Source organism: Clostridium sp. SY8519 (genome assembly GCF_000270305.1).
Classification (GTDB): Bacteria; Bacillota; Clostridia; order Lachnospirales; family Lachnospiraceae; genus SY8519.
Window position 1 is genome coordinate 528,529 of record NC_015737.1, and the last position, 57,671, is coordinate 586,199.

51 protein-coding genes (2 of these 51 only partly in view) are annotated in these 57,671 nt (G+C 53.5%); 10 read left to right on the forward strand and 41 right to left on the reverse strand.

All coding sequences use genetic code 11. The annotated features are described in order from the left end of the window. Positions 1–1,126, forward strand: partial view of an Ldh family oxidoreductase gene (locus CXIVA_RS02535; RefSeq protein WP_013976454.1) — the 3' portion only. The gene continues 5 nt to the left of window position 1, outside the view; 1,126 of the gene's 1,131 nt are visible here — the last part of the coding sequence; its start codon lies beyond the left edge, outside the window; it ends in the stop codon at positions 1,124–1,126. 125 nt (positions 1,127–1,251) lie between these two features. Here CXIVA_RS02535 and CXIVA_RS02540 read toward each other — a convergent pair whose 3' ends face one another. The 20 genes from CXIVA_RS02540 to CXIVA_RS02640 form a co-directional block, all read right to left on the reverse strand. After that, positions 1,252–2,583, reverse strand: a complete 1,332-nt coding sequence (locus CXIVA_RS02540) for a HAMP domain-containing sensor histidine kinase (RefSeq protein ID WP_013976455.1) — start codon at positions 2,581–2,583, stop codon at positions 1,252–1,254. Between the two features lie 133 nt (positions 2,584–2,716). After that, the gene (locus tag CXIVA_RS02545; protein WP_013976456.1) at positions 2,717–3,388 is read right to left on the reverse strand and encodes a response regulator transcription factor; all 672 of its coding nucleotides are present in this window, start codon (positions 3,386–3,388) and stop codon (positions 2,717–2,719) included. A 42-nt stretch (positions 3,389–3,430) separates the two neighbouring features. Then, the gene (locus CXIVA_RS02550; protein WP_013976457.1) at positions 3,431–4,042 is read right to left on the reverse strand and encodes a GTP pyrophosphokinase; all 612 of its coding nucleotides are present in this window, start codon (positions 4,040–4,042) and stop codon (positions 3,431–3,433) included. A gap of 291 nt (positions 4,043–4,333) precedes the next feature. Beyond that, entirely contained in the window at positions 4,334–5,668 is a 1,335-nt protein-coding gene (locus CXIVA_RS02560; RefSeq protein ID WP_013976458.1) for a citrate synthase, read from the reverse strand. Further along, positions 5,661–6,149 carry a transcriptional regulator gene (locus CXIVA_RS02565; protein WP_013976459.1) on the reverse strand — a complete coding sequence of 163 codons (489 nt, stop codon included), beginning with the start codon at positions 6,147–6,149 and terminating at the stop codon, positions 5,661–5,663. Before CXIVA_RS02565 ends, CXIVA_RS02560 begins: the two co-directional genes overlap by 8 nt. A 62-nt stretch (positions 6,150–6,211) precedes the next feature. Next, positions 6,212–6,883, reverse strand: a complete 672-nt coding sequence (locus CXIVA_RS02570) for an HAD family hydrolase (protein ID WP_013976460.1) — start codon at positions 6,881–6,883, stop codon at positions 6,212–6,214. Continuing rightward, entirely contained in the window at positions 6,873–8,147 is a 1,275-nt protein-coding gene (gene purD / locus CXIVA_RS02575; RefSeq protein WP_013976461.1) for a phosphoribosylamine--glycine ligase, read from the reverse strand. The genes CXIVA_RS02570 and purD overlap by 11 nt, the downstream gene beginning before the upstream one ends. An 80-nt stretch (positions 8,148–8,227) precedes the next feature. Next, on the reverse strand, positions 8,228–8,857 hold the full coding sequence (gene purN / locus CXIVA_RS02580) for a phosphoribosylglycinamide formyltransferase (protein WP_013976462.1): 630 nt from the start codon (positions 8,855–8,857) through the stop codon (positions 8,228–8,230). Then, complete coding sequence (gene purM / locus CXIVA_RS02585; RefSeq protein WP_013976463.1) at positions 8,851–9,876, reverse strand: phosphoribosylformylglycinamidine cyclo-ligase; 1,026 nt, start codon at positions 9,874–9,876, stop codon at positions 8,851–8,853. The genes purN and purM overlap by 7 nt, the downstream gene beginning before the upstream one ends. A 41-nt stretch (positions 9,877–9,917) precedes the next feature. Continuing rightward, entirely contained in the window at positions 9,918–10,421 is a 504-nt protein-coding gene (gene purE / locus CXIVA_RS02590; RefSeq protein WP_013976464.1) for a 5-(carboxyamino)imidazole ribonucleotide mutase, read from the reverse strand. Positions 10,422–10,525: 104 nt separating this feature from the next. Beyond that, entirely contained in the window at positions 10,526–12,598 is a 2,073-nt protein-coding gene (locus CXIVA_RS02595; protein WP_013976465.1) for an aminopeptidase, read from the reverse strand. A 57-nt stretch (positions 12,599–12,655) separates the two neighbouring features. Next, positions 12,656–12,997, reverse strand: a complete 342-nt coding sequence (locus CXIVA_RS02600) for a hypothetical protein (protein ID WP_013976466.1) — start codon at positions 12,995–12,997, stop codon at positions 12,656–12,658. A 26-nt stretch (positions 12,998–13,023) separates the two neighbouring features. Then, positions 13,024–13,515 (reverse strand): VanZ family protein, encoded by a 492-nt coding sequence (locus CXIVA_RS02605; RefSeq protein WP_013976467.1) that lies wholly within the window; start codon positions 13,513–13,515, stop codon positions 13,024–13,026. A gap of 6 nt (positions 13,516–13,521) precedes the next feature. Then, positions 13,522–14,196, reverse strand: coding sequence for an orotate phosphoribosyltransferase (gene pyrE / locus CXIVA_RS02610; RefSeq protein ID WP_013976468.1), 675 nt, complete (start codon positions 14,194–14,196; stop codon positions 13,522–13,524). 28 nt (positions 14,197–14,224) lie between these two features. Then, a complete protein-coding gene (locus CXIVA_RS02615) occupies positions 14,225–15,130 on the reverse strand; it encodes a dihydroorotate dehydrogenase (RefSeq protein ID WP_013976469.1) in 906 nt (301 codons plus the stop codon). A gap of 2 nt (positions 15,131–15,132) precedes the next feature. Beyond that, positions 15,133–15,918 carry a dihydroorotate dehydrogenase electron transfer subunit gene (locus CXIVA_RS02620; protein WP_013976470.1) on the reverse strand — a complete coding sequence of 262 codons (786 nt, stop codon included), beginning with the start codon at positions 15,916–15,918 and terminating at the stop codon, positions 15,133–15,135. Positions 15,919–15,944: 26 nt separating this feature from the next. Next, entirely contained in the window at positions 15,945–16,868 is a 924-nt protein-coding gene (gene pyrF, locus CXIVA_RS02625) for an orotidine-5'-phosphate decarboxylase (RefSeq protein ID WP_013976471.1), read from the reverse strand. Positions 16,869–16,891: 23 nt separating this feature from the next. Next, positions 16,892–18,175, reverse strand: coding sequence for a dihydroorotase (locus CXIVA_RS02630; protein WP_013976472.1), 1,284 nt, complete (start codon positions 18,173–18,175; stop codon positions 16,892–16,894). Positions 18,176–18,236: 61 nt separating this feature from the next. After that, positions 18,237–21,377, reverse strand: a complete 3,141-nt coding sequence (locus CXIVA_RS13270) for a ribonucleoside triphosphate reductase (protein ID WP_013976473.1) — start codon at positions 21,375–21,377, stop codon at positions 18,237–18,239. Between the two features lie 62 nt (positions 21,378–21,439). Further along, entirely contained in the window at positions 21,440–22,423 is a 984-nt protein-coding gene (locus CXIVA_RS02640) for a tetratricopeptide repeat protein (protein WP_013976474.1), read from the reverse strand. A 213-nt stretch (positions 22,424–22,636) separates the two neighbouring features. On the opposite strand from CXIVA_RS02640, the gene CXIVA_RS02645 reads away from it, so the two are divergent. Next, a complete protein-coding gene (locus CXIVA_RS02645; protein WP_013976475.1) occupies positions 22,637–23,887 on the forward strand; it encodes an adenosylhomocysteinase in 1,251 nt (416 codons plus the stop codon). Positions 23,888–23,973: 86 nt separating this feature from the next. Here CXIVA_RS02645 and CXIVA_RS02650 read toward each other — a convergent pair whose 3' ends face one another. From CXIVA_RS02650 to CXIVA_RS02700, 12 genes are all read right to left on the reverse strand, one after another. Beyond that, entirely contained in the window at positions 23,974–24,630 is a 657-nt protein-coding gene (locus tag CXIVA_RS02650) for a GTP pyrophosphokinase family protein (RefSeq protein WP_041728251.1), read from the reverse strand. Positions 24,631–24,674: 44 nt separating this feature from the next. Next, positions 24,675–24,944, reverse strand: a complete 270-nt coding sequence (locus tag CXIVA_RS02655; RefSeq protein ID WP_013976477.1) for a hypothetical protein — start codon at positions 24,942–24,944, stop codon at positions 24,675–24,677. Then, positions 24,902–25,714 carry an RNA methyltransferase gene (locus CXIVA_RS02660; protein ID WP_013976478.1) on the reverse strand — a complete coding sequence of 271 codons (813 nt, stop codon included), beginning with the start codon at positions 25,712–25,714 and terminating at the stop codon, positions 24,902–24,904. Before CXIVA_RS02660 ends, CXIVA_RS02655 begins: the two co-directional genes overlap by 43 nt. 17 nt (positions 25,715–25,731) lie before the next feature. Beyond that, positions 25,732–26,706, reverse strand: a complete 975-nt coding sequence (gene pfkA / locus CXIVA_RS02665) for a 6-phosphofructokinase (RefSeq protein ID WP_013976479.1) — start codon at positions 26,704–26,706, stop codon at positions 25,732–25,734. A gap of 34 nt (positions 26,707–26,740) precedes the next feature. After that, on the reverse strand, positions 26,741–30,247 hold the full coding sequence (locus CXIVA_RS02670; RefSeq protein WP_013976480.1) for a DNA polymerase III subunit alpha: 3,507 nt from the start codon (positions 30,245–30,247) through the stop codon (positions 26,741–26,743). A gap of 114 nt (positions 30,248–30,361) precedes the next feature. Further along, positions 30,362–31,312, reverse strand: coding sequence for a CPBP family intramembrane glutamic endopeptidase (locus CXIVA_RS13275; protein ID WP_013976481.1), 951 nt, complete (start codon positions 31,310–31,312; stop codon positions 30,362–30,364). A gap of 109 nt (positions 31,313–31,421) precedes the next feature. Further along, a complete protein-coding gene (locus CXIVA_RS02680) occupies positions 31,422–33,896 on the reverse strand; it encodes a glycogen/starch/alpha-glucan phosphorylase (RefSeq protein WP_041727567.1) in 2,475 nt (824 codons plus the stop codon). A gap of 8 nt (positions 33,897–33,904) precedes the next feature. After that, a complete protein-coding gene (gene ileS, locus CXIVA_RS02685; protein WP_041728257.1) occupies positions 33,905–37,081 on the reverse strand; it encodes an isoleucine--tRNA ligase in 3,177 nt (1,058 codons plus the stop codon). 215 nt (positions 37,082–37,296) lie between these two features. Next, positions 37,297–37,419: a hypothetical protein gene (locus CXIVA_RS14450; protein WP_278244609.1), complete on the reverse strand. Its 123-nt coding sequence runs from the start codon at positions 37,417–37,419 to the stop codon at positions 37,297–37,299. Between the two features lie 47 nt (positions 37,420–37,466). Then, on the reverse strand, positions 37,467–38,192 hold the full coding sequence (locus CXIVA_RS02690; RefSeq protein ID WP_041728259.1) for an amino acid ABC transporter ATP-binding protein: 726 nt from the start codon (positions 38,190–38,192) through the stop codon (positions 37,467–37,469). A gap of 4 nt (positions 38,193–38,196) precedes the next feature. After that, a complete protein-coding gene (locus tag CXIVA_RS02695; protein WP_242822906.1) occupies positions 38,197–38,907 on the reverse strand; it encodes an amino acid ABC transporter permease in 711 nt (236 codons plus the stop codon). A gap of 63 nt (positions 38,908–38,970) precedes the next feature. Next, positions 38,971–39,813, reverse strand: coding sequence for an ABC transporter substrate-binding protein (locus tag CXIVA_RS02700; RefSeq protein ID WP_013976486.1), 843 nt, complete (start codon positions 39,811–39,813; stop codon positions 38,971–38,973). A 333-nt stretch (positions 39,814–40,146) separates the two neighbouring features. Here CXIVA_RS02700 and CXIVA_RS02705 point away from each other — a divergent pair, with 333 nt between their 5' ends. Beyond that, positions 40,147–41,604, forward strand: a complete 1,458-nt coding sequence (locus CXIVA_RS02705) for a nicotinate phosphoribosyltransferase (RefSeq protein WP_013976487.1) — start codon at positions 40,147–40,149, stop codon at positions 41,602–41,604. Positions 41,605–41,697: 93 nt separating this feature from the next. Here the strand turns inward: CXIVA_RS02705 and CXIVA_RS02710 are convergent, their stop codons facing one another. Both CXIVA_RS02710 and mutY read right to left on the reverse strand, forming a co-directional pair. Continuing rightward, positions 41,698–42,717, reverse strand: a complete 1,020-nt coding sequence (locus tag CXIVA_RS02710; protein ID WP_041727569.1) for a glycosyltransferase — start codon at positions 42,715–42,717, stop codon at positions 41,698–41,700. Between the two features lie 140 nt (positions 42,718–42,857). Further along, positions 42,858–44,075, reverse strand: coding sequence for an A/G-specific adenine glycosylase (gene mutY, locus CXIVA_RS02715; protein ID WP_347475635.1), 1,218 nt, complete (start codon positions 44,073–44,075; stop codon positions 42,858–42,860). Between the two features lie 116 nt (positions 44,076–44,191). On the opposite strand from mutY, the gene CXIVA_RS02720 reads away from it, so the two are divergent. After that, positions 44,192–44,971, forward strand: a complete 780-nt coding sequence (locus CXIVA_RS02720) for an enoyl-CoA hydratase-related protein (RefSeq protein WP_013976491.1) — start codon at positions 44,192–44,194, stop codon at positions 44,969–44,971. Between the two features lie 111 nt (positions 44,972–45,082). After that, complete coding sequence (gene proC / locus CXIVA_RS02725; RefSeq protein WP_148267839.1) at positions 45,083–45,892, forward strand: pyrroline-5-carboxylate reductase; 810 nt, start codon at positions 45,083–45,085, stop codon at positions 45,890–45,892. A gap of 10 nt (positions 45,893–45,902) precedes the next feature. On the opposite strand, the gene CXIVA_RS02730 is transcribed toward proC, so the two are convergent. Then, the gene (locus CXIVA_RS02730; protein ID WP_013976493.1) at positions 45,903–46,841 is read right to left on the reverse strand and encodes an AEC family transporter; all 939 of its coding nucleotides are present in this window, start codon (positions 46,839–46,841) and stop codon (positions 45,903–45,905) included. Between the two features lie 59 nt (positions 46,842–46,900). Then, on the reverse strand, positions 46,901–47,026 hold the full coding sequence (locus tag CXIVA_RS14455) for a hypothetical protein (protein WP_278244610.1): 126 nt from the start codon (positions 47,024–47,026) through the stop codon (positions 46,901–46,903). A 97-nt stretch (positions 47,027–47,123) separates the two neighbouring features. On the opposite strand from CXIVA_RS14455, the gene mscL reads away from it, so the two are divergent. Together mscL and asnA are read left to right on the forward strand one after the other, a co-directional pair. Further along, on the forward strand, positions 47,124–47,600 hold the full coding sequence (gene mscL / locus CXIVA_RS02735) for a large conductance mechanosensitive channel protein MscL (protein WP_013976494.1): 477 nt from the start codon (positions 47,124–47,126) through the stop codon (positions 47,598–47,600). Between the two features lie 152 nt (positions 47,601–47,752). After that, on the forward strand, positions 47,753–48,763 hold the full coding sequence (gene asnA / locus CXIVA_RS02740) for an aspartate--ammonia ligase (RefSeq protein WP_013976495.1): 1,011 nt from the start codon (positions 47,753–47,755) through the stop codon (positions 48,761–48,763). A 147-nt stretch (positions 48,764–48,910) separates the two neighbouring features. Here the strand turns inward: asnA and CXIVA_RS02745 are convergent, their stop codons facing one another. After that, the gene (locus CXIVA_RS02745; protein ID WP_013976496.1) at positions 48,911–50,188 is read right to left on the reverse strand and encodes an MFS transporter; all 1,278 of its coding nucleotides are present in this window, start codon (positions 50,186–50,188) and stop codon (positions 48,911–48,913) included. Between the two features lie 274 nt (positions 50,189–50,462). Then, positions 50,463–51,365, reverse strand: a complete 903-nt coding sequence (locus tag CXIVA_RS02750) for a LysR family transcriptional regulator (RefSeq protein WP_013976497.1) — start codon at positions 51,363–51,365, stop codon at positions 50,463–50,465. Positions 51,366–51,589: 224 nt separating this feature from the next. Here CXIVA_RS02750 and CXIVA_RS02755 point away from each other — a divergent pair, with 224 nt between their 5' ends. From CXIVA_RS02755 to CXIVA_RS02765, 3 genes are all read left to right on the forward strand, one after another. After that, positions 51,590–52,861: a threonine/serine exporter family protein gene (locus CXIVA_RS02755; protein ID WP_013976498.1), complete on the forward strand. Its 1,272-nt coding sequence runs from the start codon at positions 51,590–51,592 to the stop codon at positions 52,859–52,861. A gap of 74 nt (positions 52,862–52,935) precedes the next feature. Next, complete coding sequence (locus CXIVA_RS02760) at positions 52,936–53,712, forward strand: electron transfer flavoprotein subunit beta/FixA family protein (RefSeq protein ID WP_013976499.1); 777 nt, start codon at positions 52,936–52,938, stop codon at positions 53,710–53,712. Positions 53,713–53,727: 15 nt separating this feature from the next. Then, positions 53,728–54,714, forward strand: a complete 987-nt coding sequence (locus CXIVA_RS02765) for an electron transfer flavoprotein subunit alpha/FixB family protein (RefSeq protein ID WP_013976500.1) — start codon at positions 53,728–53,730, stop codon at positions 54,712–54,714. Positions 54,715–54,816: 102 nt separating this feature from the next. Here the strand turns inward: CXIVA_RS02765 and CXIVA_RS02770 are convergent, their stop codons facing one another. The 3 genes from CXIVA_RS02770 to dapA form a co-directional block, all read right to left on the reverse strand. Next, positions 54,817–56,781, reverse strand: coding sequence for a fructose-bisphosphatase class III (locus CXIVA_RS02770; RefSeq protein WP_013976501.1), 1,965 nt, complete (start codon positions 56,779–56,781; stop codon positions 54,817–54,819). A gap of 35 nt (positions 56,782–56,816) precedes the next feature. Continuing rightward, complete coding sequence (dapB, locus tag CXIVA_RS02775; RefSeq protein WP_013976502.1) at positions 56,817–57,581, reverse strand: 4-hydroxy-tetrahydrodipicolinate reductase; 765 nt, start codon at positions 57,579–57,581, stop codon at positions 56,817–56,819. An 85-nt stretch (positions 57,582–57,666) separates the two neighbouring features. Continuing rightward, a protein-coding gene (gene dapA, locus CXIVA_RS02780; RefSeq protein ID WP_013976503.1) for a 4-hydroxy-tetrahydrodipicolinate synthase crosses the window boundary here: on the reverse strand, positions 57,667–57,671 show its 3' end. Its footprint extends 880 nt past the window's final position; 5 of the gene's 885 nt are visible here — the last part of the coding sequence; its start codon lies beyond the right edge, outside the window — the gene reads right to left on this strand; its stop codon occupies positions 57,667–57,669.

The window sequence follows — 57,671 nt, forward strand, 5'->3', positions numbered from 1 at the left end:
ACATGTCAAAATCAAAGCAGAGACCATGGATGCATTCTGTATGGATGTATTCACCCGTTTCGGATTTTCCAAAGAGGACAGCCGCACCATTACAGATGTTTTGCTGCTCTCAGATATCTACGGTATTGAATCCCACGGCGCCCAGCGTCTGGTCCGCTATCACAAGGGCATTCAGAGCGGTATGATCAAGGTAGACGCCAAACCGGAAATCGTATTCGAAACCCCGGTATCTGCCGTAGTGGACGGCCACGAAGGCATGGGACAGCTCAACGGCCGCTTCTGCATGGAACTTGCCATTCAAAAAGCAAAAACCACCGGTACCGGAATCGTTACCTGCCGGGAATCCAACCATTACGGCATTGCGGGATATTATGCGAAAATGGCCTGCGACCAGGGACTGATCGGCATCAGTTCCACCAACAGTGAAGCCATCGTCGTTCCTACCTTTGGCAGAAAAGCCATGTTAGGCACCAATCCCATCGCCATCTCCATGCCCGCGGATCCCTATCCCTTCTTTTTTGACGCGGCTACCAGTGTAGTGACCCGCGGAAAATTTGAAATGTACAACAAAGCGGAAAAACCGGTGCCGGACTGCTGGGGTGCGGATGAGAACGGCCATCCCTGCACGGATGCCGGCCATGTGCTTGCCAATATCAAAGCAAAAGCCGGCGGCGGGATCCTTCCTCTGGGCGGCGCGGAAGAACTGACCGGAAGCCATAAAGGCTATGGATATGCCATGATTGCCGAAATCTTCACCTCGATTCTGTCCATGGGCATGACGTCGCCTCACAATCTGGTAGATAATCACGGCGGCACCTGCCACTGCTTTATCGCCATCGATCCGAAGATCTTCGGTGACGCGGAAGCCATCAAAAAGCATCTGTCCGAGTTTCTGACCGAGCTCAGGGAATCTCCGAAAGCCCTCGGAAAGGAACGGATCTACACCCATGGCGAAAAGGAAATCCTTGCCACTGCTGACCGGAAAGCAAACGGCATTGATGTGGATGTCAAGACACTGGAAGAAATGAAGGACTGCGCTGCCTACGTCGGCGCGGACTTTGACCGGTACTTCGGAGATCTGGGTATCAACGTTCAGTTCCACCCGGAAGAACACACCCAGTATTAAATCTTTTTCCCGGTTTCCAGGTCTCCAGAAGACGAGGGAGCATGCACCCATGCAGCGGTGTATGCTCCCTCGTCTTTCGTTTTTTTGTATCTTTCCTTCGGTTTCTGTTCTTTCGTATCTTTAGCTCAAAACCTGCATACAAAAGAAATCATTCCTTCTTTCCATTCTGCCTCAATGGTTCCCTTATACTGGTGCACAATGCTCTCCGCCACCGAAAGCCCGATGCCGTATCCGCCTTTTTCCGTATTATGAGACTGGTCTTCCCGGTAAAAACGGTCAAAAAACCGGCTGAAATCCACATTTTCTCCCTCTGCGTAGGAATTTGAAATAATCAGGCGGATATTTTTATCCTTTTTCCAGCCGATTCGCATATTGTTTCGGTTCAGCAAAGTCACCTGCACTTTTCCGCCGTCATCACAGTATTTAATAGCATTGTCAATCAGCAGAGAGGTCAGCTGCCGGACCTGGCTGGCATCTGCCCGGAACATCACCGCGTCATCCAGCTGAAGAACCAGTTCTTTCTGATCCTGTTTCGCCAGGGCGGAAAAAGGTTCCACGGTTTCCCGCACCAGCTCGGTCATATTCACATCCGTCACTTCCCCCACTTCCTGTTCTTCCGCCCGGGAAATCATCACCAAATTCTGGATCAGGCCATCCATTCGATCGATCTGACGCCTGGTGGAACGGGTCCACTCATTTTCGCCGTTCATCATTTCCTCGACTTCCGTATTGGCGCGGATCACAGCCAGAGGCGTCTTCAGCTCATGGCTGGCATTGGTCAGGAACTGTTTCTGGCGTTTCATGTTTTCCAGTTCCGGACGAATAATCAGATCGGACAGCCGCAGCAGCAGAAGATAAGTCAGAAGAAGGCCGGCTCCGCAGATCAGGATGGTCAGAAAGATCAGGCGCGCTTCTGACTGCAGCTGGGAAGTGCAGTCCAGAAATACCACGATCGTATTGCCCTCTTCATTGACCTGGCGCAGATAAAAGTAGACTCTGTGCCTGCCATAGGAAAATTTTCTTCTCAAAACCTTTTTTGCGTATTTTTCGGCAGTTTCACCGGTTACGCTGGCAATATGGCTGGTCTTTACCTTCTGCACCGTACCGTTTTTATCAAAGATCACGGCAAAATATCTGGCGGAATAGTGAAACTCGGAAGAAAAACTGTTGAGCCGGTTTTCTACCCGTGTTTCATTCTTTTCTTCATCCGACTCCTGGGAAGAAGAATTCCCGGTACTGCCGGAATCACTGTTTTCTGCCTGATACGCGTCCGCGTCTTTTTTCAGTGTTCCGTTATTGTCCGCAATATAGCTCAGGGTCGAATAGATCAGCTGGCGGGAAGTGACCACATTCGTCGTGTTGATCAGCGTTCCGATAAAAGCCATGACCAGAATTGCTGCCACGATGAACATTTTTATGAATTTTTTTCTTAATTTGCGAATGGTTCTCTCGTTCATCGGTCCTCCTCATTCTGATCCTGCTGACCGCCCGCAGAAGCCGGCCGCGTCCGCCTGCGGCTCCGGCCGCGTTGTTTCTACACTCCGACCGCGTCCTTTCTGATGAATTCCGCCCTTGCCCTGCGGCTCCCGGTCAGGAAACTCTGATCAGCTGGAAACTGCCGCCTTTGCTGCCCGCAATCGTCAGTTCCGCATCGACGGAATCCAGCTTGCCCTTCAGGTAGGAAATATAAAGCCAGACCGTATCCTCCGTGGCATCCGGTTCATTGGCCCACACATGTTCCAGCAGGTATCCGGTATCCAGCTCCCTGTCCGGATTCATGATCAGTGTCTGCATCAGTTCAAATTCCTTAATGGACAGACGCACGGAATTGCGCGCTGTCATTTCAAAATTGTCCGCCCGCAGCTCCAGATTTGCGATCTGCATATCCCGCAGTGTGTATTCTTCCCGGCGGCGGGTCATGGATTTGACCCGGGCGATCAGTTCCTTCATGGCAAATGGCTTTGTCAGATAATCATCCGCCCCGGCATCCAGTCCGACTACCCGGTCATCGATTTCCGCTTTGGCGGTCAGCATGAGCACCGGCGTCAGAATGTTTGCGTTCCGCATCTCTGTCAGTACTTCCAGTCCTGTTTTTCCGGGCATCATAATATCCAGAATCACTCCGTCATAGACATTGGTGCGGATCCGCTCCATCGCTTCTTCGCCGTCATAGACAGGGTCCACTTCGTAACCGGAATGCTCCAGGACGACACAGACGGCCCTGCTCAGTTCTTTGGTATCTTCTGCAAATAACAGTTTCATATCGGTTTCCTTTTGATCGTATCCTTTCCGAACCGGCACGCCTTACCGGCTGTCCGCATTCATAATCATATCCCGGATGGTCTGCATGGATACATCCGTGGATGCCAGTTCATCGGCACAGCGCTTCAGTTCCGCGCTGATCAGCTTCTCATTGTCCGGCACTTTTTTCTTGTACTTCATATGGTGCTCCAGCGCCGCCCAGGTATCCATGGAAATCGTCCGCAGCTGAATTTCCGCATAATACCCCCGCACCTGCAGAATCATGTGATAGCTGCGGTATCCGTTGGGTTTGGCGTGATGAATATAGTCTTTTTCCTCAATCAGTGTATACTCCGGTACGGTAAGCAGCCGGTCGCGCATGTCATAGACATCCTTTAAGAAGGCGCAAACGACGCGGATCCCGATGGCATCATGAATTTCCTGCAGGGCGGAAGCTTCCGTCTCCGGGAGCCCCTTTCTTCTGCATTTTTCCCGCATGCTGTCTTCACTTTTGATGCGCGAAAGACAGTGCTCTACCGGATCCGATCCCAGCTCTTTGCTCATTTCCGTGCGGAACTGCCCGATTTTTTCGAGTATTTCCTGCATCACCGCTTCCATCTGCGGAAGGTGTGTGCCATAGATGCTGTTCGTTTCCGTATTTTCCGCTGAATCCATAAATCTGCTCCTTTTCTCAGGCTTATGGCTGACAGCTCCTGCCGGCTTTCATCCGGTCATCCTGTCAGCACACAAAGAGTATACCACAAAATACCTGCGCAGACCCTTTCTTCACACATTCTTCATGAACTGTCGGTACTCCTGTTTTCTGCTTGTTCACCCGTTCTCCGTTTGCCCCGTCCACGCCCCGGCCGCACGTTCTGTCCTCCGGTACCTCCCGGAAAGAAAAAAAACCGGAACCGCCGCACATTCGCGTGCTTCGGTTCCGGGCAGGTTTTTCTGTCTGCTGTTTTACTCTTTTTCCGTCATTACACTCATATATGCCGGACGGATGATCTTGTCGGTACAGATCAGTTCTTCCAGACGGTGGGCGCTCCAGCCCACGATTCTCGCAATGGCAAAGATCGCGGTATACAGCTCCTGAGGAATTCCCAGCATGTCATAAACAAAGCCGCTGTAAAAATCCACATTGGGGCACACCTTTTTCGGCAGTTTGCGTTTTTTCGCCAGAAGCTCCGGCGCCAGTTCCTCGATGTTCTGGTACAGGGCGAAGTCTTCCTGACGGCCCTTTTCTTCTACCAGCTGTTCCACATAGGACTTAAATACCCGTTCCCGGGGATCTGACAGGGTATATACCGCATGGCCGATTCCATAAACCAGGCCCTTTCCGTCAAACGCGTCTCCGTCCAGGATCCGGTTTAAGTAGGCCGCCACTTCCTCCTTATCGTCGAAGCGGCTGACATGGCTGCGGATATCGCTCATCATTTCCATGACTTTGATATTGGCTCCGCCGTGTTTCGGCCCTTTCAGAGAGGCCATGGCCGCCGCGATGGTGGAATAGGTGTCGGATCCGGAAGAGGTCACCACACGGGTGGTGAATGTGGAATTGTTTCCGCCGCCGTGTTCCATATGCAGAATCAGCGCGGTATCCAGTACCTTTGCCTCCAGTGGTGTGTATTTCTGATCCGGACGCAGTAAAAGGAGAAGATTCTCCGCAGTGGACAGTTCCGGATCCGGGAAATGAATGTACAGGCTGTCCCCGTTTCTGTAATAGTTGTAGGCGTGATACGCATACGCCGCCAGCAGCGGAAATTCCGCAACCAGCTGGATGCACTGGCGCATGGCGTTCGGTACGCTGGTATCCTTCGCCCGGTCGTCATAGGAAGCCAGGGACAGGATTCCTTTCATCATATTGTTCATCAGATCATCACTGGGCGCCTTCATCAGTACATCCCGCACAAAATGGGAAGGCAGCTGACGCTTTCCGCCCAGATACTCCCGGAATTCCTCCAGCTGTCTGCCGCTCATCATCTCGCCGGTCAGCAGAAGCGCCGCTATCTTTTCGTATCCCAGCTCCTGCGGTCCGAGATTTTTCAGAAGACTTTCAATCCGGTATCCCCGGTACCACAGCTGTCCGTCACAGGGAATGCTGCGGCCGTCCACTTCCTTGAAGGATACGATTTTTGAGATACTGGTCAGACCGGTGAGGATTCCCTTTCCCCGGTCATCCCTCAGTCCCAGATTGACGCCGTACTCTTCAAACAGCACCGGGGCAATCCGGTCATTGGCCCTGCTGATTTCACTCAGCTGGCTGATGTATTCACTGTCATTGTTCCAGTTATTCATTCTTTTCCTCCCATGCTTCCAGTTCTTCCTGGAATACTTCATCCAGCTGCTCCATCTGTATCAGGAGATTCAGCATATTTTCCTTTCCGAACTTCTGGATGACATTGGAGAAATATTCTTTCAGATTCTTCTCCTGTCTGCTCAGCACTTCCCGGCCCAGGCTGGTGGTCTGAATATAGGTCCCCTCGCTGCCGTCTCCGTCATGGGTCCAGGAAACCAGTCCTCGGGCTTTGATGTCTTTGACCAGATCGGAGGCCTGACGGATGGTGATTTCCAGCATTTCCGCAATGTTTTTCAGGTAGGTTTTTCCGTCTTCTGTTTCCTTTTCATTCTGTACCGCCGCATGCAGAATCACATATTCCTGCACAGACAGTTCATTCATGAAATTAAAGACATGTTTCCTTCCAAAAAGATATCTCTGAAAAACCAGCTCATAAGAAAGATTTCCGATATCATCGGAACGTTTCAGTTTGTGTGTCATACCGTACTCCTTTTCTCTTTTTTCTGCCTGGAGAACCATCCGTCTGCCGCCGAGCCGTTTCCTTATTTTTCCTCTGTCAGCAGCTCTGTCAGACTGCGGATCTCCGGTACCGGACGGTCCACAGAACCGAATCCGTAAGACGCGTAGACAAAGGGCACCCCAGCCTCCCGGCAGGCGTCCAGATCTCCCTGGGTATCGCCCACGTAACAGCAGGATCCGATCCGGTGTCCTTCTATCATCTGTCTTAAATTATCTGCTTTTCCTCTGCCGGTATCGCCCCAGCACAGCGTATCCGACACATAGCGGCGGAAGCTGTAATGATCCAGGAAGGCCTCAATATAGCCCTGCTGACAGTTGCTGATGATTCCGATGCTGCAATGCCTGTCCGCAAGGCCGGCAAAGGTCTCCTCCAGTCCCGGATACAGCACCGCGCCTCTGGTTCTGAGCCAGGAATTTTCCAGTTCCATACAGTGCCCCATGACCTCCATGGCTTCTTCAAAGGGCAGTTCCGGAAGCAGCGCCCGGGCAAAGCAGTCCATGGTTTTTCCCATGTAAGACAGAAGCTGTTCCCGGGTAATCCGGATCTGTCTGGTGAAAGGATTCTCCCGAAAGGCTGTATTCCAGGCCTCTGTAATCAGTTCAGTGGTGTCCCAGAGTGTGCCGTCCATATCAAAGATGATCCAGGAATTCTCTTCTCTGCCGGACAGCGCCTCCGGCCAGTATTCAGGCTTCATCGATGGCCTTGCCGATATCATGGCGCATGTATTTGTTGGAGAACTGTACCCATTCGGTGGCTGCGTATGCATTGGCCCGGGCTTCCTGCAATGTTTTCCCCTTGGCGGTCACGCCCAGCACCCGGCCGCCGTTGGTGACAAAATTGCCGGCTTCATTTCGTTTGGTTCCCGCATGGAAGCAGTAATAGCCTTCGTGTCTGTCAAATTCGTCCAGTCCGCTGATTTCAAATCCTTTTTCATAAGACACGGGATATCCGTCGCTGGCCAGGACCACACAGACTGCTGCATTGTCTTCAAACTGCAGATCAATCTGATCCAGGGTTCCGTCAATGCATGCCTCCATCACATCAATAATGTCATTCTTCATCCGGGGCAGTACCACCTGTGCTTCCGGATCGCCAAAACGGGCATTGTACTCCAGCACTTTCGGTCCGTCTTCCGTCAGCATCAGGCCAAAGAAGATAATTCCCTTGAATTCTCTGCCTTCTGCGGCCATGGCATCCACTGTAGGCTGGAAAACATATTTTCTGCAGAATTCATCCACTTCCGCGGTATAGAAGGGACTTGGTGAAAAGGTACCCATACCGCCGGTATTCAGTCCCTGATCCCCGTCTTTGGCCCGTTTGTGGTCCTGAGCGGAAGACATGATCTTGATGGTTTTGCCGTCACAGTAAGTCAGTACAGAAACCTCCCGGCCGGTCATAAATTCCTCCACGACCATATGGTTGCCGGCAGAGCCGAACTTCTTATCTTCCATGATTTCCTTCACACCTGCACGGGCTTCTTCCAGTGTCTTGCAGATCAGCACACCTTTGCCAAGGGCAAGTCCGTCCGCCTTCAGAACGATCGGCATAGGAGCCGTCTCCAGATAAGCCAGCGCTTCTTTCGGATCATCAAACGTCTCATACGCCGCGGTGGGAATCTTGTATTTTTTCATCAGGTCCTTGGAAAATGCCTTGGATCCTTCCAGAATAGCCGCGTTTTTCCGCGGTCCGAACACCCGCAGGCCTTCTTTTTCAAATACATCCACAATGCCGCCCACCAGGGGATCATCCATGCCGATGATGGTCAGATCGATCTGGTTCTCTTTTGCGAAATCCGCCAATTTGTCGAATTCCATGGCTCCGATGGGCACCAGTTCCGCGATCTGTCCGATGCCCGCATTGCCCGGCGCGCAGTAGATCTTATCCACACGGCTGCTTTTTGCCACGCTGGCAGCAATGGCGTGCTCTCTTCCGCCGCTTCCTACAATCAGTACTTTCATGATGATATCTTCCTTTCTGTTTCTGACAGCATATGAATTACAACAAGGAACCCGCATGCCGCAGGTTCCTTCTTTTTCTCTTATTCTTCTGTAATGGCGTGTCCGTCCACTACCTTCACTTTACCGTGGGCAATCCGGTCAATCACTGCCGGAAGAATCACCCATTCCGCCTGTTCCATGACACGGCGCTGCAGGATCTCCGGAGTATCCCCCGTCTGTACCGCCACGGCCTTCTGCGCGATAATCGGCCCGCCGTCTGTCTCGCCGGCCACCACAAAGTGGCAGGTGGCTCCGGTAATTTTCACATCCCGGGCAAGGGCAGCTTCATGAACTTTCAGGCCGTAATATCCGCTCCCGCAGAAAGAGGGAATCAGGGACGGATGGATATTAATGACCCGGTAGCGGAACCGGTTCAGGATCTCCGGCGGAATAATCACCAGAAAACCGGCCATAACGATCAGGTCCGGATCCAGGTCTTCCAGCTCCTTTAAAAATACCCGGTGAAATTCGTCCCTGGTGGGATAATCTTTCGGAGAAAGTACCTGTGTCTCTATTCCGGCTGCTTTGGCCCGCTCCAGCGCGTATGCCTTGTAATTGTTGCTGATGACACGCACAATCTCAGTATCGGTAATCCGCTTCTCCTGGATCGCGTCAATGATCGCCTGCAAATTTGTGCCGCCTCCGGACACCAGCACTGCTACTCTTAACATAAAGTAACTCCTTTGTCTCCGGCTTCAATCGTTCCGATCACATAGGGAGTCTCTCCCGCTGCCCGGATTGCCTCTGCCGTCTGATCCGCATCTGCCGGATCTACTGCCAGTACCATACCGATGCCCATATTGTAGGTATTGTACATCATCTTCTCTTCGATCTGTCCCTCCCGGGCAAGCATGCGGAAAATCGGCGGAACCGGATAGCTGTCTTTCCGGATCACTGCCCGTGTGCCGTCGATCAGCATCCGGGGAACATTTTCATAGAAACCGCCGCCGGTCACATGGCTGCAGGCCTTGATGGTCACACCTGCGTCTTTGATGGATTTCAGCGCTTTGACATAGATCTTGGTGGGAACGATCAGCGCCTCGCCCAACGTGGTCCCCAGTTCCTCATGGTAGGTGTTCAGCGTCTCTTTGTCCATCTGGAATACCTTTCTGACCAGGGAGAATCCGTTGGAATGCACGCCGGAAGATGCCATGCCGATCAGCACGTCGCCGGGTTTCAGATCCGCGCCGGTGATCAGATCTTTCTCATCCACCACACCTACGGCAAATCCTGCCAGGTCATACTCGTCCTCCGGATAAAATCCGGGCATCTCTGCCGTCTCGCCGCCGATCAGCGCCGCGCCGGACTGTCTGCATCCTTCTGCCACACCGCTTACAATTGCGGCGATTTTTTCCGGATAGTTCTTGCCGCAGGCAATGTAATCCAGGAAAAACAGCGGTTCTCCTCCTGCGCACGCGATATCATTGACGCACATGGCCACACAGTCAATGCCTACGGTGTCATGTTTGTCCAGCAGGAACGCAAGTTTTAATTTGGTGCCCACTCCGTCCGTTCCGGATACCAGGGTGGGTTTCTCCATGTTTTTAAAAGCTTCCGCGGAAAATGCCCCGGAGAATCCGCCCAGACCGGTCAGCACTTCCGGCCGCATCGTGGACTGTACATGTTTTTTCATCAGTTCGACTGACTTGTAACCTGCTTCTATATCAACGCCAGCGTTTTTGTAATCCATTCTTTCCTCCATCTCATACGGGATCTGTCCCTGTCTCTGTGTTATTTGTATGCTTTCCAGCCGGTTTCCTGCAGTTTCGCGTCTTTGGCCGCCACTTCCTCTTTCTGCGCTTCGCAGTATGCTTTCAGGCGGTCTAACAGCTCCGGATCAGAAGCCGCCAGAATCTTCGCTGCCAGAATGCCTGCATTGGCTCCGCCGTTGATCGCCACTGTGGCAACCGGAATGCCGGTAGGCATCTGTACAATGGAATACAGGGAATCCACGCCGCCCAGATCAGAGGTTTTCATAGGAATGCCGATGACAGGAAGCGGAAACAGTGCCGCGCACATTCCCGGCAGATGCGCTGCCTTGCCGGCGCCTGCAATGATTACTTTATATCCGCGGGATTCCGCGCTTTTCGCGTATTCGAAGAAAATATCCGGTTCCCGGTGCGCTGAGATAATATTCATCTCATACTCGATTCCGAGTTTTTCCAGTACTTCCGCTGCTTTTGCCATCACAGGCATATCCGAGTCGCTGCCCATGACGATTCCTACTTTTGCCATAGTATCTCTCCTTACAATGATTCATCTGATCCGCCAGCTGATACACCGGGGGTAATTTTACATGTAACAGTTTACCTTGCTCTCCCGTGAGATTCAAGATGTTTCTATGATTCCAGCGGGATGTTCAGTTCTTCCGTTCCGGGTACCGCAAACCGGCCGTTCCGGATAATATCCCGGGTACTGCCGTCCCGGCGGATTACCGTGATGCTGCCCAGCTCTTCAAAGGGAATCGTGACATCGGTATGGCAGTTAAAGTACGCATCTGCCGGATTTTCCTTCCGTTTTAAGCTGACCGCATTGTCCCGGGGCATAATTTCCTTTCCGTTGGGGTTGAATACTGCCGTGTCTTCCGCATGGGAATAACAGGTGTCCCCTACCGCAAAATGCGGTCCGGTCTTTTCCGCGATCAGAATCGGAAGCTTATCCGCGATGGCATAGGTTTTTGCCATACGGTATGCCCGGGTATTGGTTCCGATGGCAAATTCTCCCATCGGCAGTGTCTCATGGTGCATCAGCACGTTGTCACGGATATATCTGCGGTTCTCTTCTTCCTCGTCAAAATTGGCGCAGGTATAGTCCGTGACCATGCCGTCTGTAAAGGTCAGCTTCAGATCCCGGAACTGGAGGCCGTTCAGATAGACCAAGGATACGTGGAGCAGTCCGCTGGTGCCCTGCAGCACCGGTGAGGTAAAGACTTCCCCTACCGGAATATTCACATCTGCCACGCAGTTCTCAAAGGCCGTCTGTGTATCCGGATGCTCCAGGGGCCAGATGGAAACCGTCAGATCGGTTTCGTTTCCGCCGGTTCCCAGGATCCTCACCTGCGTTCCGGTATCCAGCACATCGATGATCTTCTGCTGCATCGTCTGATATTTTTTGTAATCCAGGGTATTGATTGCCACCGTTTCCGAAAATATTTCCGGATATTTCGCGCCAATGGCCGGAATCGGATACGCAATAATGGTAAAGCTTCTCTCTTCTCCCGGGATGTAACGGTTCGTAATCTGTCCCGCCTCTGACATATAATAAACGGAAAGCTGCTGCTGTTCCTCGGAGAAATGAATGGCCTCTGCCTTGTTCTCCGGACCGAAAGGTTCCTCGCCGAACACTTCCTGCACCGCCGGGCCGCCGAAAACCGCGGCCTCCTGCCGGTATGTTTCGAAGGTCTGTCTGAGCATGTCCAGACGGTGTTCCACAAAGGCTTTGTCCAGATAAAACGCCCGGTCTTCCCGGTGGTCAAAGTCAAACTGGCGGTTTACGCTGGTGGAATACACGCCCCGTTTGGCGCCGATTCCCCGGAAGGTGGAAAAGGGTTCCCGGCCGATGGTCACCTGCAGGCCCATGGCTTCAAAATTTTTCACGGCTGCCCGCATCATCCGCTCAAAACCGACGGCATAATGCAGAGACACGGTTTTTTTTCTGTGAATGTCTTTTCCCGTGATCTCGAACCCGATCCGGTATCCTTCGGTAAAGGTATCCGCCATAGCCTGTATCTCTTCTTCCGACAGGGTGTTCAGATACTGTGCCGTGCGGATCTCATTTTCTCCCACCGGCAGGCCGTACTGATAAATCGTGCGGGGATCGGTCAGGTCACTGTGCATCAGAAGTCCGGTGTAATAGTTGTCCGCCGGGAGCAGCATCTCATGAACCTGCCGTTCCGTAAACAGACGGCTGTAATCATGAAAATACCAGTAAATGGTCTGATTGGCCTCCTGCAGGTCCGGTGTCTCCCCGCCGCAGAAACAGCCGTACAGTTCTGTAAACAGCTCCTGGAGAATCACCAGTTCCTCCAGACAGCCTTCGTATGCCCATCCGATGCCTGCATGAAGCTCCGCCGCCAGCAGAGGCAGCATGCGTCCGGCAGTCTCCCCGAAGGTTTTGACTGCCCAGGCAGGATTGGCAAAGCTTTCGCCATAATTTTCCGGACGGATATCCCGGTACAGTTCTTCCTGCTCCTGCTGCCAGTCTGCCAGAGGCGGCAGTTCGGCCGCGCCGCTGTGCTGCCTGTCATAGATTTCTGTCAGACACGTAAGAAAACGGGCATAGCGGGTAAAATATGTTCGGTATGGTTCCGGCGTCAGTGTTTCCTGCGGAATCTCGGCAATTCGCGCCCGCACGAGTCTGCTGCGTTCCTCCAGGATATCCTGCGCCTCTTCTTTGCTGATGGTATCTGTCATAGATCTCTTCTGCTCCTGTTGTTCCGTCGTATTTTCTTCTTCGTCAGTCTGCCGCGCCTACACAATGCCGGCAATAAACAGCACAATGTCAGCGGCAGCCACCGCCGCGCTCAGAATGACTGCAACATTTACCGGCCGGCGGAGGGTTTTGTTCTCCTGACGGATCAGCCGTCCCATCAGGAAGGCTCCCGCCGCCAGGACCAGGCTGATCTCACCCATGGCTCCTACGCCGCCCCCGCTGTCTCCGGCTTTTGCCCAGGAAACCACCACTGCTGCCAGCAGCAGGATCAGGGCCAGCCACCCGGAGACCGGTATAATGATATCGTATACCGTGCGTCTGCCGGATCGGCGCTTTGCCCGGCGCCTGTTTCTGTTAATTTTTTCCGCGTCTGATATCATATCGGTTCCTTTCAATCCCCGGAGGACTATCTGTGCTTCTTCCTTCTGTATTTTTTCTGCTCTGCTCTGCGGTTGAGGAACAGAATGATTCCGCAGCACATCGCGCCAAGCATTCCGCCAATTGTATTCAGGATTACATCATCCACATCACAGCAGCCCAGGTGGGTAATCAGCTGTGTGATTTCCACACAGGCACTCAGTCCCATGCTGGCCAGCAGGATGCGGAAAAATCCCCGCAGCCGCCGAAACAGCATGGGGGCAAAGAATCCAAAGGGCACAAACAGCAGGATGTTTCCCGCCAGGTTCAGGAATACATTCCTGGCACCCAGCTGCCGGCGATAGGCGATATACCGGTGAATCTCATGAAAAAGCCGGAGATTCATGTGGGTCTCCGCGGATGCCGCCATTCCGGCACGCATCTCGAAGAAAAACAGAAGGTATACCAGAACAACCAGATATACGATAAACAGGAACGCAAATACTGCTTTGATGCGCTTTTTCTGCTCACTGGTGACCATGTCTGATTACTTTGCTCCGTATTCTCTGTAATATGCGTCCAGTGCCTCTTTGATCCTGTCATCAATTACGACACGCCCTCCGCATTCTCTGTTATAAAGGTATTCTGTCACTTCTGCCATATCCACAATCGCGTTGGTTTCGAAGCCGTAGGTATCTTTGATCTCCTTTAAGGCGCTGCCTTCTCCCTTGCCCCGTTCCATACGGTTTAAGGAGACTTCCAGTCCCACAATCTCCACATCTGCCTGGGCACGCAGAATCGGCACCGTCTCGTCAATGGATTTGCCGGAAGTGGTCACATCTTCAATGATCACCACACGGTCGCCGTCCTTTAACTTGCTGCCCAGAAGAATGCCCGTATCGCCGTGGTCTTTGACTTCCTTCCGGTTGGAGCAGTAACGAAGCTCCTTTCCGTACATTTCACTGAAAGCGATGGTCGCTGCCACTGCCAGGGGAATGCCCTTATATGCCGGCCCGAAAAGCACGTCAAAATCCTCCCCGTAGTGGGCATGGATCGCCTGGGCATAATACCGGCCCAGTCTGTGCAGCTGTGTCCCTGTCACATAGGCACCCGCATTCATAAAAAACGGGGATTTTCTTCCGCTTTTTAAAATAAATTCACCGAATTTGAGTACATCCGACTCTACCATGAATTCTATAAATTCCTGTTTGTACTGTTCCATAGATTCCTCCATCTGTATCCTTTGTATACTATTCGGAAACCGCGCCGATCAGCTCGCTGACCGATTCGATCCGATGCTTCTGCATATAGGCCTCGATCCCTTCCGCGATTTCCGCGGTTGCCCGGGGATTATAGAAATTGGCCGTACCAACGCTCACTGCGGTGGCTCCTGCCAGAATCAGTTCCAGCGCGTCTTCCGCCGTCTGTACGCCGCCCATGCCGATAATGGGAATATTAACTGCCTGGGCCGTTTCATAGACCATCCGCACCGCAATCGGATGCACGGCGGGACCGGACATTCCGCCGGTACGGTTGGCCAGTACAAACCGGCGCCGGTCAACGTCAATCTTCATGCCGGTCAGGGTATTAATCAGAGATACTCCGTCCGCGCCGCCGGCTTCCGCGGCTCTGGCCATTTCCGCGATGTCCGTCACATTCGGGCTCAGCTTCATGATAACCGGCTGCCGCGCCTTTGCCTTTACCGCCCCGGTAATGGCCTCCACCATCTTCGGGTCCTGGCCAAAGGCCATGCCGCCTTCCCGGACGTTCGGGCAGGAAATATTGATTTCCAGCAGATCCACCGGCTGGTCTGCCAGCCGTTCCACCACTTCCAGATATTCCTCCTCAGTATGGCCGCAGACATTCACGACAATCCGGGTATCATACTGTTTCAGGAAGGGGATATCCCGTTTCATAAATACATCTATGCCCGGATTCTGCAGGCCGATGGCATTCAGCATCCCGCCGTATACTTCCGCTACCCGCGGCGTGGGATTGCCCGGCCAGGGCACATTGGCCACACCCTTGGTCACCACCGCGCCCAGACGGTTCAGATCGACAAATTCGCTGTATTCTTCTCCGGATCCGAAGGTACCGGATGCTGTCATAATCGGATTTTTCAGTTCCACACCTGCTATGGATACTTTCGTGTTCATAGTTACAGCTCCACCTCCTCTGCACGGAATACCGGGCCGTCTTTACAGACTCTCTTATTCTTTACCCGGGAATGGCTGTCGATCTCTGCCGACTGGCACACGCAGCCCAGGCAGGCACCGATTCCGCAGGCCATGCGTTCCTCCAGGGACAGATAACACTCGATTCCCTTCTCCTGCGCGTACTGTTTCACTGCCCGCAGCATCGGTTTCGGCCCGCAGGCATAGATCACTTCCGCCTCCAGGTCATTGGCGCGGATCGCGTCAATAACGGTTCCCTTTGTTCCCGCGCTTCCGTCATCGGTTGCCACGTATACAAATCCCCGGCTGGCGAACTCATCTTTCAGAAACAGATGGCTGTCGGAATACCCAAGAACAATATTTTTTTCCACACCATTGAGCTGTTTTGCCAGCTCCAGCATCGGCGGAATGCCGATTCCCCCGCCGATGAGCATGGCTTTCTTTTCGGACGCGGTATCGTATCCGTTGCCCAGAGGGCCTAAAATCTTTATGTTTTCCCCGGGCCGGCGGGCGGAAAATTCTTCCGTTCCGGTATTTGCGCCGGTCACGCGGTAAACCAGGCGGATTCCGCCGTAATTTCTGTCTATTTCACAGATACTGATCGGACGGGGCAGAAGTTTTGCCGCATTTTCGCTGTAGACCGACACAAACTGTCCCGGCTTCGCTGCGGACCAGATCTCCTCCGAAGTCCTGAGCCACAGGTCAAAGACGCCGGGAGCCAGCTCTTTCTGGGCGATGACCACTGCCTGTTCCATTTTTTTCTCACTCATATTCCTGTTCTCCGTCTTCTGACGCGTCACGCGCCAATGGCTCCGTTGATATCGGCAATCATATCTTTTACTGCCTGTCTGGATGCATCCGCATAGTTCTCCGCGCCGAATTTCCCGTATTCCTCTTTCCGGTAAGCGGCAATGATGCCTCTGGAAGAATTGACAATCGCGCCCAGCCCGTCTTCATTAAAGTAGTGTACCAGATCTTTCCCGGTGCCGCCCTGGGCGCCGTAACCCGGCACAAGAATAAAGGCCTTCGGCATTACTTTCCGCAGGGCTTTGCCAATTTCCGGATAGGTGGCGCCCACAACCGCGCCCACATTGCTGTAGCTGCCTTCCATGGATGTTTCACCCCAGGCGGCCACTTTTTCCGCCACATGCTCATACAGCGGTCTTCCGTCAATCAGGCGGTCCTGGAATTCTCCGCTGGAGGGATTGGACGTCTTGACCAGCACAAAAATCCCCTTATCCTCTTCCCTGCAGACTTTGATAAAAGGCTCGATTCCGTCGCTTCCCAGATAGGGATTGACAGTGGCGAAATCCTCAGCAAACGGCGCGTAGGAATGGCTGCCTACGGTTATTTTTCCCAGATGGGCAATGGCATAGGATTCCGAAGTGGATCCGATATCTCCCCGCTTCACATCGCCGATTACGATCAGTCCCTTTTCCCTGCAGTAGGCGCAGGTTTTCTGAAAGGCTGCCAGCCCTGGCAGGCCGAACTGCTCATACATGGCGATCTGCGGCTTCACCGCCGGAATCAGGTCGCAGACAGCATCCACAATGCCTTTGTTAAACTGCCAGATGGCATCTGCCGCGCCTTCCAGAGTCTCACCGTATTCCGCAAAGGATTTTTTCTGTATCTGCTCCGGAATAAACGCCAGCTTCGGGTCCAGACCCACCACAACCGGCGCTCCTGTCTGTTTGATTTTTTCTATTAACTGTTTGATCATAGCCTTCTCTCTCCTGTTTCTCTCTATGCTTCGTATACCACTTCGCCGTCCACAATCGTGGCACGGATTTCTCCATATACTTCGCAGCCGCCGAAGGGTGTGTTGTGTCCTTTGGATACAAAAGTCTCCGGATCGATCACATACTTTTTCTCCGGATCAAACACCGTCAGGTCTGCCGCAGCCCCCGGCTCAATGAAACCCTTGCGGTCTGCCATGCCGAGGATCTGCGCCGGACGGTAGCTCATCTTGTCCGCCATCTGCAGCATGGTGAGAATTCCCGGCCGCACCAGGTTGGTGTAAGTCAGTGCCGCAGAGGTCTCCAGACCGGTTATTCCAAAGGGCGCCTTGCGGAATCCCCTCTGTTTTTCTTCAAAGGTATGGGGCGCGTGGTCCGTGGAAATCACATCCATGATATCCTCCGCCAGTCCCCGGCGCAGCGCCTCCATATCTTCCCGGCTGCGCAGCGGCGGATTCATCTTGTAATTGGCGTCATCCCCCGGAATATCTTCCGTGCACAGGCTGAAATGATGGGGGCACACTTCCGCGCTGATGGAAACGCCTGCTTCCCGGGCCATTTTTACCATCTGCACGCTGTCTTTTGTGGAGCAGTGGCACAGATGCAGATGCACGCCGGTCTCTTTTGCCAGGATAATATCCCTGGCCGCAATCGTATCTTCCACGGAATTGCTGATGCCGGGAAGTCCCAGCTCCTTTGCCCTGGCGTCATCGTTCATCACGCCGCCTCTGACCAGATTGATGTCTTCACAGTGGGCCAGGATCACCCTGCCGTGGGCCGCCGCAATCTCCATGGCCTGCTTCGCAAGCCCCGCATTCATGACGGATTTTCCGTCTTCGCTGAATGCCCGGCAGCCGGCTTCCATCATTCCTTCCAGGTCTGCCAGCTCCCTGCCGGCCATTTTTCTGGTCAGGGCGCCGGCCTGCAGCACATGCACTTTTGTGGTGGCTTCTGCCTTGTTTTCCACATAGCGGATGACGTCTGCATGGTCCGCTGCGGGACTGGTATTCGGCATCGCCACAATCGTGGTGAATCCGCCGTGCAGCGCCGCGTTTCCTCCGGTCGTCACATCTTCCTTGTATTCCTGTCCGGGATCCCGCAGGTGCACATGCAGGTCAATCAGCCCCGGCAGCACATACGCCCCGGCCGCGTCAATGACCTGATCCGCCTGCTCCGGCACGTCTCCGCCTACAGAAACAATGATCCCGTCGGCTGCGAAGAGATCTGCGCGGGTCTCTGTCTGCTCTTTCGGATTTACCAGAATTCCGTTTTTGATTAAAAGTGTCGCCATATTATATCACCTTTCCTATCTCTGCAGAAGACGGCTGTTTCTCATCCGGACACAGGGCGCCTCAGGCATCCGGTCCGCTGCCGTTGTCCTCTGTTTCCGCCAGGTAGTTCTGAATCTCTTCCACTCCGGTCCGGCGCACCTGCCGGTCCCCGCGGACTGCAAGGAGAACGGGGACCGGAAAGGCCTGATACGCGCCTCGAAGTTTCGGATTGGACGCTGTGTCAATTTCACGGTAGTTCCGGCCGCCCAGCAGCTGCCGTACCACCATGCAGTTCGGATCATTCCGCAGTGTAAACAGATACCAGCCGTCTTCCAGCGGAAGGCCTTCCCCATCGGTTCTGGCTGCCGCCCGGGGCGCAGGCTTCATGTCTTTCATGAACTTCTTTGCTTCTTCTACCCTGTCATCCTTCCTCGTCTGCAGGGATGTCTCCGGCTCTTTTTCTGCGGCGGAATCCCCGGCCCCGGATTCTTCCGGTTCCGGCTGCCGGACATCAGACCGGGTCTGCGCCTGCGGGCGTCCGGTTTCCGCTTCCGGCAGAGAATCTTCTTCCCCCGTTTTCCGCTGGGACTCTGTTTCGCCTGTCTCCGATTCCCTGTACGGTTCCGCGCCGCCAGGATTCTCCGGATCTTTCCAGCTCTCCGTATCCTTGTGTTTCCCCGGATCTCCGTATCTTTCCGGATTTTTATAGTACTCCGGGCCGTCACAGCTCTTCGGCGCTTCCCGGCGCGTCGGTTCGGCACAGTCTGCCGGCTCTTCCTGGTGCGCCGCTTCAGCATGGCTTTCCGGTTCTTCACAGTACACCGGCTCGGCATAGCTTACCGGCTCTTCCTTCTGCGCCGGTTCATCATGACCTGCCGGTTCTTCCTGGCGTGCCGGCTCTTCCTGGCGTGCCGGCTTTTCCTGGCTTCCCGGCTCTCCCTTATGTGCCGATTCCGCATAACCTGCCGCCTCTTCCATGTGTGCAGATTCGGCCTGGCTTTCCGGTCCGGCCTGGTGTGCCGGGCCGTCATATCCCTCAGACCCGTCCTGGTTTTCCGGATTACCGGAGCGCTCCGAATCTTTCTCCTTATCCACAGCATCCGCCGGTACCGGAGATTCCTGCGGCTCTCCCGCCGGCGCCTCCGGCGCTTCATCCAATGTATGAGCTGCCCGGGCTTCTTTCTCCCCGGACGGCACTCCTGTTTCCAAAGGATGCTCCATCTTCTCCCTTAACTGATTCAGATGCTCTTTCTCATGGGAAAGGGGAAAATCCGCTGCTTTTTTCGGCTGTTCCGCCTGGGGCTTGTACTCCCGGTCTCCCGCAGCGTCCGCCGGCAGCAGGCGGAAATAGGGCATGCGGAAATTTTCCGCTATGCGGCGCACCAGATTTCTTACGCTCTTCCAGTCCGATGCTTCCTTGCGAAACCGGGCCGTAAACAGGGTTCCGGACGTATACAGCACGTGGAATTCGTCCTGGATCTCCAGCTCATCCTCCGGATCCAGAAAACTGTTTTCCGGAAGGTAGGAATTTTCCGTATAATAGGGCTTGCCTTCCGGTGTCTGAGAAGTCACAATATTCGGATATGCTTCTTTGTCCAGACCTGCCAGGTAAATGCCCAGATATTCTGTCTGAGTTGCCTCCAGACTGTAAAGATCCCCGTATTTTTCCTGGTATCTGGTCAGCCGTTCCCGCATATGGGTCAGCACACTGCGGGCAAACCGCTGGGCCCGGGACTGTGTCAGATCCTTGCGGATCCAGGAGGCATTCAGGCAGGCTTCGTTCATTCCCATGATTCCAATGGCGGAAAAATGTCCTTCAAATCCGCCCAGATACCTGCCGGTGCAGGGATACAGGTCTTCCTGCATAAATTTCATCAGCACACTGCGTTTTGTTTTCAAAGCGGCTGCCGCCAGATCCATGATGTGGTTCAGGCGCTGAAAGAAATCCTGTTCATCCGCGGACTGATATGCCAGCCGGGGCAGATTTACTGTGATTTTTCCTATGGTTCCGGTATTCTCCCCGGAGCCGAAATAACTGCCGGCTTCCCGCTGCAGCCTGTTGGGATCCAGGAACCGGCGGCCGCTCTGGTCCCTGACTTCCGTCTTTTTTCTGCCGCTGCTGATATAGTTGGCAAAAAAAGGTGTTCCGTACCGCGCGGTCAGCTCAAACAAAAGCTGGCTGTTACGGGAATCCGCCCAGTCGAATTCCCCGGTTACGGAATAGGTCACATTCGGATAGTGGAACCGGCGGCCGGCGCTGTCGCCCGCCAGCAGTACTTCCAGCAGCGCCCGGTTGATCATATCCATCTCCTTCTGGCAGTCCCGGTAACGGAAGGGCATCTTTCGCCCGCCGGCTTCTGCCGGCAGATCTGCCAGATCCGACGGCACTTTCCAGTCGATGACCAGATTGGAAAAGGGCGGTTCCGTTCCCCAGATTCCCCGGGCATTCACTCCGTAGACAAAGGACTCCATACACTGCCGCACCTGTTCGTAGTGCAGGTGGTCCGCTTTTACATACGGCGCCAGATAGGTGTCAAAAGAGGCAAAGGTCTGGGGGCCGGCCCACTCGTTCTGCACCATGTAGAGGAAATTGACCATCTGATTGCACAAAACGTTCAGATGTCTGGCCGGGCCGAAATCCGGCGTGTCCGGAATGCCTCCGAGCCCCTCCCGGATCAGGCTTTTCAGGGACCAACCCGCGGTGCTTGGTGTCAGCCGGGACAAATCGTGAATAAAAAAGCTGCCGTCCTGATGGGCTCTGGCTGCTTCTCCGGCATAGATTTCCGTCAGCCAGTATCTGGCCGTCACCGCGCCGGCACTGCTGACCATCAGGCTGCCTACTGTTTCCTTCCGCTCTTTCTGCTCCTGGTCCGGATGTTCTTCGCTGGCATAGGAATTGACAATATTGCGGTAATCCAGAAAGGTGGATTTCATCTGGCGCATTTTTTCCCGCTGTCTGCGGTACAGAATATAGATCTTTGCCACATCGCTGTATCCCGCGCTGGCCAGCACCCGCTCGGCGCTGTCCTGAATCATCTCCACGTCAATCCGGTCTCCCTGGACCCGGTCCTGGACATCCGCTGCCACCCGCAGCGTCAGTAGCTGAATCATCTCCTGCGTATAGGACTTATCTGCTGCCTGAAAGGCCTTTTCCAGTGCTTTTGATATTTTCTGCAGCTCGAACGCCGCAGTCTCGCCGTTTCGTTTGATCACTTCAAACATCCGTGTCACCGATCTCCCCGTTTTTCCTGATCAAATTTGTCCTCCTGCTGTTTTCTGCGCTGTCAGTCGCTGATCCTGGTCTTCAGGAAGGTGAGTTCGTTCTGCGCATCCTTATCTTCCGGATAATCCGACGCATACTTGCTCATCAGTTTGTATGCCTTTTCAAAATCGCCTTTTTGCTCATAAGCGGCAATCAGATCTTTTCTGGCTTCTTTGCTGCTGTCAGAAGAATCTCCCAGCACATCCACCGCCTGCTGATAATAGGAAATGGCTGCTTCCGTCAGACCGCTGTTTAACGCGGCTGCGCCCAGTTTCTGCAGATTATCCCCGTTTTTTCTGTTGCGGGAAGCATATTCATCAAAGGAATCCTTTGCTTTCGTACGGTCGCCGTCTGCCGCGTACACAACGCCCTGGTACAGCATCGCCTGCACACTGTCGCCTTCCACGGCTTCCGCCAGCTGTTTTCGGGCGGTTTTCTTATCTCCAAGGAGATAGCTGATATATCCCTTTTCGCACAGATCATCCGCGCTGTTGCCCGCAATATTCAGCCCCTTCCTGAGGTAGGTCTCCCCGCGGCCGGTTTCTCCCGCGTCCCGCATCGCTTCGTAGCAGCTGATGCAGAGTTCGTAGTCTTTCGGGTTTCGCTTAACGGCCCGGTCAAAATCTTCGGCTGCCTTTGTGAGTTCATTCTCTCTGGCATACACACAGCCCCGCAGGTAATATGGCTTGTAACTGTCTTCTTTGTCGTTTTTCATCAGGTCTGTGTATACCGCAATCGCTTTGTCGCTGTTTCCGCTTTTATAGTATGCCAGCGCCAGATAATAGCTGATGTCTTCCGACATGTCGCTGGTTTTTCCGTCTGCCGCGTCCAGTGCCTTCTGCAGGGTTTTGGCAGCGGAATCATAACTGCCTTCCTGCATCTGCTCGATTCCCCGGCTGCGGTATTCCTTCATTTCGGAAGAAGTTCCGAAAGAACATCCGCCGGCAGTTCCCGCGATCAGAAGCGCGCCTGCAGTCAGGAGTGCCGTCATCCTGTATTTCTTCATATATCCGCAATCCTTCCATGGACAGAATCTGCCGTCCGCACAGTGCCGCCTGGCGGCGGCGGCTGGATCGCCGGCTGATTTTGCTCATAAATATCCACAATAAACTATTTTTTCATGCTATAGTATAGCATAATGCCTTCGCTTATTGTGATTTTTTTGTTATAATCATCTGTAAGCTTCTGAGCAGAGAACTACTATTGAGGAGGTCATTCTATGAGTTCGATTAAAGATATTAACCTGGCTCCGTCCGGCGCGCATAAAATTGACTGGGTAAGAAAAAACTGTCCGCTTCTGCGCAGTCTTGAGGCAGACTTTTCCCGGGAAAAACCTTTCCAGGGAATCCGCATCGCCCTTTCGATCCACCTGGAGGCCAAAACCGCTTACCTGTGCAAGGTTCTGGCAGCCGGCGGCGCGGAGATGTATATTACCGGCAGCAACCCCCTGTCCACCCAGGACGATGTGGCGGCGGCCCTGGCTGCGGACGGGCTCAATGTATATGCCTGGTATGACTGCAGCGAGGAAGAATACTTCGGGCATATCCGCAGTGTCCTGGAACATAACTGCAACATCATCATCGACGACGGCGGCGACCTGGTGCACATGCTGCACACCGAGATGCGTGACCGTCTGCCCTATGTCATCGGCGGCTGCGAGGAGACCACCACGGGAATCATCCGTCTGATTGCCATGGCCAGAAACAACGAACTGGAATTCCCCATGGTGATGGTCAACAACGCCGACTGCAAGCACCTCTTTGACAACCGTTACGGCACCGGCCAGTCCGTATTTGACGGGATCAACCGTACCACCAATCTGATCGTGGCCGGCAAGCAGGTGGTAGTGGCCGGTTACGGCTGGTGCGGCAAAGGTGTTGCCATGCGTGCCAAGGGACTGGGCGCCCGGGTAATTGTTACCGAAATCAATCCCATCAAGGCCATTGAGGCCGTCATGGACGGTTTTGACGTAATGCCCATGGAAGAAGCCGCCAAAGTCGGCGATTTCTTTATCACGGTGACCGGCTGCGCCGGCGTCATCCGGGAAGAGCATTTCGCTCTTATGAAAAACGGCGCCATCCTCTGCAACGCTGGGCACTTCGATGTGGAAATCGACATGAAACGCCTGCGGGAAATTGCCCTGGATACCATCGACCAGCGCAAAAACATCGTCGGCTATCAGATCTCCGACGGTCAGTGGATCTATGTACTGGCGGAAGGGCGCCTCGTCAACCTGGCTGCCGGCGACGGCCATCCGGCAGAGATCATGGATATGAGTTTCGCGATCCAGGCACTCAGCGCAAAATATCTGGTTGAGCACAAAGACAGCCTGAACGAAAAGCTGATTTCCGTTCCCCGGGAAGTGGATCTGGAAGTAGCAAACCGCAAGCTGCGCTTCCTGGGCAAATCCATCGACCGGCTTACCCCGGAGCAGGAAGCTTATCTGAATTCTTCCAATATCGACATTTGATTCTTTCGATATTTCAAAAAAGAGCAGCAGAAAAATGGAACGCATTTTTCTGCTGCTCTTTTTATGTGTCGGCCGCTGTCTATTCATTATTCTTCGGAACGCCCGGGATTTGCCTGGCTGATTTCCTCATTCAGCGACAGCATCTTTTCATCCAGCATGGATACGATGTCCGCGCAGCTGCGCAGATCCCTGCTGATCTGCACCGGGGTATTTCCTTCAAATTTGTACTGGATCTTGTGTTCCAGGCTGGCCCAGAAATCCATGGCAATGGTGCGGATCTGAATCTCCGCCTTGGTATAGACAATGTCCGTCGTGGTATAGATCGGCACATTGACGATAATGTGATAGCTCCGATATCCGCTCTGTTTCGGCTGTTTGATGTAGTCCTTGATCTTCACGACCTCAAACTGTCTCAGATTGCAGATCATCTCGGCAATCCGGTAAATATCAGAAGTGAAGGAGCACACCAGGCGCACGCCGGCGATATCGCTGACATGATCCACCATATTCTGCATGGTTGTCTCATAGCCATGCCGGGTCAGCTTCTTCATAATGCTTTCCGGACTTTTCAGCCGTGACTCAATGTATTCAATGGGATTGTATCTGTGGATATGCTGGAACTCATCATTCAGGATATCCAGTTTCGTACGGACCTCACGAATCGCAGAATTGTACAGGAACATCAGACTCTCCCAGGAATCTACGCTTTCCTGAAATGGAATCTGCGAAAGTCGTTTTTTCATCTGCATCTGCTGTCCTCCTTACAAGTGATTTTCGTCCGAATCCCTCATCCGTCTTCTTCTATAATCTGAATTTCCAGGTAATCAAAGGGAATCTCCTCGATAAAACTGTCCTGGCAGAATCTGGTCTTCGCGTGTCCGGCAAATTCCCGGACATTGGAATCCAGCCAGATCGGTCTGCCCAGATCAAAGGCATCGCAGACCTGATCCAGTGCGCGGAACACCTTGTGGGTCCTGGTATCCGCGCTTGCATCCCGGATGGTGATATCCCGGATCATTCGGTTGGCTGTGATTTCTTTTGCCCAGAGCTGAAACATGATTCCTTCCTCCGCTGTCTGCCCGCTTCATACATCAGGATTGCGGAAGCCACGGCTGCGTTCAGTGACTCCAGCCGGCCTCCCATGGGGATCCGAATATTGGCATCTGCCAGGGCCACTGCCGCTTCCGTCAGTCCGCTGCCCTCATTTCCCACCAGAAACGCCGTGCCCGGGACATAGTCCGGCGCGTCATACACCTTACTGCCTGCCAGGCTGGCGGCATAAATTTTTCCGCCTTTGTCCCGGATTCTGCCGGCAGCGTCCGCCAGGTCCCCTGTCACCAGGAAGGGCACCCGGAACAGGCTGCCCATGGTGGACCGTACTGTCTTGGGCGCGTATACGTCCGCCGTGGTCTGATCCATGATAATCCCGGTGGCCCCTGCGCCCTCCGCGGTCCGGAACATGGTGCCCAGATTGCCCGGGTCCTGAATGTTCTCCAGCATCAGCCACAGACCTCCCGGGACAAAAATCTCACTGCTTCTGTCCGGCAGCATGGAAACCACACTTAGGATCCCCTGGGGCGTCTTTGTGTCGGACATATACCGAAAGACCTCATCGCTGACGATTTCACAGGGTCTGCCCCCCATCCGGCCGCTGTGCTCCCGGGCAAAGGATTCCGACAGATACAGCTCCCGGACCAGCGGTTCCGGGATTTCTTCCCAGAGCCGCAGCCCCTCCGCCACGAAGCACTTCTCTTCCCGTCTGGTTTTTGCTTTTCTCTTCAGCTGAACAATTCTGCGGATGCGGGCATTGCCCGTGCTTGTAATCATGAATTCGGTTCTCCTGGTTAAATGGCCATATGTTTGTAAATATTATACTGGTATTCCGGAATTTCCTTTGTCATGGCCAGTGCTTCATCAATGTCAAAGTCTACGAATTTTCCGTCTTTGTACCCTACGATCCGGTTGGTCTTTCCTTCACACAGCAGATCCACCGCGATGGACCCCATGGTAGTGGCATAGACACGGTCTTTGCAGGTCGGTGAACCGCCGCGCTGCATATGCCCCAGGATCGTAGCCCTGGTCTCCATGCCGGTGGCTGCCTCGATTCTTCTGGCCAGTGAAGAGGAATGGCCGATTCCCTCCGCGTTTACAATAATGTAATGGGTTTTGCCGAATTTTCTCCGGGCAATGATATCATCCACCAGCTTCTGCTCATCATAGTCATAATTTTCCGGCAGGAGGATCTGTTCCGCGCCGTTGGCCAGGCCGCACCACAAAGCGATATAGCCGGCATTGCGTCCCATAACCTCTATGATGCTGCAGCGCTCATGGGAAGAGGCGGTATCCCTGATTTTGTCAATGGCTTCCATGGCTGTATTGATGGCTGTGTCAAAACCGATGGTATAATCCGTGCATCCGATATCCAGATCGATGGTTCCCGGGATGCCTACTGTATTGATGCCGTGTTTCGCAAGCTGCTGCGCACCCCGGAAGGAACCGTCTCCGCCAATGACCACCATGCCGTCGATGTGGTTTTCCTTGCAGATCTGCGCGCCTTTGGCCTGTCCCTCCTCGGTCATGAATTCCGGGCAGCGGGCTGTCTGAAGAATCGTTCCGCCCCGCTGAATCGTATCGGACACCGAAGATGCCTGCATCGGCACGATCTCACCGTCCAGCAGGCCTGCATATCCGCGCTTGACTCCTACCACTTCTCTGCCCTGGTAGATCGCTTCCCGGACTACTGCGCGAATGGCCGCATTCATCCCCGGCGCGTCTCCGCCGCTCGTCAGTACACCGATTTTCTTGATTTCTTTTGCCATAACTTCTACTCCTTTGCTGCTGTATATGCCACACTTATCGGGAGGAGCGGTACACCGGACGTTTCAAGTCTGCCGGCTTTTCTCTGACCGCTATATTCTCTTTTCCGAACTGTGCCTCCAGCTCATTCACCAGGTCCTGCTGTATATCAATGGTCTGATTCCTTCCCAGGCGCTTGACCGCCTTCTCACGGTTCAGATAAAGCACCACTTCATCTCTGCCGTCAGACAGATGCAGCAGTTCCCGCAGGGTATCTTTCTGCTGTTCATAAGTGTCCAGATCCGGAAACTGTATCCAGAGTTCTCTCCTGCATGCTTCAAATGATTCGATTTGTTCGCAGATCAGCTTTCCGTTTTTGTCCTCCTCCAGGGAAACCCGGCCGGCCACAAAAATTCTGGCGTCTTCGTTCAGAAGATCTCCGTATTTTTCAAAATCACGGGGAAATACGATTACCTCCACGCTGCCGTAAAGATCTTCGATGGTAAGGAAGGCCATCGCCTGGTTCTTCTTCGTATACTTTACCGTTTTATTCTCAATAAGTCCACCGATAACCGCACGTTCTCCATCCTGTACACGGGCCTCGCCGGTGGATTCGTCCGGAATAAAGTCCTTTGTGACGCGGGTAATGGAACTGCGCCATTTCGCTTCTTCCGCCTGCAGCGGATGGCCGCTGATGTACACGCCCAGGACTTCTTTTTCCATCGCCAGGCGCTCAGCTTCCGTATAATCCTCCACTTCCGGATAATGGATTTCAAAATTCTGCCGTTCTTCCTCCGGTACCAGATCAAAGAGGGACATCTGCCCGCTGATCATGTTTTTCCGGTTCCGGCTGACCTGATCCACCAGCATCCCATAGACCATCATCATCTGCCGGCGGGATCCTCCCAGGCTGTCAAACGCCCCGGCTTTGATGAAATTCTCAAAAGCCCGCTTATTGACTTCCCGGCCGGACAGGCGCTCGGCAAAATCATGCAGGGAGTGGAACGCGCCGCCGGACTCCCGTTCCCGGACAATCGCCTCAATCACCGGCCGGCCGATGCTTTTGATAGCCGACAGCCCGTAGCGGATGGCTTTGCCCTGTTCGCCGTTTACTACGGAAAAAGCGCCTTTTCCTTCGTTAATATCCGGCGGAAGCACCTGGATGCCCATGCTTCTGCACACCTGAATATATTCGGCAATCTTTGCGGAATTATCCATCACCGATGTCATCAGGGCCGCCATGAACTCCTCCGGATAATAGTACTTCAGATAAGCGGTCTGGTAAGATACCACTGCATATGCCGCCGCATGGGACTTGTTAAACGCGTATTTGGCAAAATCCGTCATTTCGTCAAAAATCCGGTTGGCGATTTCTTCGGAAATTCCATTGGCGATACAGCCCGGAACCCCTTCCTCCGGATTGCCGTAGACAAAATTCTGCCGTTCCCGCTGCATCACATCGCCCTTTTTCTTGGACATGGCACGGCGTACCAGATCCGCGCGCCCCAGCGTATACCCCGCCAGATTCTGCACAATCTGCATCACCTGCTCCTGGTATACAATACAGCCATAGGTAGGCGCCAGTATCGGCTCCAGCTGCGGGCAGTCATACGTGATGGACTCCGGGTGGTTTTTCCCTTTGATATAGGCAGGAATAAAATCCATCGGCCCCGGCCGGTACAGGGAAATTCCCGCAATCACATCCTCCAGGTTCCGGGGTTTGAGCTCTTTCATGAAATTCTTCATGCCGGCGCTTTCCAGCTGGAACACGCCCTCGGTCCGCCCGGTGCCCAGGGACGCGAAAACCTTCGGATCCCCGTAATCGATGGCATCCACATCGATCTGTTTTCCTTCCGTATCCCGAACATTATATACAGCGTTCTGGATTACCGTCAATGTGCGGAGTCCCAGGAAATCCATTTTCAGAAGTCCCAGTTCCTCCAGGGTCGTCATGGTAAACTGTGTGGTAATCGTGCCGTCGGAAGCCCGGGACAGGGGGACATATTCATCGACAGACTTCTGGCTGATCACCACTCCCGCCGCGTGCATGGAAGTATGCCGCGGCAGCCCCTCCAGGCGTCTGGACATGTCAATCAGGCGGTGCACGGTCTCGTCTGTCTCATACAGTTCCCTGAGCTTCCGGTTCATCTGCAGCGCCTTCTGAATAGTGATGTTCAGTTCATTGGGAATCATCTTCGCGATGCTGTCACACAGCGCGTAGGGAAGATCCATGACTCTGCCCACATCCCGGATCACGCCCCGGGCCGCCAGCGTACCAAACGTAACAATCTGCACCACCCGGTCTTTGCCGTATTTGCGTACCACATAATCGATGACTTCCTGCCGTCGCTCATAGCAGAAATCCACGTCAATATCCGGCATGGAGACCCGCTCCGGGTTCAGAAAACGCTCAAACAGCAGCTGGTACCGGTCGGGATCCAGCTTGGTGATGCCCAGGGTATAGGACACCAGGGATCCGGCGGCACTTCCTCTGCCCGGTCCCACCATAATATCATGTTTCCGCGCGTAGTGAATGAAATCCCAGACAATCAGGAAATAATCCACGTAACCCATTTTCCGGATGACAGACAGCTCATAGTTCAGCTGGGGACGGATTTCCTCTTCTCTGCCGGGGTAACACCGGGAAAGGCCCTGTTCACAGAGCTTATTGAGATATTCCCAGGATGTATACCCTTCCGGAACGTCGTATTTCGGAAGTTTTGTGACACCAAACTCGATTTCCACCTGACATCTGTCCGCGATTTTCTGCGTATTGTCAATGGCTTCCTGGGCGTAGGGAAACAGGCGGCGCATCTCTTCCTCGGATTTGACATAATACTGACCGCCGGTGTAGCGCATCCGATCCTCATCACTCAGTTTTTTTCCGGTCTGCAGACACAGGAGAATGTCATGGGGCTCCGCGTCTTCCGCATAGGTATAGTGAATATCATTGGTGGCTACCAGTTCGATGCCGGTGTCTGCATGCAGACGCATCAGCTCCTGGTTGACCTGCTTTTGCTCCGGCAGGCCGTGGTCCTGCAGCTCCAGGAAATAATTCCCCCTGCCGAAGCAGGCTTCATAGCGAAGAGCGGTTTCCCTGGCCTTCTCATACTGTCCCCGCAGCAGGAGGCGCTGCACTTCTCCCGCCAGGCAGGCGCTGGTGGCAATGATGCCTTCATGATACTTTTCCAGTGTTTCCATATCCACCCGGGGACGGTAGTAATACCCTTCGGTAAACCCCAGGGAAACAATCTTCATCAGATTGCTGTATCCCTGATTGTTCTCCGCCAGAAGCACCAGGTGGTAATACCTGTCTTCCCCGTGGGAACTTTCCCTGTCCAGCCGGGAGCCGGGTGCCACATATACCTCGCAGCCCAGAATCGGACGGATACCCTCGGCCAACGCCGCGCGGTAAAAATCAATCACGCCGTACATCACTCCGTGGTCGGTAATGGCCGCGGCAGTCATGCCCAGTTCCTTCACACGGTGTACATATTCTTTTATTTTGTTGGATCCGTCCAGCAGACTGTATTCTGTGTGGACGTGCAGATGTGCAAATGCCATACCCTGTTCTCCGCAATAAGTGAAAACAGCAGACTCCTCCAAACGGTTCCGGGAAATCTGCTGTCTGTTTTTCATCGCTTCCTGCAGATACTCGCGCAGTTTCAGCTGCCGATGTTATCTGTCATTGTCTGTATCTCTGCTCCTGTATTCCGATCCATCAGCCCCAGCCTCACGGCCGCCGGTCAGGCCGTCCAGATCATTCAGCTGACCGCGCGTATCCTGCGGCGCCTTTCTGCGGGACGGCTTGAATTCAAAGGCATATACATACATGGTAAAAATCGTGACTCCGATGCCGAAGGCATAGCTCGGGACCGGAAGCAGCGCCGGAAGTCCTTCGAAAAAACTGGAAAAGAAGAATCCGAAGGCATTGAACAATATATGGAGCAGGATCGAGTAGCGGATTCCGCGGCCCCTGCTGGCAACAAACCCGAGAAAAAGCCCGATCACAAAGGCGTAGATCCCCTGAATCAGGTTCATATGGTAAATTCCGAACAAAACCGCCTGCAGAATATCCGCGCCCAGAAAGGACATGTTCAGTCTGGCATACCGGTATACCACCCCGCGGAAAATCAGTTCCTCCGCGATCGGCGCAAGTATTATAATATACAGCGCCGCCCACAGGGAAAAGCTGCCGTTTTCCGCCAAATTGCTGACCGCGTTTCCGCTGGCCTGATACAGGGCGGGCATCAGCTTTTCCTCCGCATTCATAATCAGCTGCGCGATAAACTGGGTACCTACGCCCAGCAGAATCAGCGTCAGAATAGTCAGAAGCGTAAACCTGCCGGATGTTTTGCGCCGGGGCGCCGCATACGGGCGCACAAAACGCGCCTGGTACCAGATCCCGAACAGAACAAAAACCAGAACGGTAAACAGAATATAACAGCGCACCAGGACGGTTTTGTCAATTCCCGCGGATGACTGCGCCATTTTGGTCAGTGTACGGATCACTCCGTCCCCGGACTGTATCCCGGTAACTGTCAGTACAATGATCTGTGCCGCCAGCAGCAATAGAATGGCGACCACAGCGGCCAGAATACTTTTTGCGATATTGCCCGGTCTGTTCATAGTTTCTCTTCCTCCTGTCGCAGGCACTGCCTGCGGATGTCCTTCCTTCATGTTCCGCGCCTGGAACAGCTGCTGCCGGCAGCATTACCGGCAGTACCTGTTCCACTGGCTACTCATCATCTGCGGACACGGTCACACGGTCCAGATGCCAGATATCATCCACATATTCCTGAATCGTGCGGTCCGATGAAAATTTGCCCACTGCGGCAATGTTCAGGATTGCCTTTCTGGCCCATTCGGATTCGTCGGCATATGCCTTTTCAATCCGTTGATGCGCCTCATCATAAGACCGGAAATCCTTCAGGCAGAAATAGGTGTCCGCATACTGGGTGGACTGTGTATTCAGCAGTGAATTGTACAGATCCCGGAAAAGCTCCGTATCACTGCCGGAATAAAATCCGTTGATCAGCTGCATCAGAACCTGGCGAATCTCCGCGTCATTGTTGAAAATATCCATGGGATTGTAATCCCGCTTCTGCTCATGGCTGATGACCTCATCGGAACTCATGCCGAAAATGAACATGTTCTCCTCGCCCACTTCTTCCGCCATCTCCACATTGGCGCCGTCCATGGTTCCGATGGTCAGGGCGCCGTTCAGCATAAATTTCATGTTCCCGGTGCCGGATGCCTCTTTGCTGGCCGTGGAAATCTGCTCACTGACATCTGCTGCCGCAAATAAAAGCTCGGCGTTGGATACTTTGTAATCCTCGATAAACACCACTTTGATCCGGTTGTTGATGGATGTGTCCCGGTTGATCACATCCGCAACGGAATTAATCAGCTTGATGGTAAGCTTCGCGATCCGGTAGCCGGCAGCCGCCTTGGCCCCGAAAATAAAGGTACGGGGATGGAACTCCATATCCGGATGTTCTTTCAGCTGATTGTACAGATACATAACGTGCAGAATATTCATCAGCTGACGTTTGTATTCGTGCAGACGCTTCACCTGTATATCAAAGATGGAACGGGGATCCACATCGATCCCATTGTGTTCCCGGATATATTCCGTCAGCCGCAGCTTGTTTTTGTATTTGATCTGCAGAAACTCCTGCTGCACCTTCGGATCTTCCGCGTAAACCGCCAGCTTTTTCATATGGGACAGGTCTGTGATCCAGTCATCGCCGATTTTTCCGGTGATCCATTCCGCCAGCAGCGGATCCGCGTGACAGAGGAAACGCCGCTGTGTGATTCCGTTGGTCTTATTGTTGAATTTTTCCGGAAACAGATCATAGAAATCCTTCAGTTCCTGGTGAATCAGGATATCCGTGTGGAGCCTTGCCACACCGTTTACGGAAAACCCCGCCGCAATGGCCATGTAGGCCATACGGATCTGTCCGTCATGGATAATCGACATGCGGGACAGTTTGTCATTGTCTCCCGGGAAAGCAGCCTGTACTTTCAGGCAGAATCTCCGGTTGATCTCCTCGACGATCTGGTACACCCGGGGAAGCAGGCGGGAAAAGATCTCAATGGGCCATTTTTCCAGTGCTTCCGACATAATGGTATGGTTGGTATACGCGCAGGTTCTGCTCGTGATCTCCCAGGCTTCATCCCATTCCAGGCCTTCTTCGTCCAGCAGGATCCGCATCAGTTCCGCCACTGCCACCGTCGGATGGGTGTCGTTCATCTGAATCACTACTTTTTCCGGCAGTTTGTGGATGTCCGGATGATTCAGCTTGTATTTGCTTATGGCGCGCTGCAGACTGGCAGACACAAAGAAATACTGCTGTTTCAGCCGCAGTTCCTTTCCCGCGATATGGTTGTCATTCGGGTACAGCACATCCACCAGGTTGCGGGCCAGGTTCTCTTCTTCCACGGCCTGCTGATAATCCCCCTTGTCAAAAGAGGTCAGCTCAAACTCGTTCACCGGTTCCGCGTCCCAGATCATCAGGGTGTTTACCATGCTGTTCCCGTAGCCGAGAATCGGCATATCATAGGGAACGGCCTTTACGGAGCGGTAGCCTTCCTGCTGAAACCGGACTCTCCCGTCACTGTCCATATGGGTGCTGACATAGCCGCCGAATTTCACTTCAAAGGTATGCTCCGGCCGGCGCAGTTCGAAGGGATAGCCGTTTTTAAGCCAGTTGTCCGGCACTTCCACCTGATAGCCGTTCTCGATTTTCTGTTTGAACATGCCGTAGTGATAACGGATGCCGCAGCCGTATGCCGGATATCCCAGCGTGGCCAGGGACTCCATGAAGCAGGCAGCCAGGCGGCCCAGGCCGCCGTTGCCCAGAGCCGGATCCGGCTCCTGATCTTCAATGACGTTCAGATCCAGCCCGATTTCGTCCAGGGCTTCCTTCACCTCGTCGTATACCGTCAGGTTGATCAGGTTGTTGCCCAGGGCGCGGCCCATCAGGAATTCCATGGACATGTAATACAGGATCTTCGGATCTTCCCGGTCGATGGTCTGCTGGGTAGCCATCCAGTCATCGATAATAATATCCTTTACCGCATAGCTGACTGCCTGGAAAATCTCTTCCTGGGAAGCTTCCTTAAGCTTCTTGCGGTACAGATTTTTCAGGTTTTCGTTGACCGTTGCCAGAAACCTCTGCTTGTTGAAGGGGTGCAGTTTTTTGATCATTGTTCGGTTCACTGTTTCTCAACTCCTAATTCCACACTCTCACCGTTGATATTCCAGGACTTCTGATAGCCGCGCAGACCGCCGCAGCGAATCTCTTCCGCCAGCACATCACCCATGATCTGCTCTGCATGGGCTGTGAAAATATCCTGTACCTTCCGGTCTGCCTCATAGGTCAGAAGGATCTTGTCCATGACTTCAAATCCGGCCTCTTTCCGCATGGTCTGCACCTTGCTGATGATCTCCCGGACAAAGCCTTCTTCCAGCAGTTCCTCACTCAGGTTGGTGTCCAGCACTACGGTGATTCCGTTGGCGCTCTGGGCGTCATAGCCTTCCTGCTGATCCATCTCAATCAGCAGGTCTTCCCGCTCCAGTTTCACTTCTGTGCCGATATTATCCAATGTCAGCACGCCTGTCTCATCCAGTTCCTTCATGGCCGCGTTTCCGTCAATGTCCGCCAGCGCCTGTTTGATCTGATTTAAGAAGCGGCCGTATTTCGGTCCTACCGTACGCAGCTGGGGCTTGAACCGGTAAGTGGTAAAGGCGCTGACATCATCGGAGAATTCCGCTTTTTTGACATTCAGCTCTTCCTCGATGATCTGCACGAAATACTCCGGCAGGTGTTTGGGCGCATTCACATACATCGTACCGATGGGCTGCCGGTTCTTGATATTCGCCTCATTCCGGGCCGCCCGGCCTAATACGACGATTTTCAGGACTTCGTCCATATTTGCTTCCAGCTCGGCATCGATCCGGGAAGCGTCGGAAACCGGATAATCGCACAGATGAATGCTCATGGGCGCCTGGGGATCAATTCCGGCCACCAGATTCTGATAGATCTCCTCGGTCAGGAAGGGAATCATCGGCGCGGAGGCCTTGCAGATGGTAACCAGGGCTGTGTACAGTGTCATATAGGCATTGATCTTGTCCTGCTCCATGCCCTTCGCCCAGAAACGCTCTCTGGATCTTCTGACGTACCAGTTGCTCATGTCATCCACAAAGCTCTGCAGCGCCCGGGCCGCCTCCGGAATCCTGTAGGACCCGAGGTCCTGATCCACTTCAGCCACCACCGAATTCAGGCGGGAAAGCAGCCAGCGGTCCATTACAGACAGTTTATCATATTCCAGCGTATAATCCATAGGGTTAAATGCGTCAATGTTTGCATACAATACATAAAACGCATAAGTATTCCACAGTGTGCCCATAAACTTCCGCTGTCCTTCCACGACAGCCTTGCCATGGAAACGGTTCGGCAGCCAGGGTGCGGAATTGATATAGAAATACCAGCGGATGGCATCTGCGCCATACTCTCCCAGAGCTTCCATGGGATCCACCGCGTTTCCCTTGGATTTGCTCATTTTCTGCCCGTTTTCATCCTGGACATGCCCCAGCACGATTACGTTTTCATAAGGTGCCTGATGGAACAGAAGGGTGGATTCCGCCATCAGGGAGTAGAACCAGCCTCTGGTCTGGTCCACTGCCTCTGAAATAAACTTGGCCGGGAACTGCTGATGGAACAGCTCCTGATTCTCAAAGGGGTAGTGATGCTGCGCAAAAGGCATTGCGCCGGAATCAAACCAGCAGTCAATAACTTCCGGCACCCGGTGCATTTCTTTTCCACAGTGCGGACACCGGATCGTGATCTCATCCACATACGGACGATGCAGTTCTACCTGCTCCGCCTCCGGATTGCCGCTCTTTTCCGCCAGCTCTTTCCGGCTGCCGATGGCTTCCTGATGGCCGCATTCGCATTCCCATACGTTCAGCGGCGTTCCCCAGTAACGGTTTCTGGAAATTCCCCAGTCCTGGATATTTTCCAGCCAGTCGCCGAATCTGCCCTTGCCGATGGATTCCGGGATCCAGTTCACCGTATTGTTGTTGCGGACCAGTTCATCCTTCACAGCGGTCATCTTGATAAACCAGGATTCCCGCGCATAGTAGATCAGCGGTGTGTCGCATCGCCAGCAGTGCGGATAGTCATGCTCAAACTTCGGCGCGTCATACAGCAGGCCTGCCTCCTTCAGATCCTTCAGAACCATAGGATCCGCTTTTTTCACAAATACACCGGCATAGGGGGTCTCTTCCGTCAGTTCGCCTTTGCCGTTGACAAATTGCACAAAGGGCAGGTCATAGTTCCGTCCGATCCGGCTGTCATCTTCACCGAAGGCCGGTGCGATATGCACGATACCGGTACCGTCAGACATGGTTACATAGCTGTCGCAGGTAATAAAATGCGCCTTTTTGTTCTTTTTTGCCACATAAGCGCCGGTAAAGTCAAATAACGGGCGGTATTCCCTGTATTCCAGCTCTTTGCCCGGGAAACGCTCCAGCACTTCGTAAGCCGGAACTGCCGCGGTGCCTTTCTTTTTATCCGCAGGAACTGCCAGTCTGCCCAGCACCTGGTCCAGAAGGGCCTCCGCCAGATAATATACATATCCGTCAGCTGCCTTGACTTTGCAGTAGGTTTCCTCCGGATTCACGCACAGCGCCACGTTGGAAGGCAGGGTCCACGGCGTTGTGGTCCATGCCAGGAAATAAGCGTCCTCGTCCGCGGCGGGGAAACGGACAATGGCCGACCGTTCCTTTACCTTCTTATATCCCTGTGCCACTTCATGGGAAGACAGAGGGGTGCCGCAGCGCGGGCAGTAAGGGACAATTTTGAATCCCTTATACAGCAGTCCCTTGTCCCAGATCTGCTTTAACGCCCACCATTCCGATTCGATGAAATCATTGTCATAGGTGACGTAGGGATGATCCATATCTGCCCAGAATCCCACGACATCGGAGAACTGCTCCCACATGCCCTTGTACTTCCATACGGATTCCTTGCACTCCTTGATAAAAGGCACCAGGCCATATTCTTCTATCTGCTCCTTGCCGTCCAGACCCAGCTTTTTCTCCACTTCCAGCTCCACCGGCAGCCCGTGGGTATCCCATCCGGCCTTCCGCGGCACATATTTTCCCTTCATGGTCTGGTAACGGGGGATCATATCCTTGATGACACGGGTCAGCACATGGCCAATATGAGGTTTGCCGTTCGCGGTCGGCGGTCCGTCATAGAATGTGTAGGTCTCGCCTTCTTTGCGGTTTTCCATGCTTTTGCGGAAGATATCATTTTCCTTCCAGAAGCTTTCCACCTGCTTCTCCCGGTCCACAAAGTTCATTGTGGTGTCTACTTTTTTGTAAATACTCATTTCTACGTCTTCTCCTTTGTCTGCGCAGTCTCTGTTCTTTTGAAAAAGAGCCCGTCCTGAAAAGGACGGGCTCTTAGAGTTCGTTAACCACCTGTTCAGAGTACGGGACATCTGCCCTATACTGTTCCCTGTCACGGCTGGATGCCGTCAGCGCCTACCAGGATCTCTCCGTTCGGGCTGCAACTGATAAAGTGATGTTCCTGCATGTGCTACTGATACCGGCTCTCACCGCCCCGGCTCGCTGTGACGTTCCCGCATGCCATACTGTCTTCGTCATCGTCTTTGCTGTATTCTGCTTTCGGATACGCATCTTCCCCGGAAGATACTCTCAAAAATTATAGTGACTTCCATGCAAAAAGTCAATGTTATTTTCCTCTGCCTAAACCAGCACTTTGCTCAGGAACTCCCGGGCACGCTCGGTTTTCGGGGACGCGAAGAAATTCTCCGGTGTATCATCTTCCAGAATCTTTCCGCCGTCCACAAACAGTACACGGTTGGCCACTTCCTTGGCGAATCCGATCTCATGGGTGACCACCGCCATCGTCATTCCGTCGTCTGCCAGTGCCTTCATCAGATCCAGCACCTCGCCCACCATCTCCGGATCCAGCGCGCTGGTAGGTTCGTCAAACAGCATCATCTTCGGGTTCATGGCCAGCGCCCGGACAATGGCGATTCGCTGCTTCTGCCCGCCGGATAAGGAAGCCGGGTACGCATCGGCCTTGTCCAGAAGACCTACCCGGTCCAGCAGACGCTCCGCAGTCTGATTCGCTTCTTCCTGTTTCATCCGTCCGGTCCGCACCGGCGCCAGTGTGATGTTTTTCTTTACCGTCATATTCGGAAACAGATTAAAGTGCTGGAATACCATTCCCATCTGCTGACGGATCCCGTTTACGTCCGCCTTGGGGGCGGTGATTTCGGCGCCGTCAAAATAAATCTGCCCGCCGGTCGGCAGTTCCAGCAGATTCATGCAGCGCAGGAAAGTGGACTTGCCGGAACCGGAGGGGCCGATGATTACCACTTTTTCCCCGGTCTGAATCTCCGCGGAAATATCATCCAGCACCACATGGTCCCCGAAGGCCTTGGTCAGATGTTCGATCCGGATCAGTGTATTATCTTCGCTCACTTCGACGCAGTCTCCTTTCCAGTCTTCCAAGCAGCCATGTCAGAATCATGACAATGACAAGATACATAAGCGCGATGCCCACAAACGGCATCAGTGCCTGATAGGTTTTGGCCTGAATCGTCATAGCCACCTTCGTCAGATCCATCAGCCCGATCACAGTGACCAGGGAAGTATCCTTAAACAGTGTGATAAATTCATTTCCCAGGGCCGGCAGAATATTCTTCACTGCCTGCGGAATAATGATATCTTTCATGACATTTCCGTAGCTCATGCCCAGGGAACGGCCGGCTTCCATCTGGCCGATATCCACGGACAGGATTCCGCTTCGGATAATCTCCGATACATAAGCACCGGAATTGATCCCCAGGGCGATAATCGCGATGCCCAGCAGATTCCTGCTGGCGGCAAATACGACAAAGCCCCAGATCAGCAGCTGTACCATCATAGGGGTGCCGCGGATCACTGTAACATAGACCTGACAGATGCCGTTGAGCACCGAAAGTCCGAATCCTTTTTTTCCGCGTTTCTGCAGATACTGTGTGCGCACGACGGCCACCGCCACTCCCAGGATCAGTCCCAGGATCAGCGCGAATATCGTCAGAATAATGGATGTTCTCAGTCCGTTCAGGTACAGCTTCCATCTGCCTTCCGCCACAAAGCTCTGTATGAACTGATCTCTTAAACTGTTGCTTCCCACTTTCACTGTTCTCCTTGCGTAACGAAGGGGCAGCCTGATACCGCCCCTTCGGAAACTTCATACTTATTTCGTCCCGTCTGCTGTAATGTATTTGTCAATGATCTTCTGAACGGTTCCGTCTTTTTTCAGTTCGTTCAGAGCATTGTTGATCGCTTTGCGCAGTTCCGGATTCTTCTTGTTGATGCCGATGGCATATTCTTCTTCCACATAGCTGGAATCCAGAATCTTCAGGCCGTCATTGTTCTTTACAAATTCCTTGGCCGGTTCGCTGTCGATGACCACTGCATCTGCCTTGCCGCTTACCAGGGCCTGGACTGCAGTCGCGCCGTTGGTATACGCGGTCACATGGTCAGCGCCGAAATCATCGGTGCAGTAGGTTGCGCCGGTGGTGCCTTCCTGTACGCCGATCTTTCCTGCCTTCTTCAGATCCTTGGCGGTCTTAATGGAAGATCCTTTCTTTACAATGATCTTCTGTACTGCCTTTGCGTAGGTGTCTGTAAAATCTACATTCTTCTTCCGTTCGTCATTTACGGTCAGACCGGCCATTGCCATATCTTCCTTGCCGCTCTGTACGGATGTAACCACTGCGGAGAAGTCCATATCATCCACCACCAGTGTCAGATCCAGTTTCTTGGCAATGGCTTCGGCGATCTCCACGTCGATGCCTTCGTAGCCGCCGTCATCCTTTGTCATCTCATAGGGCGGGAACTGGGCGTTGGTAGCCATATGCAGCTTGCCTTTTTCCACGGTGGAAACCGAAGCAGTCTCAGCGGATGTGCTGGACGCGGCAGAAGACGCGCCGCCTGCAGTGCCGGATTTGTCCGCGGAGGAACCGCATGCTGCCAGGCCGAGGGCCATGGCGCCGATTACTGCTGCGCTGATAAGCTTTGTCATTCTTTTTTTCATCGTTCTTTTCCCCTTCCAGAAAAAATATAAATCAGATTTTCTGCAGTCAGATACACACTTCCTGACTGTGTCACTTGAATATTTTAGCACAGCACATCAGCAAAAACAAACAGAAGCTTGCATATTATTCCATAAAATGTATATTTTCTGCTTTTTTCCTTATATTTTTTCATCCCCGGCCCGGGGTTTTCCACCCTGCTTCCCGAGAAATACAGCAGATTTGCCCTCCCCGCAGCCCCGCTTTGCTTGCACTTTCGCCGGAATGAAGTATAATCTTAACAACTGTACTTCGTGCTTACCGACCAATGCGCTGACAGATAAAGGAGCGAACCCATGGCAACACAGAATCTTACCCTGATGACCGATCTTTATGAAATGACCATGATGCAGGGCTATTTCAAAACCGGCAGCCGGAAAAACGTGGTCTTCGATGTCTTCTACCGCCAGAACCCCAGCAACGGAGGCTACGCCATCTGCTGCGGTCTGGAGCAGGTGGTGGAATATATCAAAAACCTGAACTTTTCCACAGATGACATCCGCTATCTGGAATCCCTGAAAATCTTCGATTCGGATTTTCTGGACTATCTCAGCAGATTCCGTTTTTCCGGCAGTATCTACGCCATTCCGGAAGGCACCGTGGTCTTTCCCCGGGAGCCTCTGCTGAAAGTCGTGGCCCCTATTATGGAAGCCCAGCTCATTGAAACCGCCCTGCTGAATATCATCAACCATCAGACCCTGATTGCCACGAAAGCTTCCCGGGTATGTTACGCCGCGGAAAATGACAGCGTCATGGAGTTCGGCCTGCGCAGGGCCCAGGGACCGGATTCCGGCATCTACGGTGCCCGGGCTGCTGTCATCGGCGGCTGCGTCGGCACTTCCAATGTGCTCACCGGCCAGGTCTTCAATGTACCGGTGAAAGGCACCCATGCCCACAGCTGGATCATGAGCTTCCCGGATGAATACACTGCGTTCCGGAATTATGCGGAACTTTATCCGGACGGCTGTATCCTTCTGATTGATACCTATGACACCCTGCGCTCCGGGCTGCCCAATGCGATCCGTGTCTTCCGGGAAATGAAGGAAAAAGGCGTCACCCTGACAAACTACGGCGTCCGTATGGACAGCGGCGATCTGGCTTATCTGTCCAAGAAAGTCCGGGCCGAACTGGACAGAGCCGGCTTCCCGGATGCTATCATTTCCGCTTCCAACGATCTGGATGAATATCTGATCCAGTCCTTAAAACAGCAGGGCGCCGCCATCACTTCCTGGGGCGTCGGCACCAGCCTAATCACCTCCCGGGACTGTCCTGCCCTGGGCGGCGTGTACAAACTGGCTGCCATAGAAGACGAGAACGGCCGCTTCATTCCCAAGATCAAATTATCGGAAAACACGGAAAAAATCACCAACCCGGGCAACAAGGAGATCTACCGCATTTACGACAAAACCAGCGGCAAGATCCGTGCGGATCTGATCTGCATCGCCGGCGAGGAATTCGACCCTTCCGAGGACCTGACCCTGTTTGATCCCAACGAAACCTGGAAAAAGACCACCCTGCCCGGCGGGACCTACACGCTGCGCAGGCTTCTGGTTCCCGTATTTGAAAACGGCAAATGTGTCTACTCCTCTCCGACAACCATGGAAATCCGCGAAATCTGCGCCCGGGAAAAGGACACCCTCTGGGCAGAGAATAAGCGGTTCAACAACCCGGCGGAAGTCTATGTGGACCTTTCGGACCGGCTCTATGAGATGAAACGGCAGGTCATCAACGATTTAAGTTCCGTGAAATATTAAGCGGAGTTACAAAAGGCCCGGAGAACGGCATCCGACGATGCCGCCCTCCGGGCTTTTTCTATGACAGCTGTTTTCTTTTCTATTTCTTTCGGTTTAATTAAATCCGTATACCTTCTGTACCACCATATAGATCACCACCACAAGCTTGTTTCCCAGCTTGCCCGGCAGATTAAAGACAAACTCCATAAAATGGCGGGTCAGCCACCGGTACAGCTTCGGGTAGCCGGTTTTGATATAACGCCAGAATTCTCTTTTTTTCCGGATATTTTCATCGGTATTGGACTTGATCAGCAAAATCGTTGTGACCATGGTCACAATCTCGATAAAATTTAGCATGTACTGCCGCAGGCGCTCATTTCTGATCTTCCAGGGATCGTATGCATCAATCAGAAGCTTGTTGACCCGCAGCTGCTGGTCGATCCTGCTGATCATCACCTTTTCATTGACTGACTGATCCTCCCTGCCGATATAGTAACGGTAAAAGTCCACATCCAGATAATACATCCGCTTCACATACGGCATCGGAACATAGACAAAGAGATTATCCACATAAAAGGTGTGTTCCGGCAGTTTCAGGCCACATTCCCGCAGAAGCGCCGTCCGATAGATAATGGAATGCATGAGGAAATACTTGCCCAAACCGAAGCGGCGGGCGTCTTTCCATCCGAACAGCTGATTCACCGGAATGATCTTGTGATAATGAACCCTCTTTTTGTGGCGGGCACCGACTTTCTCATAAACGAAGTTGCTGATCAGCATATCAATGGTGCAGTCCGCCGCCGTAAGGGAAGCCAGTGTGTTCAGGATCCGGCGGTAGGCAATTTCATCCACCCAGTCATCGCTGTCGACGACTTTGAAATATTTGCCGGTGGCAATGCTCATCGCTGTGTTCAGCGCGCCGCCGTGGCCTTTGTTCTCCTGATGCACTACCCGGATGATCGAGGGATACTCCTGTGCGTAATGATCGGCAATCTCTGCTGTCCGGTCTGTGGATCCGTCATCTACTATAATGATCTCTACCGGATCGCCTCCCGGAATCAGTGTCTTTAAGCAGCGGTCCATGTAATCCTGCGAATTGTAGCAGGGCACTGCGATTGATAATAGTTTCGTCATTTTCTCACCAGATAACTATTTTCCGATCAGACCCGGAAACTGTCTGATCCACCGCCCCCATTGGCGGAATTCTGCTTCCTGCAGACATCTGTCTGCCGCATAGTAGGTACAGTATAGCAATAATAGAGATAAATTACAAATCACATCTCATCTTCCGCCTTCCCGAAAACACCGGCGTATTTCACATAAGCGGAAAAGGCAGAGGGAATCGGATAACGTCCTGCCGTATCCTCCGGTTCAGCAAAAATCATGCCTTCCGGCCTGCGGCTCCCGGGATCCACCTGAATCAGATAGCCGGTCATATGCCATTCCACATGGGAAAAAATATGTTTCGCGTCTTCCACCCGCCGGATCCGCAGCGGTGTCAGGCCCATGCGGTCTGCCGTCTGCGCGGCCTCTCCCTCGTCCAGTGTCTGCTCCACGTTGGGGAATTCATACAGTCCGGCCAGGAGTCCCCGGGACGGCCTGCGGTGCAGCAGCACCCGCTCTCCCGCCCGGATAATCAGTACGGTTCGGTGCTCGATCCGGCGTTTTGCCCCTTTTGTCCTGACCGGCAGCTCCCCGATCCGGTTCTCTGCCTTTGCCCGGCACATCCGGTTCCAAGGGCAGGCATCACACAGCGGCGCTCCATTCGGCAGACAGACTGTGGCGCCCAGTTCCATCAGCGCCTGGTTGAATCTGCCCGGCTGCGGCATGGGCGGATCCTGCATAAACGCCAAAAGCTGCTTTTCCGTACGGGTCTTTACGGACTGTCTGGCAATGTCCGAATCGTCCCCGAAGACACGCATGAGAATCCGCAGCACATTGCCGTCCACCGCCGGCACCGGAATGCCAAAGGCGATGGACGCCACCGCTCCGGCTGTATAACTGCCGATCCCGCGCAGAGAACGCAGTTTTTCGTAATCCGCCGGCAGACGACCGCCGTATTCTTCCATTACGGTCTGTGCCGCCTTCTGCATGTTTCTGACGCGGTTATAATATCCGAGGCCTTCCCAGAGTTTCAGAAGCTTTTCCTCCGGGCACCTGCTCAGCGCCGCCACATCCGGCAGTTCTTTCAGAAAACGCGCGTAATACGGCCTGACTGCTTCCACCCGGGTCTGCTGAAGCATAATCTCCGACACCCAGACATGATAGGGCGTCGGATCCTGCCGCCAGGGCAGAACCCGGGCATTGACCACGTACCAGTCCGTCAGCGGCTGATACAGCTGCGCAAGTGAAATCTCTTCTGCCATAATTTTTTCCTCTTTTTCTTCTGTTCCTTTGTACTGCTGCATGATTATTCTGTCATAGTTTTGATCTGTCATAGTTTGTTCTGTCACATTCTGCCGGATCTTTTCCCCCGGCAGTTCCTTCATCATAGCATTTATGCATTGGACTGGAAACAAGAAATTTCATGGCCGAATATTCTTTTTTTCTGTCAAATGGTGTATACTGTTTTATAAGTGAATCAACAGACAAAAAGGAGGAAAACAAAATGAATAATCTTATCCTTGAAGTTGAAGACAGCATTGCTGTATTAACCATCAACAGACCCAAAGCCCTCAACGCATTAAACAGCGAGACTCTGGACGAGCTGAACACCTGCCTTGCAGAGGTAGAAGCACGGGACGACATCAAAGTGCTGATCCTTACCGGCTCCGGTGAAAAATCTTTCGTTGCAGGCGCAGACATCAAAGAGATGGTTGGCTTTACAGCAGCTGAAGCACGTGCGTTCGGTATGCGCGCTGCGGAGCCTTTCTTTAAACTCCAGAACATGCGTCAGGTTACCATCGCCGCAGTCAACGGCTTCGCTCTGGGCGGCGGATGCGAGATCAGCATGGCATGCGATATCCGCATCGCTTCCGATAACGCAATCTTCGGCCAGCCGGAAGTGGGCCTTGGCATCATCCCCGGATTCGGCGGCACACAGAGACTTGCACGTCTGGTAGGCATGGGACGCGCAAAAGAGATGATCTTTACCGCATCCAACATCAAAGCAGACGAAGCTTACCGCATCGGTCTGGTAAACAAAGTCGTTCCGCAGGCAGATCTGATGGCTACCGCCAAGAAGATGGCATCCAAGATTGCCCGCAACGCAAGCTACGCAGTATCCATCGCCAAAGCAGCCATCAACAACGGCTACGACATGGATATCAAGAACGCAGTGGAATATGAGGCAAACCTCTTCGGTCTGACCAACTCCACCCACGACAAATTAGAAGGCATGAACGCTTTCATCGAAGGCAGAAAAGAAAAGAACTTCACAGATTTCTGATTTCCTTTGTCCCCCAGTACCCCCGCGGCGTTGACATTTGTCCGCCCCGGGGGTATTTTTATTTTTATGCAGAATATTGTTTTTTGATGGGAAAGGACGAAACCGGATATGATGAATAAAAAAATAGCGCTGATCGGATGTGGAAATATGGGAACCGCCATTGTCAAAGGCCTGCTGTCGGCCCAGGTGTTTGCCCCCGGAAATATCATGGCATGCACTTCCCGCCGCCTGACCGCCGATGCCGTCAGCGACCGCTTCTCCATTCAGGCTACCACTTCCGCCTCGGATGCCGCTGCCTTCGCGGATATCCTCCTGCTGGCAGTAAAGCCAAACAAATTCGCTGAAATCATCCCCCAGATTCGGGAAACCGTCAGCAGTGAAACCCTGATTATCTCCATTGCGGCAGGCCAGCCCCTGGCCAAAATCCAGGAAGCCTTCGGCCGCCCGATCCGTCTGATCCGGGCCATGCCCAACACGCCCGCCATGGTCGGCGCTTCCATGAGCGCCCTGTGCCGCAATGATGCCGTAACCGACGAAGACATGGCCGTGGCCCTGCAGATTTTCAACAGCTTCGGTGAAGCCGAAGTCATTGACGAGTCTTTGATGGACGCTGTCGTAGGTGTCAGCGGCTCTTCGCCCGCCTATGTGTATATGTTCATCGAGGCAATGGCCGATGCCGCAGTGGCCGACGGCATGCCCCGGGCCCAGGCGCTGCACTTTGCCGCCCAGTCTGTCGCAGGCGCCGCCCGCATGGTACTGGAAACCGGCAGCCATCCCGGCGAGCTGAAAGATGCCGTATGTTCGCCCGGCGGAACTACCATTGAAGCAGTAACGGTCCTGGAAGAAAAAGGCCTGCGCTCTGCCGTAATCGAAGGCCAGCGGGCCTGTGTCCGCAAATCCAGAGATATGAGCCGGCAGTAACCCCGCCGGCTTAAGTTCCCGCTGTCAGGAGGGCAGCCATGATGGGAATGGTCACCATGGAACAGATGGTAGACAGGGCCACGCCAATGGCTGCCGCCTGGTTCTGCCGTTTGTTCTCGCCGGATACCATCGCCACCAGGGAGGCCACCGGCATACCAGTGGATATAGTACAGATCGCGATCAGCGTGGGATCTGACAGGAACAGATGGAGGAACCCCCAGACAATGGCCGGGATCACTGCCAGACGCAGGGGAAGCATGATCCATACCCCCTTCTCCTCCCGGATCTGCCGCATGGAAACTGCCGCCAGCGAGCTGCCGATGCAGATCATGGACAGGGGCGTGGTCATGTTGCCCACAAAACTTACCACGGAGTAAAACGCCTCCGGCAGCTGTATATTTCCGAAGTAAATCACCAGGGCAATCACGCTGGCAATCAGTCCGTTATTCAGAATATCCCGGAGGGTGGTTTTTTTCACCGGCTTCGGGTGATCTTCCAGGGAAGCGTCCTTTTTAAAATAATGGGGGCCCAGGGTAAACATAAACAGATTAAAGGGCATGTTAAAAATTGTAACATAGAAGATTGCCACATCGCCAAACAGGGCCTGCACCACGGGAAATCCCATAAATGCCGCGTTTGCAAACACAAACATGCAGATATAGGTCCCTTTCAGAAATTTCGGCACTCGCATGATCCCGGTAAATACATAGCCCAGTCCGATAAACAGAAAATAGGACAGAATCCCGGCGATAAAAATACGGATAACCGCCTCCGGATTGTCATGGGGCACGGAAGCCACACTGTTGATGATAATACAGGGGCAGGCAATCTGCACAATCATGGCGGACAGCCCCCCGTTCACCCTTTCATTGAATATATTCTTTTTAAACAGATAAAAGCCGATCCCCATGGTGATCAGCAGCTTGCACATCGTAACGGCAATCGCCATACCCATCCTCTCCTCTCTTTCTGAACGCTCAAAATTATATCCCCCTGCCCCGCGGCCTGTCAAACCGTCTCCGCCGCCTGCAGAGATTTTACTGCCACTGTTTCCCTGTTTTCCGCTCTTCGTTCTCCGTTTCCGTCTGTCCCGGCGCTGCCGTCTGCCGGAAAGGCAAAACCGCCATCTTCCATGCGAAACATCTTGAATTTTCACATCGGAATCTATATACTGAAAGTGTTATCCGGTGGTTCTCCGCGAAAGAGGAAAATGAAATAAGGAGATTGTGTTATGAAGAAATTTGCGCAGGAATTCCGTGAATTCGCATTAAAGGGCAACATGTTTGACCTGGCTGTGGGTATCATCATCGGCGGTGCGGTTACTGCTATTGTCAATTCAATCGTCAGCGACCTGATCAACCCCATCATCGGTATCTTCACCGGCCATATCGATTTTTCCAACCTGTTCATCTCTCTGGACGGCAAACATTATGAATCCATCGCAGCGGCTCAGGCCGCAGGCGGCAATATACTGAAATACGGTTCGTTTATCTCCGCAGTGATCAACTTCTTCATCATTGCGCTGGTGATTTTCTGTATGGTCAAAGCCATCAACCGCATGCGGACCAAATTCGAAAAACCTGCCGCAGAAGCTCCTGTGGATACCAAGGTATGTCCGTACTGCCAGTCCACCATCCCCCTTGCAGCCACCCGCTGCCCGCAGTGTACTTCCCTGCTGAAGGATGACGACATCAGACCGGACGCATAACAGCAGACCCATCCGTGAGCAGCCTCATCAAGCGGCTGCTCTCTTATATTCAATTATATTCAATTCCGGCACAGCAAAGAGACTCCGTTGTTACGGACCCTCTCTTTTTCTGCAAATAAAATCTATAGAAAGAAAACATGAGGTGAGCTCCTATGGGCGATACGATTATCCCGAAACACTACAAATCAGATCTGGATCTTTACGAGACACAGATCGCCATCAAAACAGTCAAAGACTTTTTCCAGAGCCTGCTGGCCAAAAAGCTGAACTTATCCCGGGTCACAGCCCCGCTGTTTGTGGACCCGTCCAGCGGCCTGAACGATGACTTAAACGGCGTGGAACGCGCCGTATCCTTTGATATCTGGGAACAGAAAGGCCGCACTGCCGAAGTGGTGCACTCCCTGGCCAAATGGAAACGCTTTGCCCTGAAAAAATACGGCTTTGCGGAAGACACCGGCCTTTACGCGGACATGAACGCCATCCGCCGGGACGAAATCACCGACAACATCCACTCCATCTATGTGGATCAATGGGACTGGGAAAAAATCATCAGCAAGGAAAAGCGCAATCTGAACTACCTGAAGGATACCGTAAAGGAGATTTACAGCATCCTGCGAAAAACCGAGCTTTACATGTCCATCCAGTATGATTACATTGAAGAATTTCTTCCGAAGGATATCTTCTTTATCACTACTTCCGAACTGGAGGAAATGTTCCCGGACAACACACCAAAAGAACGGGAATACTATATCACCAAGGCAAAGGGCGCTGTCTGCCTGATGCAGATCGGCGACAAACTCGCCAACGGCGAACCCCATGACGGACGGGCTCCGGACTACGATGACTGGTCCCTGAACGCGGACATCCTGGTATACTATCCGGTGCTGGACATCGCCCTGGAACTTTCCTCCATGGGCATCCGGGTAGACGAAACCGCCCTGGCCAGCCAGCTGAAAAAAGCAGGCTGCGAAGAGCGCGCGAACCTTCCTTTCCAGAAAGCCATCCTGGACCGGGAACTGCCTTACACCATCGGCGGCGGAATCGGTCAGTCCAGGATCTGCCTCTTCTTCCTGCGCAAGGCCCATATCGGAGAAGTCCAGTGCTCCCTCTGGCCGGAAGCAGATCTGAAAAACCTGGCAGAACACGGTATCACGCTTCTGTAACCTGCACGGTCCGCGCGTTACAGGCTGTGACACAAAAAACGGGACGGTGTGGTTTCCAAGAACCACACCGTCCCGTTTTTTCATGGGCTGCCGGTTTCCCGGCAGCCCTTTTTTACTGCTCTTACTGCTGTGCGCGGGATCCGCGGATCACATTGCGCTTTCCCGTCCGATGCTTTCCTTCGGAAGGAACAGGGAGGCAATCAGGGCGATCACCGCGAGAATGGTAAATACCAGGAATACCCGGGCAAATCCGCCGGATACATTTTTGCCTGCCGCCAGAAGTATTCCCGGAATAATCAGGAATGCCAGCGTACGGATGCCTACTACAAAGGGTACCATCAGTTTATTGGCCTGCGCGAAATCGAATCTGCCGAAGACGCTGATGCACATGGAAGGCATCAGGTTGCCCAGGCCGCCGTTTAAGCATGCGAAAATGACTATGCTGGTAATGGTCAGGCCATGGGATCGGCTGCTGCATCCCAGTGAGGAGAGCAGCATCATGACTGCCCAGATCACGGTAAAGATCACAACGGTCTTTTTCGTGCCTGCCGCCTGGTCAATCAGTCCCCAGAGATAAGAAGCCGGAATGCCGATCAGGGAAGCGATGGTCAGCCACATAACTGCGGTATTCGGACCGAAACCGATGCTGACCATACGGGGAACCATCTGTGAGATTGTTCCTACCAGTCCGATGAACAGGAAGCCGAAGACAATCACCAGAAGCCAGAAGGCCGGTGTGCGGAACAGCTTTCCTACTGTAAAATCTGACTGATAGTGGGAGAACAGCTCCATGTTTGCTTTTTTCTCTGCTTCAGAAATCTCTTCGTTATCCGGGAATGCGCCGGCCTCTTCCGGATAGGATTTCACTGCCAGGATCATTACAACTGCCAGAACCGCCATGATTGCCACCATCATGTAGAACGGTGCAGCAAATCCGACCTTTGTCAGCAGCACCTGGAATACGGCCACCGTAATGGCACTGTCCAGCGGCATACCCATGGTCGCCCATCCCAGGGCAAGTCCCTTTTTCTTCGGGAACCAGTTGCTCATCAGCTGCTGGGTAACCACCAGATTCACTGTGTTAGACAGTGCGGTAATAATGGTTGCCACCACAGCAAACTGCTGCAGGGTGGCGCATCTGCCATAGAAGAACCACAGCACTGCCAGTGCGAACATCATGATAACTGCCGGTCCCTTCACGCCTTTGCGTGAAATAATGTGGCCGGCGATCAGTGCCAGCGGAATGCCCACAAATCCGCCGACCGCAGAAAAAATCAGCAGCGGGCTGTCGGAAGCCATCCCGAAGGTATGGGCGAATCCGCCGGTGACCACATTTAACGTGTCCGGTACAGCACAGGTAAACATGTAGATCAGCAGCGTAAAGATAATGATCCACCATCCCTTTTTACCAAAATTGCTTTTCATAACTCCTACTCCTCCTTCACTCCAGTGACTGCGCCGCCGGACATTCCCGCCTTCTGCCGCGGCACGGGGCTTAAGCGCCCGACACCCGGTTCCGCAGTCTGTTCCATGGATTCTTACACTTACAGTATAACAGCTGACGCTGTCCCTGCGTACATCGTTTTTGCATATCCGTGACACCCTTTCCACTGTATCAAAGGTCTTTGATTCCCCTACGCTGCAGGTTCATTCCTCCCGCAAAAACCTTCCGGCACCCGGCCGCGTTCCCCACGCCCTCTTATTCCAGATGCTGCTGCATAAAATCCGCGAGATTTCTGGCTTTTGTGGTATATTCCCCCATCTTCCACGCCATGCAGATCTGCGCCAGTTCCCGGTCCCCGGGCTGGGGATAAAATTTCAGGCTGTCTTCCATCCCGTTCATGATATCTTCATAGACAAACGTCACACACTTTCCGTTGACCAGCGCAATCTGCAGGTTGCTTTTGGACGTGTATTCCTTTATCCGCACATTCGTCAGCCCTTCATCATGTTCCAGACGCTGCTGCAGGCGCAGTTTGTGGTCCAGGGAAACACTGGGGGAAAGCACGCCCCACACTTCGTCTTTCAGATCCGCAAATTTCAGATTCCTGCGGGAGGCACAGGGATGATTCTGGGAAATCACGATTCCGATCTCTGTTCTGCCAAAGGGAAGGGGACGGATATACAGATCCCTGGTTTTTTCCAGTTCGGACTGGAACGTAATCAGCAGATCCAGCTTCCCCTCATCCATCCATTCCAGCGCAGTATTCACCGGAAGCACCCGGTACTCCACTTCCAGTTCCGGATTTTCCCTGCTGAAGGAGAGAATCGTCCCTGCCAGGCGCTGCTCATCATAACTGCTGAACCCGCCCAGGCCGATGCGCAGCCGCTGATTGTCCGGATGGGTACTGTCCCGGATCCGGTCGATCAGGGTCTGGTGCTGACGGAGGAGCTCACTTTCCACTTCATAAAACAGTCTGCCCTGTTCCGTCAGAACCACACCGGTATTTCTGCGCTGAAACAGTTTTACCCCCAGTTCATTTTCCAGTGATCTGATCTGCCGGCTGACGGTCTGCTGACTGATAAACAGATGCATCGCCGCCTTTGAAAAACTCCCTGTTCCCGCCGCTTCTACGAAGCACGCGATCTGTGCGATTGTCATATTGCTGTTCCTCCTGTCTTCTGTGGTTCCCGGTTTCTTTTACTTTACCACAAAACCATGCCCCGGCAAAATGCGCCGCCCCTTTTCCCGAGATCTCCCGGTACAGCCGTTCCGCTTCACCGGTAAATGGAATTTTACCTGAAATCCGGTTGAACTCTATCCCCCAACGCGGTAAGATCCATAGCAGAGAGAGCATCGGGCCCTGCCCGGGAAAGAGGGGGAAAATGAAAAAATATCTGATGGGAGACTCACAGCGGGAACTGCTGGACGCCACGCTGGAACTCGGCCGCCGCATGGTCCAGTCCGGCGCGGAAGTCCGCCGGGTGGAGGATACGATCCGCCGGGTGCTGCGGGCCTATCACGCCAAATCCGTGGAAGTATTTTCGATCTCTTCCATGGTACTGTGCACGGTGCGCTACGCAGACGGAACCATCTGGACCCAGAGCAAACGGATCATCGGCTATGGCGTCAATCTGCGCAAACTGGAGCTGTACAACGCCCTGGCCCGGGAGATCTGCCGCACGCCGCTTTCCCCCCAGGAATTCCGTTTCCGCCTGCAGGAAATTGCCCGCAGCAGAAACAGGGACTGGGTGGATGCGGCCTGCTACATGCTCAGCGCAGGCTCCATGGCTCCCTTTTTCGGGGGCAATCTCGCAGACGCGCTGGCAGCGGCCCTCCTGGGACTGGTTGTCTTTATTTTTGACCGCTTCCTGAAAACGCCGAAAACCAACACCATCGTCTATACGCTTTTCGCCTGCCTGGTCAGCGGCCTGCTGTCCATCGGTTTCGTGCGGATCGGACTGGGCACCCATTTAGATAAAATACTGATTTCCGTAGTCTTCCTGTTTATCCCCACCCTTGCCTTCTGCAACTCCATCAAGGATATGCTCTACGGCGATATTCTGACCGGCATGTACCGTCTGGTGGAGGCGCTGCTGATCGCCACGGCGCTGACCGCCGGCTTCTTTCTCGCCAAACTGCTGCTGCACAGCGTCAGCGTCCCGGTTCCCAGCATTCCCATCAATATCATTCCGTGGCCGGAGCAGCTGGTTCTGGCATTTCTGGGTTCCCTGGGGTTTTCCGTTTACTTCCGGATCCAGCGGAAACGCATCCTGGAAGCCGCTGTGGGCGGCATACTGGGCTGGATTGTCTATCTGCTGGTGGACTATGTCAGCGGCAGTCTTTTCCTCTCCAACGCGGCTGCAGCCATGGCCATTGAATGCTACGCGGAAGCCGCGGCCCGGCTGTGGAAAGCCCCGGCCAATATTTTCCTGATTCCGGCTGTCGTTCCGCTTCTCCCCGGCGCCAGCTTCTACCGCTGTATCAACGGTCTGATGGGGGATAACCTTTCCCAGTGCTACGACGCCGCCAAAAGCCTGTTTCTTACTACTGCAGGCATAGAAATCGGGTTCCTGCTGGCCTTTATTGTGTTTTTCCGCTCCGTCCAGTTCTTCCGAGAAGGCCTGCGCTTCTACCGGACAGAACGGCAAAGATGAAGAAACCGCTTGTCTCAGCCCCCATATTGTTCTAAGATGTATTCAGAACGATTGAAAAGAAAGGAGACCCCCCTATGAAATGTCTTGTTCTCATCAAAGAAGTCCCAAGTGTTTCAGAAATACGCATTGACCCGTCTACCCACACCATCGACCGTGAGAATGTCTCCCGGATCATCAACCCGGCAGATCTGCATGCCGTAGAGGCGGCGCTGACCCTGGCCTCCGCCGCGGACGACGAAGTCACAGCCATTACCATGGGTCCGGACAGTTCCGAGACCATCCTCCGGGAAGTGCTGGGCATGGGCGTCAAACGCGCCTTCCGCATCACAGATCCCCAGCTTGCCGGCGCGGACACGCTGGTGACCGCACGGGCACTGGCGGCTGCCGCAGAGCAGACCGGCCCCTATGACGCGATTTTCTGCGGCGCCCGCTCTGTTGACGGCGCCACCGCCCAGATTCCGGGCAAAATCGGCGCCTTAGCGGGCGTCGGCATTCTTACCCAGGCGGCGAAAATGGAAATCACTGACACCGGCCTGACGATCATGCGCAAAGCCGGCGCCGGCTACGAACAGCTTTCCGCTGATTTCCCCCTGATCTGCTCCGTCACCGAAGATCTGAACAAACCCCGCGGGGTCAACATCAAAGGCAAGCTGGCCGCGAAAAAAGTGGAAATTCCCGTCCTGGACGCCGCTTCTCTCGGCCTGTCGCCGGAGCAGTTAAAAAGCCCGTCCCAGGTACTGGCCCTCTTCCCTCCGATTCGTCCGGACCGGGGTATCTTTATTCAGGGAAATGACGATGAACAAAAGGCAGAGACCCTGACCGACCTTCTGCTGGACAAGAATTATTTTTAAAAGGAGGGCTTTGTTATGACCAATCATAATATCTGGGTTATTTTTGAACTGACCAATCACACACCGAAACGCGTCAGCCTGGAACTGATGCAGAAGGCTTCGGACCTGGCCCGGGAAGCGGGACAGAAGGCAGTGGCCGTCATCGTGGACAGCGCACCCGCCGATGCCGCTGCAGCGGCTTTCGCCAATGGTGCGGACGAAGTCATCACCAATGCCAGTGACAGCTGCTTCGAAGACATCTGTTACATCACAGAAAAACTGGCCGCAGAGAATGCCCCGCTAGCCATTCTCATCGGATCCACAAACTTCGGCCATGACCTTTCCGCTGCCCTGTCAGCCCGCTGCGGCATGGGCCTGGCTGCCGACTGCACCGATGTGATTCTTTCCATCCAGGAAAGCGGCAGTGTGATCAACTGGATCCGTCCGTCCTATGACGGCAAACTGAATACCAATATTTCCATCAGCGCCTTCCCCCAGATCGGCACCTTCCGTCCGGGTACGCTGAAAGCTTCCGAGGATTTTCCGGCAAAGGCTCCCGGCGCGGTTACCGACGCAGCCATCGAAGTGCCTGCTTCGGTACGCCTGACCCGCTTCCTGGGATTTATCCCGGATGACGAACTGATGAAAACCAATATCGAAGACGCGGACATCCTGATTTCCGGCGGACGCGGCATGGGAAGCAAAGAAGCCTTCGACCAGCTCTTCGAACTGGCCAGACTGGTGGACGGCAATGTGGCCGCCAGCCGGGCAGCGGTCGATGAAGGCTGGACCGACAGGGACCGCCAGGTAGGCATTACCGGCAAGACCGTCACCCCTAAGCTCTATCTCGCCTTCGGTATTTCCGGCGCGGAACCCCATGTGGCGGGCATGAAAGAATCTGACGTCATTGTGGCGGTCAATACCGATCCCCAGGCGCCGATTTTTGATCTGGCCCACTATGGTGTAGTGGCGGATCTCCACAAGGTAATTCCCGTTATGATCGACAAGCTGAAAAACCGCTGATCATCCCCAGCAGTTTCTGACAGCATTTCATCTGACAGCGCCGGGGCATCCGGCCGCCATGATTCCTCATGGACGGCGGATGCCCCGGTATTTTTTTGCTTCTTATTCTTTTTCCAGGATTTCGCCGCTGCGGTATGCCTGCAGAAGCTGCTCCAGTTCTTCGATATTTTCCTGTAATACCTTGCCGGTATCCGTATCTCCGACCCGCTTGCGCTGGATGACGCCCTGTTTCAGGATAATCTCGGATTCCACATCCTGTTCCTTTAACACCGTGTCCTCCAGTGACAGGAAGGGCTGGTGGGCCGTAAGGATCAGTCCGTAGGAATTGTACGTCAGGGTATAACCTGCCAGTCCGGTGGTCTTCTGATATGCCTTGGAAAAACCGCCGTCTATGACAAGCACCTTGCCGCCGCATTTGGCGGGAGACTCTCCCTTCTTTGCCTTCACCGGCATATGGCCGTTGATAATATGGGAATCTTCGGAAGTCAGCCCGAATTCGTGTAGGATCCGGTTCACCACTTCTTTCTTCTCATACAGATGATAGTATGGATTCTTCGGCTCTTCGTGGGTTCGTTTGTCCGCGATGAAATAGCGTTCAAACGTGGTCATCTTATCTTTGCCAAACACCGGCGATTCCTTGTTTTTCCAGATAAACCAGAGAATATCCTGTCCCCGTTTCTTTTCTTCCGGATCTGTGGAAAAATATCCCCGGCGCGCATAAAAATCAAGGATGTCATACAGTGCCTTGCCCTTGTATTTTTTGCCGTAGATCTCCACCTCATTGAAGGTTCCGTCTTCCTTCAGCGGCACACACCCGTGAAACAGAAGATTTCCATTATATACTTTATACAGACTTCCCTTTTTGTAAAGGAACCGGATGTGCTCCTGCAGCCGCACACTGCCTTCAAAACTTGCCCGCAGCCGCCGGACCACTTCTTCCTCTTCCGGGGAAAGCTTGTAGGGATCCTTGGGATCCATCGTAGGGAAATTCGTATCTGTCAGCGGATACTCCACGCCATAGCACAGAACAGTGCCTTTCTTTAAATCAATTTTTTCCATGAGCAGGCGGTCATCCATATGGAACTCCGGATGCTTGCGGATCAGCTGTCCTTCCACTTTAAACTGAATGATGGCGATGGCTTTGTGCATCTTTTCATCCAGGCTCCGGTTCGTCTGATCATAGTCTTCATCATCCACGGTCAGATGGAAGGCCTTGCAGGGATCATTGGCGTAAACCTTCAGCGCCAGCTGGGCCAGCGGCAGAAGGTTGATGCCGTAATTGTCCTCCAGGATGGACAGATTGCCGTATTTGGCAGAGATCCGCAGCATGTTGCACATGCAGGCCTCGCTGCCGGCCGCTGCCCCCATCCAGATGATGTCATGATTGCCCCACTGAATATCCAGGGAGTGGTGCTTCATCAGTTCGTCCATAATCAGGTGGGGATACTGGCCACGGTCAAAGATATCCCCTAAAACATGCAGATGGTCAATGACAAACCGGCGGATCAGCTTGCAGAAATCTATGATCATTTCATCGGCCCGCCGGGTCTCGATGACAGAATTCACAATCTGCTGATAGTACGCCTCCTGGTCCGCAATATCGGTTCTGCCGTTCATCAGCTCGTCCATGATATAGGCAAAATCCTTGGGCATGGCCTTACGCACTTTGGATCTGGTGTACTTGCTGGCGGCCTGTCTGCAGACTCTGCAGAGTCTTAAAATCGTCACCCGGTACCAGTCTTCCAGTTCCTCTTTGTCTGTAATCTGCTTCTCAATCTGCCGGATCTTCAGTTCCGGATAGTAGATCAGCATAGAGAGCTGACGCTTCTCCACCACAGACAGGGACACCCCAAATTCGTCCTCGATCTTGCGGCGGACTGCGCCGGAACCGTTATTCATAATGTGGATAAACTGCTCGTACTCCCCGTGCAGATCGGAAATAAAATGCTCCGTCCCCTTCGGAAGGCTCAGGATTGCTTTCAGATTGATGATCTCAGTGGCCGCAGAGGAAATACTCGGGTACTGGTTGGACAGTACTTTCAGATATTTCAGTTCATGTTTGTTCAATGGTAACCCCCGTAAAAATAATCTCTTTTCCGCTGTCAGGAACGTGCCGCGATCACATCGCTCATGTCATAGTAGCCGGCCGGCTTTCCCTTCAGGAACTTGGCCGCTTCAATGGCTCCCTTGCCGAAAATAGCCCGGGAATAAGCGGTATGCTTAAAGGTGATCACTTCATCCATGCCGGCGAAAATCACTTCATGTTCTCCTACAATATTGCCGCCGCGCACAGCCTGAATGCCGATCTCATGGGGATCCCTGGCCTTGCGCTCCCGGCTTCTGTCCAGTTTGTATTCATAGGCATTGTCCAGCGCCTCATTCATGGAGGCTGCCAGCGCCAGCGCAGTGCCGCTGGGGGCATCCAGCTTTCTGTGGTGATGCTTTTCCACAATCTCCATGTCAAATCCTGCCGGTGCCAGTGTTCTGGCGGCGGTCTTTAACAGCGCCATCAGCGTATTGACGCCCAGTGACATATTGGCGGATTTCAGCACGGCCACCTTTTTGGCAGTCTCTGTTACCAGATCTTCCTGTTCCTTGGAAAGTCCCGTCGTGCATACAACGACCGGGATCTGTTTTTCCGCGCTGTATGCCAGCAGGCTGTCAATGCAGCTGACATGGGAAAAGTCTATGATCGCGTCCGCCTCCGCGTCGCACTCCGCGATGGTGCGGAATACGGGAAAGCCGTTCTGTGCTTCCCCGCTGATATCAATACCTGCCACAATCTCTGTATCCGAATCTTCCTGGCACAGTCCGGCAATCACCTGTCCCATATGGCCGTTGCAGCCGTTCATGATAATTCTAGTCATTCTTTCCTCGTCCTCCTTGGTTTATGATATAATTTTACCCCCGCGGATATGCGGGGGCAAGTATTTTCTTTGATCGGGGCTGCTGTTACA

What these genes read in the sequence shown, in the direction of transcription:
- CXIVA_RS02540 (WP_013976455.1), bottom strand. Translation starts at nt 2,583, where the DNA reads ATGAACGAGAGAACCATTCGCAAATTAAGAAAAAAATTCATAAAAATG.
- CXIVA_RS02545 (WP_013976456.1), bottom strand. Translation starts at nt 3,388, where the DNA reads ATGAAACTGTTATTTGCAGAAGATACCAAAGAACTGAGCAGGGCCGTC.
- CXIVA_RS02550 (WP_013976457.1), bottom strand. Translation starts at nt 4,042, where the DNA reads ATGGATTCAGCGGAAAATACGGAAACGAACAGCATCTATGGCACACAC.
- CXIVA_RS02560 (WP_013976458.1), bottom strand. Translation starts at nt 5,668, where the DNA reads ATGAATAACTGGAACAATGACAGTGAATACATCAGCCAGCTGAGTGAA.
- CXIVA_RS02565 (WP_013976459.1), bottom strand. Translation starts at nt 6,149, where the DNA reads ATGACACACAAACTGAAACGTTCCGATGATATCGGAAATCTTTCTTAT.
- CXIVA_RS02570 (WP_013976460.1), bottom strand. Translation starts at nt 6,883, where the DNA reads ATGAAGCCTGAATACTGGCCGGAGGCGCTGTCCGGCAGAGAAGAGAAT.
- purD (WP_013976461.1), bottom strand. Translation starts at nt 8,147, where the DNA reads ATGAAAGTACTGATTGTAGGAAGCGGCGGAAGAGAGCACGCCATTGCT.
- purN (WP_013976462.1), bottom strand. Translation starts at nt 8,857, where the DNA reads ATGTTAAGAGTAGCAGTGCTGGTGTCCGGAGGCGGCACAAATTTGCAG.
- purM (WP_013976463.1), bottom strand. Translation starts at nt 9,876, where the DNA reads ATGGATTACAAAAACGCTGGCGTTGATATAGAAGCAGGTTACAAGTCA.
- purE (WP_013976464.1), bottom strand. Translation starts at nt 10,421, where the DNA reads ATGGCAAAAGTAGGAATCGTCATGGGCAGCGACTCGGATATGCCTGTG.
- CXIVA_RS02595 (WP_013976465.1), bottom strand. Translation starts at nt 12,598, where the DNA reads ATGACAGATACCATCAGCAAAGAAGAGGCGCAGGATATCCTGGAGGAA.
- CXIVA_RS02600 (WP_013976466.1), bottom strand. Translation starts at nt 12,997, where the DNA reads ATGATATCAGACGCGGAAAAAATTAACAGAAACAGGCGCCGGGCAAAG.
- CXIVA_RS02605 (WP_013976467.1), bottom strand. Translation starts at nt 13,515, where the DNA reads ATGGTCACCAGTGAGCAGAAAAAGCGCATCAAAGCAGTATTTGCGTTC.
- pyrE (WP_013976468.1), bottom strand. Translation starts at nt 14,196, where the DNA reads ATGGAACAGTACAAACAGGAATTTATAGAATTCATGGTAGAGTCGGAT.
- CXIVA_RS02615 (WP_013976469.1), bottom strand. Translation starts at nt 15,130, where the DNA reads ATGAACACGAAAGTATCCATAGCAGGTGTGGAACTGAAAAATCCGATT.
- CXIVA_RS02620 (WP_013976470.1), bottom strand. Translation starts at nt 15,918, where the DNA reads ATGAGTGAGAAAAAAATGGAACAGGCAGTGGTCATCGCCCAGAAAGAG.
- pyrF (WP_013976471.1), bottom strand. Translation starts at nt 16,868, where the DNA reads ATGATCAAACAGTTAATAGAAAAAATCAAACAGACAGGAGCGCCGGTT.
- CXIVA_RS02630 (WP_013976472.1), bottom strand. Translation starts at nt 18,175, where the DNA reads ATGGCGACACTTTTAATCAAAAACGGAATTCTGGTAAATCCGAAAGAG.
- CXIVA_RS13270 (WP_013976473.1), bottom strand. Translation starts at nt 21,377, where the DNA reads ATGTTTGAAGTGATCAAACGAAACGGCGAGACTGCGGCGTTCGAGCTG.
- CXIVA_RS02640 (WP_013976474.1), bottom strand. Translation starts at nt 22,423, where the DNA reads ATGAAGAAATACAGGATGACGGCACTCCTGACTGCAGGCGCGCTTCTG.
- CXIVA_RS02645 (WP_013976475.1), top strand. Translation starts at nt 22,637, where the DNA reads ATGAGTTCGATTAAAGATATTAACCTGGCTCCGTCCGGCGCGCATAAA.
- CXIVA_RS02650 (WP_041728251.1), bottom strand. Translation starts at nt 24,630, where the DNA reads ATGAAAAAACGACTTTCGCAGATTCCATTTCAGGAAAGCGTAGATTCC.
- CXIVA_RS02655 (WP_013976477.1), bottom strand. Translation starts at nt 24,944, where the DNA reads ATGTTTCAGCTCTGGGCAAAAGAAATCACAGCCAACCGAATGATCCGG.
- CXIVA_RS02660 (WP_013976478.1), bottom strand. Translation starts at nt 25,714, where the DNA reads ATGATTACAAGCACGGGCAATGCCCGCATCCGCAGAATTGTTCAGCTG.
- pfkA (WP_013976479.1), bottom strand. Translation starts at nt 26,706, where the DNA reads ATGGCAAAAGAAATCAAGAAAATCGGTGTACTGACGAGCGGCGGAGAC.
- CXIVA_RS02670 (WP_013976480.1), bottom strand. Translation starts at nt 30,247, where the DNA reads ATGGCATTTGCACATCTGCACGTCCACACAGAATACAGTCTGCTGGAC.
- CXIVA_RS13275 (WP_013976481.1), bottom strand. Translation starts at nt 31,312, where the DNA reads ATGAACAGACCGGGCAATATCGCAAAAAGTATTCTGGCCGCTGTGGTC.
- CXIVA_RS02680 (WP_041727567.1), bottom strand. Translation starts at nt 33,896, where the DNA reads ATGATCAAAAAACTGCACCCCTTCAACAAGCAGAGGTTTCTGGCAACG.
- CXIVA_RS02700 (WP_013976486.1), bottom strand. Translation starts at nt 39,813, where the DNA reads ATGAAAAAAAGAATGACAAAGCTTATCAGCGCAGCAGTAATCGGCGCC.
- CXIVA_RS02705 (WP_013976487.1), top strand. Translation starts at nt 40,147, where the DNA reads ATGGCAACACAGAATCTTACCCTGATGACCGATCTTTATGAAATGACC.
- CXIVA_RS02710 (WP_041727569.1), bottom strand. Translation starts at nt 42,717, where the DNA reads ATGACGAAACTATTATCAATCGCAGTGCCCTGCTACAATTCGCAGGAT.
- mutY (WP_347475635.1), bottom strand. Translation starts at nt 44,075, where the DNA reads ATGATGAAGGAACTGCCGGGGGAAAAGATCCGGCAGAATGTGACAGAA.
- CXIVA_RS02720 (WP_013976491.1), top strand. Translation starts at nt 44,192, where the DNA reads ATGAATAATCTTATCCTTGAAGTTGAAGACAGCATTGCTGTATTAACC.
- proC (WP_148267839.1), top strand. Translation starts at nt 45,083, where the DNA reads ATGAATAAAAAAATAGCGCTGATCGGATGTGGAAATATGGGAACCGCC.
- CXIVA_RS02730 (WP_013976493.1), bottom strand. Translation starts at nt 46,841, where the DNA reads ATGGCGATTGCCGTTACGATGTGCAAGCTGCTGATCACCATGGGGATC.
- CXIVA_RS14455 (WP_278244610.1), bottom strand. Translation starts at nt 47,026, where the DNA reads ATGGAAGATGGCGGTTTTGCCTTTCCGGCAGACGGCAGCGCCGGGACA.
- mscL (WP_013976494.1), top strand. Translation starts at nt 47,124, where the DNA reads ATGAAGAAATTTGCGCAGGAATTCCGTGAATTCGCATTAAAGGGCAAC.
- asnA (WP_013976495.1), top strand. Translation starts at nt 47,753, where the DNA reads ATGGGCGATACGATTATCCCGAAACACTACAAATCAGATCTGGATCTT.
- CXIVA_RS02745 (WP_013976496.1), bottom strand. Translation starts at nt 50,188, where the DNA reads ATGAAAAGCAATTTTGGTAAAAAGGGATGGTGGATCATTATCTTTACG.
- CXIVA_RS02750 (WP_013976497.1), bottom strand. Translation starts at nt 51,365, where the DNA reads ATGACAATCGCACAGATCGCGTGCTTCGTAGAAGCGGCGGGAACAGGG.
- CXIVA_RS02755 (WP_013976498.1), top strand. Translation starts at nt 51,590, where the DNA reads ATGAAAAAATATCTGATGGGAGACTCACAGCGGGAACTGCTGGACGCC.
- CXIVA_RS02760 (WP_013976499.1), top strand. Translation starts at nt 52,936, where the DNA reads ATGAAATGTCTTGTTCTCATCAAAGAAGTCCCAAGTGTTTCAGAAATA.
- CXIVA_RS02765 (WP_013976500.1), top strand. Translation starts at nt 53,728, where the DNA reads ATGACCAATCATAATATCTGGGTTATTTTTGAACTGACCAATCACACA.
- dapB (WP_013976502.1), bottom strand. Translation starts at nt 57,581, where the DNA reads ATGACTAGAATTATCATGAACGGCTGCAACGGCCATATGGGACAGGTG.